Genomic DNA, 56,225 nt, shown 5'->3' with positions numbered 1-56,225 from the left:
CGACCTATGGCGCGATTTGGTTGAAACGCAGGGGGTCGATCTGGTCGCGCTTGATGCCCGGCTCAAGGTTCTCGGAGCCGTTACCGGGCTGTTCGGGCTGGTGCTGATCGGCTTCGGTACCGGCATTGTCCGCACCTTCGCGCGCGACTGGGGCTTTACCCTGACCCGCGGCCCGCGCGGGTTCCGGCGCTTGCGCGGGCTGTTCACCCGGACCGATGTGGTGATGCCCGCACACCGGGTTCAGGCGCTGGTGATCGGCACTGGCCTGTTGCGCTACCGTTTCGGCTGGCATTCGCTCAGCTTCGTCAGTCTCGCGCAGGATGCCGGAAGCGCCAGCCATGTCGTTGCACCCTTTGCCAGGATGGATGAGGTTGCAGCGATTGCGACATCCGCGGGCTTCCATTTGCCCGATGCACGGACGCACTGGCAGCGTGCGAGCCGGCGCTATCTCGCTGACCGGATCATCCGGGATTCGGCAATTCTGCTGCTTGCGGCGATTCCGGCCGCGATCTTCGCGCCGCCGGGAGTGGTGCTGATCCCGATCGGGCTGGCTGTGCTGGCTGCGGGGGTAAACCTCTATTCCTGGGAGTTCCGCCGTCACGCGGTCGATGACAGCCAGATCTTTTCCAGTCATGGCCTGTTGTCCCCCACCAGCCAGACCGCGACCCGCCTCAAGCTTCATTCTGTCGAGATCGCACAGGGACCGCTGGCCCGCTGGCGCGGCTATGCCACGGTGCATCTCGGCCTTGCGGGCGGCGAATTCGCGATCCGCGGTGTGCCGCTGGCCGAGGCGCGCGCCTTGCGCGCGAAGGTACTGGCCACCATTGCGGCGACCGATTTCTCGCGCCTCGATCAATCCGCCGGTCAGACCCTGAGTGATGCCCAGTCCGGGTTCTCGGCAAACTTCGCCGCGACGTAGGAACAATCGGGGCGAATCAGGAAACCGAGCCGCTCGGCATCCGCGACCAGCCGTTCGACCAGTTGCCGCGCGACCCCGCGTCCGCCGATGGCGCGGGGCACCACGGTATGGGCGGCGATGCGCACTTCCTTGCCGCCCTGCTCTCCGCCCGGTTCCCACTTGAGATAGGCCTCCTGCGAGGCGCCGCGCACCACCGCGAGATAGCATCCGCCCTGTCCCTGGACGTGATGGGTGATGCTGACCTCGGCGACATTATCGCTCATCGGTTTGTCCTCCCTCTTGCCCTATCCACTTGTCATGGCCGCGCCGGTGGCTAGAGGCGTTTGACGATGACCCTCGCCAGACCCTTTCTCTCCGACAATGCCGCCGCCGTCCACCCCAAGCTTTGGGAGGCCATGCGCGCTGCGGATCATCCGGACAATCCCTATGACGGGGATACCCTTTCGCAGCAGCTCGACGCGCGCTTTACCGCGCTGTTCGGGCGCGAGTGCGCGGCGCTGTGGGTGGCGACGGGTACGGCGGCGAACTGTCTCGCGCTCGCCACCATGTGCGCGCCGCACGGCGGGGTGGTGTGCCACCGCGAGGCGCATATCGAGGTGGATGAAGGCGGCGCGCCCGGCTTCTTCCTGCACGGTGCGAAGCTGATGCTGGCGGATGGCGCGGGTGCCAAGCTGACGCCTCAAGATATTGCCGCGCTGATCGATCCGATCCGCAACGACGTGCATCAGGTGCAGCCCCATGCCATCGCCATCACCCAGGCGAGCGAGTATGGCTGCACTTACCGCCCGGAGGAGCTCGCAGACCTCGGTGCTTTCGCGAAGGCGCGGCGGCTCGGCCTGCACATGGACGGTGCGCGCTTCGCGAATGCTGCGGGGTTTCTGGGCGGTAGCGCCGAAGATGCTGCACGTGCCGCCAGCGGCCCGGTCGACAGTCTCGCCTTCGGGTTCATCAAGAATGGCGGGATGGGGGCGGAAGCGGTCGTTCTGTTCGATCCGGATGCGGCGATGCAGGTGCGCTACCGTCGCAAACGCGCCGGACACCTGCAATGCAAGGGCCGGTATCTGGCCGCACAGATCCTCGCCATGCTGGAAGATGACCTGTGGCTCGCCAATGCGCGCCATGCGAACGCGGCGGCACAGGAGGTCGCAGCGGGCTGCGGCGAGAGGCTGCTGCATCCGGTCGAAGCGAACGAGCTGTTTGTCCGGCTGACCCCGGCAGAGCGCGAGGCGCTGCGCGCGCAGGATTTCGCATTCTATGACTGGGGTGCCGACTCGGCCCGGTTCGTGACCGCGTGGAATACCAAGCCCGAGGATGCGCAGGCGCTCGGCAAGGCCATCGCCGCCCTATGAGCGAGGCTTCCGCGCCGACCATGCTCAGCCCTCGGGTGCTGATCCCGTTTCTGCTGACGGGGACGATCTGGGGCTCGACCTGGTTCGTCATCACCGGCCAGATCGACGGCGTGCCGGCGGCATGGAGCGTATTCTACCGCTTCCTCATCGCCTGCCCCGCGCTGTTTCTGGTGGCGCTGCTGATGGGCAAGCGACTGCGGCTGACGCGGCCTGAACAACTGCTCGCGCTCGGTGTCGGGCTCGCGCAATTTTCGGGCAATTTCCTGTTCGTCTATCATGCCGAGATGCACATCACTTCGGGCATCGTCGCGGTGATGTTCGCCCTTCTGATGGTGCCGAACGCGATCTTTGCGCGGCTGGTCATCGGCGAAAGGGTGCAGGGCGGGTTTATCGGCGGGAGCCTTGTCGCCATCTGCGGGGTGGCATTGCTGCTGGTGCACGAATGGAATGCAGCCCCGCTCGGCGGTAATGTCGGTCTAGGCATCGCGCTGGCGGTGGGCGGGATGCTGGCCGCATCTATCGCCAACGTGGTGCAGGCCAATCCCACAGGCCGCGGCGTTCCGATGGTGAGCCTGCTGGCCTGGGCGATGCTCTACGGCACGATCTTCGATCTGTTCTTCGCAGCTGTAACCGCCGGGCCGCCGCCTCTGCCGGCAAAGTGGCAGTTCTGGGCGGGAACGGCCTATCTGGCGCTGATCGGATCGGTCGTCACCTTCCCGCTGCACTACAATCTGGTGCGCGAGATCGGGGCGGGGAAGACGGCCTATAACGGCATCGTTACCGTCTGCGTCGCGATGCTGCTGTCGACGCTGTTCGAAGGCTATCGCTGGACCGCGCTGACCGCGAGCGGTGCGGCGCTCGCGCTTTTCGGAATGGCGCTGGCGCTGCGTTCAAAGCAGCGCCGCTAGCCCCTCGACATAGGTCGGGTAGCGCGGCTGCCATGCCAGCACCCGCTTCGCCTTGCCGTTCGCGACGCGGCGGTTCTCCATGTAGAAGCCGCGCGCCATATCCGACAGGTTTGCTTCCTCCAGCGCTTCCAGCGCCGGAAGCGGCAGGCCGAGCAAGCGGCAGGCGTGTTCGGTCACTTCATTGCCGCTGGCAGGCAGGTCGTCGCCGAGATTGTAGGCCCCGGCGGGTGCGTCCTGTGTGAGCGCGGCGACCACCCCGCTGGCGATGTCATCGACATGGACGCGGCTGAACACCTGATCGGGCAAGTCGATCCGCCGCGCTTTGCCTTCGCGCACCCGGTCGAGCGCGCTGCGCCCCGGTCCGTAGATCCCCGGCAGGCGGAACACCCGCGCGCCCATGTTCAGCCATGCCAGATCGGCCTCTGCGCGGGCGTTTCTCCGCCCTTCTCCGCTCTGGGCGATGGTCGGCGTCGCTTCGTCCACCCACGCGCCCTGCCGGTCGCCGTAGACGCCGGTGGAGGAGAGGTAGAACAGCGCCCTACCTGCAAGTGCCTCGCCGTAGGTATCGAGCACCGGATCCCCGCCGCTGGCCCGGTCGGGCGGGACGGAAGAGAGGATGTGCGTCGCTTGCCCCAGCGCCGCCAGCACGGCCTCGCGATCGGCAAAGGCGATGTCGCCCGCGCTGCCTGTCGCGCTGACCTGCCACCCCAGCTCGCGCATGGCGGCCGCGATCCGCTTTGCGGTGTAGCCCAGTCCGAAAATCAGCAAATGGCCCATGCATCAAACCTAATCATTGGACGGCTGCGCGAATCAACCTAAATCGGGCGGCATGGATATCGCAACCACCCCGACGAACCCCGAAGGCAACCCCGAACTGGCCGATGCGGCGCGCACGCCGCACGAGCCGCCGGTCATCCTGCGCGAGGATTATCGCCCGTTTGGCTGGCTGGTGCCGGAAGTGAAGCTCGATTTCGATCTCGGCCTTACCCAGACCCGCGTGCGCACCGAACTGACCGTGCAGCGCAATGCCCGCGCGGATCACGCCGAAACGATCCGCCTCAACGGCGACGGCCTCAAGCCGGTTTCGGTGAGCGTCGATGGTGCGCCCGCCGACTGGCGCATGGACGCAGGCGACCTGATCGTGCCGCTGCGCGAGGATGCGCACCTCATCGTCATCGAGACCGAAATCGCTCCTTCGGCCAATACCCAGTTGATGGGCCTCTATGCCTCGGGCGGGATGCTCTGCACCCAGTGCGAGGCCGAGGGTTTCCGCCGGATCACCTTCTTCCCCGACCGGCCCGATGTGCTGTCGGTCTACACCGTGCGGATGGCGGGGCCCAAGGCAGTTTTTCCGGTCCTGCTGTGCAACGGCAACAAGGTCGCCGAGGGCGATAAGGGCGATGGCACCCATTGGGCCGAATGGCACGATCCCTGGCCCAAGCCGTCCTATCTCTTTGCGCTGGTGGCGGGCGATCTGGTGGCGAACAGCAAGCCCTTTACCACCTGCTCTGGCCGCGAGGTCGAATGCAACATCTGGGTGCGCAAGGAAGACCTCGCGCGGACCGATCACGCGCTTGCGTCGCTGCATTGTTCGATGAAGTGGGACGAAGACGTGTTCGGCCGCGAATACGACCTCGATCTCTACAACATCGTTGCGGTCAGCGATTTCAACATGGGGGCGATGGAGAACAAGGGGCTCAACGTCTTCAATACCAAATATGTCCTGGCCGACGCCGATACCGCAACCGACGCCGATTTCGACGCGGTCGAGGGCGTGATCGCCCACGAATATTTCCACAACTGGTCGGGTAACCGCGTGACCTGCCGCGACTGGTTCCAGCTTTCGCTGAAAGAGGGCTTCACCGTGCTGCGCGACCAGCTCTTCAGCCAGGACATGCGGGGCGAGGCGGTCAAGCGGATCGAGGACGTGCGCATTCTGCGCGCCGCGCAGTTCCCCGAGGACGCGGGGCCGCTCGCGCATCCGATCCGGCCCGACAGCTACCGGGAAATCTCGAACTTCTACACCGCGACCGTCTATAACAAGGGCGCCGAGGTGATCCGCATGATGCGCTCGATGACGGGCGTTGAGCGGTTCCGGCAGGGCACAGACCTCTATTTCGAGCGCCACGACGGCGAGGCCGCGACCTGCGAGGATTTCGTCAAGGCGATCGAGGACGGGGCGGGGATTGACCTCGCCCAGTTCCGCCTGTGGTATCGTCAGGCGGGTACCCCGCGCGTCGCCGTCGCGCAGGCGGTCGAGGGTGAGACGCTTCGCCTGACGTTGCGCCAGACCGTTCCTCCCACGGCCGGCCAGCCCGACAAGCAGCCCATGCCGATCCCGCTCCGCGTCGCGGTGCATTCGCGGTCCGGCGCGCTGGGTGCGGAGCAGCTGGTGGTTCTGGACGAGGAGAGGCAGAGTTTTTCTCTCCCGCTCGCAGGCCCCGATCCGGTGGTTTCTATCAACCGCGGCTTTACCGCGCCTGTGCTGATCGAACGCGATCTGGCGCGCGATGACCTCGTCTTTCTCGCCGCGCATGACGATGATCCCTTCGCGCGTTCGGAAGCCTTGCAGGAACTGGCCGTCGGCCACCTCGTCGGCGCGGCGAGCGGCACGCTATCGGATGAGGAGCAGGCGGCGGGCGAGACAGCGATCATCGGCGCTTTCGCTTCGAGCCTTGCCGACAACGCGCTTGACGACGCGATGCGCGGCGAATTGCTGGTGCTGCCGTCCGAAACCTATCTGTTCGAGGCGATGGCAGGTTCGGGGGGCACCGGCGAGCGCAAGGCCGATCCGGGTGCGATCCACACCGTGCGCGAGGGGCTGAAGGCGGCAATCGGAACGGCGCTCGCGGCGGAACTCGCAGCCCTTCACGCGCGCGCTTCGGCGGTGGCGCTCGACGATCCGGCGGGGCGCGGGGCGCGCAAGGTCAAGACCATCGCGCTGGGGCTCATCGCGGCGGCCGATCCGGCGCGCGCAGGCGATCTGGCGGCGCAGCAGTATGACGCCGCCGACAACATGACCGACCGGCAGGGCGCTCTGATGGTGCTGTGCGGGCTGGATCATCCGGCGAGGGCGGACAAGCTGGCGGCCTTCTATGATCGCTACAAGGACAATGCGCTGGTGGTGGACAAGTGGTTCACCCTGCAGGCGCTCTCGCTGCATCCAGATGTGATAGAGCATACCCGCGCGCTGGCCGATCACCCCGATTTCACGATGAAGAATCCCAACCGTGTGCGCTCCTTGTACATGGCCTTTGCGGGCAATCCCAAGGGGTTCCATTCTGCCGATGGCGAAGGCTACCGCATGATCGCCGACGTGATCCTCGCGCTTGATCCGATCAATCCGCAGACCGCGGCCCGCTTCGTGCCCTCGCTCGGGCGCTGGCGGCGGATCGAGCCCGAGCGGGCGGCGCTGATGAAGGGCGAGCTGGAACGCATCATGGCCGCAGGCAAGCTGTCGCGCGACACTTTCGAGCAGGTCAGCCGATCGCTGGAAGGCTGATCAGGTGGAGTTCCAGATCGAACGTCACGCATTGCTCGAAGGCGTTCCGCACGGATTTTTCGGCAGCGCTGGGGGCAAGCACCAGTTCGGCTTCGGCGGACCGGGCGATCCCGCTGCGGCGCGCGCGCTGAGAGAGGCAGCCGCCGACGCGATATTGCCCGGCGGTCGCCTTGCCGCGCCGCATCAGGTGCATTCGCCCGATGTCGCGGTGGTTGCGCAAGTCTGGGATGATGCCGCCGAAGGCCGCCCGGTGGCCGATGCGGTGGTAACGGCCACGCCCGGCATTGTGCTCGGGATCGTGACTGCCGATTGCGGTCCCATCCTGTTTGCCGACCGCGAGGCCGGTGTTGTCGGGGCCGCCCATGCCGGCTGGCGGGGTGCGGTCGAGGGCGTGCTCGAGAACACGGTGGCCGCGATGGAAGGGCTGGGCGCACGGCGGGAGAATATTGTCGCCGTGCTGGGGCCGACGATCGCCCAGCCGAGCTATGAGGTTGACGCACCCTTCCGTGCCCGTTTTACCGCTGAGGATGAATGCTTTTTCGCCGATGCCGGGATGCGCGAAGGAGCGCGCCGGTGGCATTTTGATCTGCCCGGCTACATCATCGCGCGGCTGGCCGGGGCAGGCCTCAGCAAAATTGCCGATCTTGGCCGGGATACTTTCTCACATGTCGCGCGTTACCATTCGCATCGCAGGTCCACGCAGGCGCGTGCGGCGGAATACGGGCGGCAGATCAGCATGATCGCGCTTCCCTGAGCCCGCTTTGCGCGCAGGCGAACAGGCCTTGCTTAAAACACGGTTGGATTCTCGCTGGATTGCCGTTAATTGCCCCCGCGAGTTTCGGGCAGAATGCGCCAAAGGTGCAATCTTGCCCGGAGCGGGGATCAATCGACGGACTGTCATGGGGCTTTTCGCCCCGCAACTGTAACACCACGCCGCGCGGGCCGTTTTTCCGGCGCGGCAACACGAGCAGGGTAAGACGAAATGGCTTCTGACACGGCCGTACTGAACGAAACGGGCACCGAAGAAGGCGTCCGCCGCCGCGACTGGATTCACATTGCCGCGCTCAGCACCGCCGGTGTCGGCGGCGCTGCGGTCCTGATCCCGCTGGTGAGCCAGATGGCGCCTTCGGCGGACGTGCTCGCCGCGAGCACCACCGAGGTCGATGTCAGCGCGATCCAGCCTGGCCAGGCGATCAAGGCGGTGTTCCGCAAGCAGCCGCTGTTCGTGAAGCGCCTGACCGCAGAAGAAATCGCGGCGGCCAAGAAGGATGATGGCGCCAGCATGCGCGATCCCCAGACCCTGGCCGATCGTACCAAGGAAGGCCACGAGGATGTTCTGGTCACCATGGGCGTCTGCACCCACCTCGGCTGCGTGCCGTTGGGCGCTGCAGAAGGCGAAAACAAGGGCGAGTTCGGCGGCTATTTCTGCCCCTGCCACGGTTCGCACTACGATGTCGCCGGCCGCATCCGCAAAGGCCCTGCACCGCTCAACCTGCAGGTGCCGGAATACAGCTTCACTTCCGATACGGTCATCCGCGTCGGCTGAGCCTTCGTAACTGTATCACAACGATAATCGCCCGATTTTGTAAAACGATCAAAGCCGAGAGAACGCCATGAGTTTCGCCTGGGCCAAGCAATACGAACCGAAGACCGCTCTGACCAAGTGGCTTGACGAGAAGCTGCCGCTGCCGCGGCTCGTCTACAACGCGGTCGGGGCCGGTTATCCGGTGCCGCGCAACCTCAATTACATGTGGAACTTCGGCGTCCTCGCCGGCTTCTGCCTGATGATCCAGATCGTCACCGGCGTCGTGCTCGCGATGCATTATGCCGCCAACCAGGCGGTCGCCTTCGGCACGGTCGAGCACATCATGCGCAACGTCAACTGGGGCTGGGCGCTGCGTTACGCCCACGCCAACGGCGCGAGCTTCTTCTTCATCGTCGTCTACCTGCACATCTTCCGCGGATTGTTCTATTCGTCCTACAAGGCCCCGCGCGAGATGATCTGGCTGCTGGGCGTCGTGATCTTCCTGCTGATGATGGCGACCGCCTTCATGGGCTACGTGCTGCCCTGGGGCCAGATGAGCTTCTGGGGTGCGCAGGTGATCACCGGCCTGTTCAGCGCGATCCCGCTGGTGGGCGAACCGCTTCAGGTCTGGCTGCTGGGCGGCTTTGCGCCGGACAATGCCGCTCTGAACCGCTTCTTCAGCCTGCACTTCCTGCTGCCCTTCGTGATCGCGGGCGTCGTGATCCTGCACATCTGGGCGCTGCACATCCCGGGCTCGTCGAATCCGACCGGCGTGGAAGTGAAGAGCGAGAGCGACACCGTGCCGTTCCACCCGTACTACACGGCGAAGGACGGCTTCGGCCTCGGCGTCTTCCTGATCGCCTTCGCCGCGATGGTGTTCTTCCTTCCCAATGCGCTGGGTCACCCGGACAACTATATCGAGGCGAACCCGCTCTCGACCCCGGCGCACATCGTTCCCGAATGGTATTTCTGGCCGTTCTACGCGATCCTGCGCGCCTTCACCGGGGATCTCACCATCCCCTTCACCGGCATCGTTCTGATCCCGGCGAAGCTCTTGGGCGTGATCGCGATGTTCGGTTCGATCCTGCTGTGGTTCATTCTGCCCTGGCTCGACAAGAGCCCGGTACGCTCGGGCCACTACCGTCCGCTGTTCAACAAGTTCTTCTGGTTCGGCTTCATGCCGACGATGGTAGTGCTGTTCATCGCGGGCGGCGCTCCCGCGGAGGAACCCTATGTTCTGCTCAGCCAGGTGGCGACGGCCTACTACTTCCTGCACTTCCTGGTGATCCTGCCGATCGTCAGCCAGATCGAAGTTCCCAAGCCGCTGCCCTTCTCGATCACCGAGGCGGTGCTCGGCAAGGACAAGGCCGCCGAAGCGTCCCGCACCGGGACCGTCGACGGCGGCGATGCAGGCACCCTGCCCGATGGTTCACTGCAACCGGCCGAGTGATCGGCCGGCCGCAGTTCGCAAGCAATCTGACCCGATAACGAGAAAGAGTTCGGTCATGACTATTCGTCTCGGAGGCATCATTGTCGGCCTCGCCATCACCGCGGTGCTGGTGCTGTGGTCGCTGGTTCCCGGCTTCATCAACTTCGCTTTCGGCCCGCCGCCCGAAAAGCAGGCCTCCTATGCCTTCTACGAGCATGGCGAGGGGCCGGAAGGCGGCTTTTCCTTCGATGGCCCGATGGGGAAGTGGGACGTAGCCCAGCTCCAGCGCGGATATCAGGTCTACAAGGAAGTCTGCGCGGCTTGCCACAGCCTGAAGTTCGTGGCCTTCCGCAATCTTCAGCAGCTTGGCTACACCGAAGCCGAAGTCGACGCAGAGGCGGCCAGCTGGACCGTTCCCGGCCTCGATCCGAACACCGGCGAGCCAACCACGCGTCCGGGCGAGCCGACCGATTATTTCCCCTCGCCCTATCCCAACGCGATTGCCGCCGCGGCTGCGAACAACAACGCGATCCCGCCCGATCTCTCGCTGATGACCAAGGCGCGGCATGACGGGTCGAACTACGTCTACGATCTGCTTGTCGGCTATGGCGAGGCCGATCCCGAAAAGGCAGCGAAGCTGGGTTTCGAAACCCCGCCGGGTCTCTATTTCAACAAGCACTTTCCCAACGTGAACATTGCCATGCCGCAGCCGCTCGTGCTCGACGGGCAGGTGTCCTATGCCGATGGCACCGAAGCGACCATCCCGCAGATGGCAAAGGATGTTGCCGCCTTCCTGACCTGGACCGCCGAACCTTCGCTCGTACAGCGCAAGCAGACCGGCTGGTTCGTTCTGGGTTTCCTTCTGTTCGCTACGGCGCTGGCCTTCCTGTCCTACAAGCAGATCTGGGCCGGCATGAAGCCCAAGAAGAAGTAGGCCTTCGCCGCTGGACGGCGTGATGCAGGCACCCCGTCATCCCTTGCGGATGGCGGGGCGCTTGTGCATTGGAAGCACGAAAGGGGCCACTTCCAACATGACCGCATCGCACCTCTCCCGCGAAGATCTGAAAGCACTGATTCGCACCGTGCCGGACTTCCCCAAGCCGGGAATCCAGTTCCGCGACATCACCACGCTGATCGGCCACCATCAGGGCATGGCCGCGAGCGTTCATCACCTTGCCGAGCTTGCCGGCGCTGCCGGAGCCGAAAAGATCGCCGGGATGGAGGCGCGCGGCTTCATCTTCGGCGCGGCGGTGGCGGTGCAGCTAGGGATCGGCTTCGTGCCGGTGCGCAAGCCCGGCAAGCTGCCGATCGATACCATCGGCATCGACTATGCTCTCGAATATGGGACCGACCGGCTTGAAATGGACCCGGGCGCGATCATGCCGGGACAGCGCGTGGTGATGGTCGACGATCTGATCGCGACCGGCGGGACGGCACTCGCCTCTGCGGAGCTTCTGCGCCAGGCCGGTGCAGTGCTCGAAAACGCATTGTTCGTGATTGACTTGCCCGATCTTGGCGGCGCGGCGCGTCTGCGCGAGGCCGGCATCGAGGTGAACACGCTGATGGAGTTCGAGGGCGACTGAACTGCCCGCATCTCGTCTCGTCACGGGAACGCCGCGACCTGCCCGTGCGTTTGGTGCAAGTGCTTGTCCTCAGGCGAAGCCCTCGTCTATGGCAGGCGCGCGCGCAAGGGGCGCAGTCGCAACGTCAATTCTGCCACAAAGGGTCGCCGGAACCGCCAATGGTTCATGCCTTGACGCTATATCTGCTGGTGGCGCTTCCGTTCGTTGCCGCGTTGCTGATCGCGCTGACGGCCGGCGGTTCGCGCGCGCTCCATTCGGGGCTCGCCGGTGCGGCAAGCGCGGGCGGGCTGGTGCTGCTGGCAGGACTGGCCGGCCCGGTAATCGGCGGCGACATACCCTCCACCAGCGTCAGCTGGGTGCCGCAGCTGGGCCTCGATCTCACGCTGATGGTCGATCCGCTGGGCCTGATGTTCGCCGGCCTGATCCTCGGGATTGGTCTGCTGGTGGTGATCTTCGCCCATTTCTACCTCTACAAGGGCGAGGCGACGGGCCGGTTCTTTGCCAGCCTCATGCTCTTCCAGGGCGCCATGCTGGGCATCGTGGTGGCCGGCAACGTGCTGCTGCTGCTGGTGTTCTGGGAACTGACGAGCCTTTCCTCCTTCCTGCTGATCGGCTTCTGGCAGCACAAGGCCGAAGGGCGGCAGGGCGCGCGCATGGCGCTGGCGGTGACGGGCGGCGGTGGCCTCGCGCTGATCGGCGGGATGGTGCTGCTGGGCGTTGTGGCGGGATCGTTTGACCTTGCGACCATCCTCGAACGCGGCGCGCAGGTGCAGGCATCGCCGCTCTATCCGGCGATCCTTGGCCTGATCCTTCTGGGCTGTTTCACCAAGTCCGCGCAGTTCCCGTTCCATTTCTGGCTTCCCCACGCCATGGCCGCACCGACGCCGGTGAGCGCCTATCTCCACTCCGCGACGATGGTGAAGGCCGGCGTGTTCCTGCTTGCCCGTCTGTGGCCGGTGCTGGCCGGGACCGAACTTTACACTACCATCGTGACCAGTGTCGGGCTTGTGACTATGGTCTTTGCCGCAGTGGTGGCGCTGTTCCGGCACGATCTGAAAAGCATCCTCGCCTATTCGACGATCAGCCAGCTTGGCCTCCTGGTGATGCTGCTGGGCTTCTCGCTCGAAACGGCTGTGCTTGCCGCGGTGCTGCACATTCTCAACCATGCAGCGTTCAAGGCGGCGTTGTTCATGGCTGCAGGCATTGTCGATCACGAGACCGGCACGCGCGATATCCGGCGGCTGGGCGGGCTCGCCAAGGCGATGCCGGTAACCGCCGCCGTCGCCACGCTCGCGGCAGCCTCGATGGCGGGGCTGCCGCCGCTGGGCGGGTTCATTTCCAAGGAGCTGATGCTCTACGAGACCCCCAAGCTAGCGCTGTTCGGGCTGCCATGGCTGCTGCCGGTGCTGGCGACCATCGGCGCGACGTTCTCGGTCGGCTATTCGCTGCGGCTGGCATGGCACTTGTTTTTCGGACGTCCGCGCGATCCCGAACCCTTCGCGCGCGCCCATGATCCAGCCCCCGGTATGTGGGCGCCCTCTGCTTTTTTGACCGCGCTTGCCGTGCTGCTCGGTCTGGTCCCGATGCTGCTCGCCGCGCCGCTGGTCGGTGCGGCGACGGGTGCGGTGACCGGCGGGGCTGTGCCGGAATTCGATCTTGCCCTGTGGCACGGGGTCAATCTTGCACTGATCCTGAGCATGATCGCCGTCGCGGGCGGTGCGCTGATGCTGTGGCGGCACGCGGCGCTGCTGCGGGCGTGGGAGAGCATCGCCCATCTCGATGCCAAGCGGATGTTCGAAGCGGTGCTGGCCTGGGCCGACACATGGCTGCGCAAGTTCATCGTCGCCACCCATACTCCCTCGCTCCAGAGGATGCTGTTGGCGACATTCGGCGTGATTGTTGCGCTGATCATTGACGGCGCGCTGGTGGGCGGCGGCACATTTACCGGTGCGCGGCCCGGGATCACTGCCTCGGCCCCGGCGATAATGGCCTGGGCGTTGCTTATCGCCGCAACGGCGGCGGTGGTGAATGATGCGCGTCAGCGGTTCCGCGTGCTGATCTATATCAGCGTGATCGGCCTCGTCGTCAGTCTGGCCTTCGTGCGCTTCTCCGCGCCGGATCTCGCGCTGACACAGATCTCGGTCGAGGTCGTGACGATCCTGCTGCTGCTGCTTGCGCTCAATCTCCTGCCCAAGGCTCCACCAATACTGTCTTCGACCCCGCGCAAGTGGCGTGACGGGGCATTGGCGGTGACCGGCGGCGCACTGGTGGGAGCGCTGGCCTGGGCGATGCTCACGCGCGATGCGGAGAGCAGCATTTCAGCCTTCCATCTGGCGAACTCCAAGCCGGGCGGGGGCGGCACCAATGTCGTCAATGTCATACTCGTCGATTTCCGCGCCTTCGATACGCTGGGCGAGATCATCGTGCTGGGAATAGCGGGCCTCGCGATTTTCGCTCTGCTCGATACCGCCGCGCGCGGTAGCGCCGGAGCGCGCTTGGCGAAATGGGAGGAGGACATGCCTCATTCGCCCGAGCGCCACCCGATGATGTTTGTCATGGCCAGCCGCATCGCGCTGCCCCTGACACTGACTGTCGGCATCTACCTGTTCCTGCGCGGCCACAACCAGCCCGGCGGCGGCTTCATCGCCGCGCTCGTGATCGCTATCGCCTTCCTGCTGCAATATCTCGCTGCGGGCTATGACTGGACTGACCGGCGCCGCCGCTTTGGCGAGCACCAGATGATCGCCTGGGGTGTGCTGGTAGCGATGGCGACAGGCCTTGGTTCGTGGCTCTTCGGCGCACCGTTCCTGACATCGACCTTCGAATATTTCTCCCTGCCACTGATCGGCAAGTTCGAGCTGGCGAGCGCGATGCTGTTCGATACAGGCGTGTTCCTGACCGTATTCGGAGCGGTGATGCTGGCGCTCGCGCAATTGAGCCACATCGCCCAGCGCGCCGCGCGCGCCTACGCGGCAAAGCGCGCCGCCGAAGCGGGAGAGGCGCCATGACCTACGAATTCCTCGTGGCGAGCAGCATCGGCGTGCTGGTGGCGGGCGGGATCTACCTGTCGATGCGGGCGCGCACCTTCCAGGTCGTGCTCGGGCTCACGCTGTTTTCCTATGCGGTCAACCTGTTCCTGTTCGCTAGCGGAAGGCTGGCGCTCAACCGTCCCCCGATCTGGGACAAGGCGGTTACCGAATATACCGACCCGTTGCCGCAAGCGCTGGTGCTGACTGCGATCGTCATCACCTTCGGCATGACCGCCTTCGTGGTGATCCTTGCCCTGCGCAGCTTTCTCGAGACCGGCAGCGACCATGTCGACGGCGACAATGTCCCGTGCGACGGGGACGACGGCGAAGCGGGACGGGGCGAATGACCTTGACCGACCATCTCCCGATACTGCCGATCGTGATCCCCGCGCTTGCTGCTCCGGTCACGCTGATGCTGATGCGACGCCATCCCGCGTGGGGCATAAGCGCGGCCTTTGCCTCTTGCCTGGCGATGCTGGTCGCGGCGCTGGCGCTGCTCGGTTTTGCGGGTGACGGGATCGTGCATGTCTACGAGGTGGGCGAATGGCCCGCCCCTTTCGGTATCGTGCTGGTGGCCGACCGGCTCTCCGCGATCATGCTGACGCTGGCAGCCACGCTTGCGCTGATCGCCCTGCTGCACGCCGTCGTTACCGGCGCGGACCGCAAGGGCTGGCATTTCCATCCGCTGTTCCAGTTCCAGCTCATGGGTTTGAACGGCGCCTTCCTGACCGGCGACCTGTTCAACCTTTTCGTGTTCTTCGAGGTGTTGCTGATCGCTTCCTACGGGCTGCTGCTGCACGGCCAGGGACCCGCGCGGTTGAAGGCGGGGGTCCAATATGTGGTGGTCAATCTTGTCGGGTCCTCGCTGTTCCTGATCGCGCTGGGGCTCCTCTATTCCCTCACCGGCACACTCAACATGGCCGACATGGGGGTTAGGGTGGCGGGTATCGCGGCGGAGGACCAGGGCCTGCTCAGGATCGCGGCGCTGCTGCTGGCGGGCGTCTTCGCGATCAAGGCGGCGATCGTCCCGCTCCACCTGTGGCTGCCGCGCACCTACGATGTGGCGACGCCCGCCGTGGCGGCGCTTTTCGCGATCATGACCAAGGTCGGCGTCTATTCGCTGATCCGCGTGGTGCCGCAGGTCTTTGGCGAAGGCGCGGGGGCCGCTGCCTGGGCTCCCGCACCCTTCCTCATGCCGGCCGCGATGGTCACGGCGGCGGTCGGTTTCGTGGGCGTGTTCGTGGCCCGCAGCTTTTCCGAACAGGCGGCCTATGCGGTGATCGGGTCGACCGGGACGCTGCTGATTGCCGTTGCGGGCTGGCAGGAGGCGACGCTGGGTGCGGCGCTGTATTATCTCGTCCATTCGACCCTCGCCGGGGCCGCGCTGTTTCTGGTGAGCGATGTGATCGCGCGGCGCCGTGGCGGCTCGACCGACAACACCAGTTCCGGCCCCGATTTTGCCGACCGCCAGCTGGTCGGCCTGCTGTTCATGGCCGCCGCCATCGCGGCGAGCGGCCTGCCTCCGCTGTCGGGCTTCATCGGCAAGCTGCTGATCCTGAAGTCGGTGTCGGCCCTTCCCGACTGGGGCTGGGCCTTCGGCGTGATCCTTGTCACCACTCTGATCGGAGTGATCGGCTTTGCCCGCGCGGGCAGCGCGGTGTTCTGGAGGGCTGCGCCGCAAACCGGCGAAAGCCCGGTGCCGCCCGCTCCGCGCGCTGATATGGCCGCGGCCGCCATCGCGCTGGCACTGCTTGCGACGCTTTCGGCTGGCGCGGGCGTGGCAAGCGCCTATGCCGGAGCCGCCGCGGGACAGGTGCTCGACCGTGCCGCCGCCGCACGCGCGGTGCTGGGGGAGGCTGCGCCATGAGCCGCCTGATCCCGCATCCGGGCCTTTCCGCGCTGCTGGTGTTCGTGTGGATGGTGATGGTCAATGACCTGACCTTCGGCACGCTGTTCCTCGGCCTTGTCGTCGGCCTGACCGTGCCGCTGTTCACCGATGCCTACTGGCCGCAGCGCCCGCGTCTCAATTTCCTTGCGGGCCTCGCCTATATCGGCATCGTGCTGTGGGACATTGTGGTGGCCAATTTCGAGGTCGCCGCGATCATTCTGTTCAAGCCCAACCATAAACTCCAGCCGGCTTGGCTGGTGATCCCGCTTGAACTCGACACGCCCGAGGCGATCACGGTGTTTGCCGGGACGATCAGCCTGACGCCCGGAACGGTTTCGGCCGATGTCTCGGCCTGCGGCACCTATCTGCTGGTCCACGCCTTGCACGCACCCGATCCGGCGGCGGAGATTGCCCGCACCAAGGCGCGCTACGAGACACGGCTCAAGGAGATCTTCGCATGATCGGGCCGGTTCTCGTTTACGCGCTCGGTTTCGGCTTCGCTGCGCTCGGCATCGCGTTGGCGATGAACCTGTGGCGGCTGTTCAAGGGGCCGGGGGTAGCCGACCGCATCCTCGCGCTCGATACCATGGTGATCAACGCGATCGGGATCATCGTGCTTGCGGGTATCGCCAATGGACAGGCGACCGCCTTCGAGGCGGCGATGCTGCTCGCGATGGTCGGATTCGTCGGCACGGTCGCCTATTGCAAATTCCTGCTCAGGGGGGACATCATCGAATGAGCGGCGGTGTTTCCCTGCCCGAGATCCTCGTCAGCGCGCTGATCGTGCTGGGCGGCAGCTTTGCCCTGATCGGTAGCTGGGGTCTGGTGCGCCTGCCCTCGCTCATGGAACGGCTGCATGGCCCGACCAAGGCGACAACGCTGGGCCTTGGCGGGATGCTGGTGGGTTCGGTGGCCTTCTTCCAGCTTGTGAAGGGCGAGTGGACCACGCATGAATTGCTGGTTTCGCTGTTCCTGTTCGTTACCGCGCCGATCGCTGCCAACATGATTGCCAAGGTGCATCTGCACCAGCTCAGGCTGGGCAAGCAGCCCGGCCCCGCCGGCCAGCCCGCCGCCCCGCGCGATGACAGCGAGTGGGCGACCTACGAATCCCCCAAGGCAGGTACACCGGGCTGCTTCGAGGACGAGTAGCGCGCTCCAGTTGATGGTTGACCGGCGACCCACCTCGCCGCAACATCGCTCTCCGTTCGATAGGCTTCATCAAGGAAATCCGTTCATGTCCAGGTTCTGGCTTGCGAGCGCGCTCGCTCCTGTCGCGGCAATCCTGCTTGCACCCGCGTCCTCCGCGCAGGCCGAGAGTGACGGCTCCGAGCGACACTTCAGCGCGCAGGATCTCTTTCACCTTTCCGTCGCCGCCGATCCGCAGATCAGCCCGGACGGCAGCCGCATCGCCTATGTCCGGCGCTCGAACGACATCATGGCAGACCGCGCCCGCTCGGCCATCTGGTTGATCGACACCCGGACGGGGGAGGAAGTGCCGCTTGCCGGCGGGCCCGATGCCAATGCCTTCGCGCCGCGCTGGTCGCCCGACGGCACGCGCCTTGCCTATGTCTCCACCGCCAGCGGCGGGGCGCAACTATGGGTGAAGTGGCTGAAGGGGGGCGAGGCCGTGCGGCTCACCGGCCTTCCCGAAAGCCCGGGCAGCATCACCTGGTCACCCGATGGCAGTATGATCGCCTATACCATGCTGGTACCGCGCGAGGGGCCGAAGCTCGGGTCCGCGCCATCCGGCAAGCCAGAAGGCGCGACCTGGGCCGAACCGCTCGAGATCTACGACCTCGTCACCTACCGCGCCGACGGAGCGGGATATCTCAAGCCCGGATTCGAGAAGATCTTCATTGTCCCGGCGACCGGCGGTGCGCCGCGCCAGCTGACTTTCGGCGATTATCACGACGGAGGGCCTCTGTCCTTTTCCAAGGATGGCCGCAGGCTCTATTTCAGCGCCAACCGCAAGCCCGACTGGCAGCTCGATCCGGTCGAAAGCGAAGTTCACGCGCTCGATATCGCCAGCGGCGCCATCACCGCACTGACTTCGCGCGATGGGCCCGATACCAGCCCGCAGGTTTCACCCGACGGCAAGCTGGTCGCCTTCCTCGGCTTCGACGATGCTGGCCGCGCCTACGAGAATGACGATCTCTATATCATGGCGCCGGACGGAAGCGGGGTGCGCAACCTTACGGAGAGCTGGGACTACAGCCCCGCCGGCGTCGTGTGGGATGCGGACGGCAAGGGCCTGTATGCACAATACGACATCAGTGGCGAGACACGGGTGGCACGTATCGGGCTCGACGGGACGATCCGCGATGTCTTAGAGGGCGTGACCGGCGGCGGGTTCGATCGGCCCTATACTGGCGGGAGCTTTTCTGTCGCGGCCAATGATGCGGTCGCCTTCACTGGGGGTGCGCCGACCTTTCCGGCCGACGTGCGGCTGGCGAGCGCAGGCAAGGTGAAGACCTTGACCGATCTCAACGCGTCACTGCGCGCGACCAAGACCATGGGCGAGGTGCGCAAGATCACCACGAAATCGAGCCATGATGGCCTCGCCATCGAAGGCTGGCTGACCCTGCCGCCGGGCTATCAGGCGGGGACAAGGGTGCCGCTGATCCTCGAGATCCACGGTGGCCCGTTCGCCGCCTATGGCCCGCATTTCGCAAGCGACAACCAGCTCTATGCGGCAGCGGGCTATGCCGTGCTGTCTGCCAATCCGCGCGGTTCGACCAGCTATGGCGAGGATTTCGCCAACCGTATCGACAAGGCCTATCCCGGCAACGATTATGACGACCTGATCAGCATCGTCGACGAGGCGATCGCACAAGGGATTGCCGATCCCGAAGCGTTGTTTGTCACCGGCGGATCGGGCGGCGGGGTGCTGACCAGCTGGATCGTCGGCAAGACCAACCGGTTCAAGGCGGCCGTCACCCAGAAGCCGGTGATCAACTGGACGACGCAGGTGCTGACCGCCGACAGCGCTGCGTACTTCGGGCGTTACTGGCTTGGAATGCAGCCCTGGGAGAACCCCGAATTCTACTGGCAGCAATCGCCGCTTTCGCTGGTCGGCCAGGTCGAGACCCCGACGCTGGTGGTGGTCGGCGCCGAGGATTACCGCACGCCGGTGAGTGAATCCGAGCAATATTACACCGCGCTCCGCTTGCGCGGTGTGCCGACTGCGTTGGTCAAGGTGCCCGGCGCGAGCCACGGCGGCATCGCCGCGCGCCCGTCGCAAAGCGCGGCCAAGGCGGCGGCGATCCTCGCCTGGTTCGAGAAGTACAAGGGCGGCTGGACACGCGGGCAATAGTTTCGTGGCCCGCAGGCTTGGCGGCGGGGGCTTTACCTTGTCCGCCAATGCTCCGAAGAAGGGACCGACACAAAAGACCCGCGCACGATGACGCGGGCTTCGGGAAAGGATCGAGATGGCGCAATCGCGCGTGGCCGGAGCGATGCCGGCTGGGGGCACCGCGGCCGAGGGCTTCGGCTCTGCGGGTTACCGCGCCTATGTGCTGGCTGCGCTCTTGGTGGTCTACATCTTCAATTTCATCGACCGCACCATCGTCAATATCCTGACCGAGCCGATCAAGCTGACCTTCGGGCTGGAGGACTGGCAAATGGGGCTGCTTGGCGGTCCGGCCTTCGCGGTGCTCTATACCTTCCTCGGCATTCCCATCGCGCGGCTGGCGGAGCGCCGTAACCGGGTAATCATTATCGCCGCCGCGGTCGCCATCTGGAGCCTGTTCACCGCGCTGTGCGGTTTCGCGGTGTCCTTTCTCACCCTGTTCCTGTTCCGCATCGGGGTCAGCATCGGCGAGGCGGGCTGCACGCCCCCGGCGCAGTCGCTGATCGCCGACTATTTTGTCCCCGCGCGACGTGCGACCGCTGTATCGATCTATGCGCTTGGCGTGCCTTTGGGCGGGATGCTGGCTTCGGTCTTCGGCGGGCAGCTGGCCGGACTGGACGGTGCGGCCTTCGGTGCATGGGTGAACGCAGCCGGGCTGGGCTGGATGTTCGGCCACCTCGACTGGGCGCAAGTCGAAGGCTGGCGCGTCGCCTTTGTCGTGGTCGGCCTTCCCGGGCTGCTGCTGTCGCTGCTGGTCTGGCGCACGGTCGCCGAGCCGCCGCGCGGCTATACCGATCCGGCCGCGCTGCAAGGGCTTGAACGCGCCAGCTTCGGCGAGGCGCTGGGCGTGCTGTTGAAGAAGCCGGCCTATCGCCAGGTGGTTATGGGGGCGACGGTGGCTTCTTTCGTCGGTTACGGCATCGGCCAGTTCACCACCTCCTTCTTGATGCGCACCCACAAGCTTTCGATCGGCGATGCATCGTTGCTGTTCGGGATCATTCTCGGAGTGATGGCGGCGCTCGGTGTGTTTTCGTCAGGCTGGCTCGCCGACCGTCTGTCGAAACGCTATCCCAAGGCCCTGTCATGGTTGCCCGCGCTGGGCATGGGAGCATCCGTGCCGCTCTACGCCTTCGGCTTTCTGGCGGACAGCCTGTGGCTGGCGATGCCGGCACTGATGATCGCGGCGATGATCCACTATTTCTACCTCGGGCCGATGTATGCGGTTTCGGGCGGCGTGGTCGACAGCCGGATGCGCGCAACGGCGGTGGCGATTACGCTGTTCGTGGTCAACCTGCTTGGCTACGGGCTCGGGCCGCTGGTGATCGGGATCCTCTCGACCGTGCTCAAGTCAGCGTTCCTCGGCGGCACCGACGCGGCGCTGACGCTGGAGGCGTGCAAGCCGCTGATCGCCCTTGCACCCGAGGGCAAGGCGGCACTGGCGGGCTTGGAGCTGGAGCGCCTCACGGCCTGTTCCAGCGCAGAGGCGCGAGGTCTGCAATGGTCGATCGTGATCTTTGCCTGCGGCTATGGCTGGGCGGCGCTGCATTATCTGCTGGCGGGCCGGACCCTGCAAACCGACATGATCGCGCTCGCACCGCGACCGGGTCAATAAGGCGGCGGGTCGTCCGGAACGTTTCGGGAAGGGAGGGCTGGAGCGGGTAGCGGGAAGCCAAAAGTTGGCTTAATGAATTGATATTGAAAGTCTATTTCTGAACATTAAATTTCTATGGCCCCCAACCGACACCCCAAATTTGCTGGATGCATGTGGAAAACTTGGGACAGTCCGGTTCGGATTCGAAGTTGGGAGTCGTCAATCAGATTCGGATAGCCAACCTCGATGGAGTTGTGACGTTTTTTCAGCGATATAGCGTCCAGTTTATCGGATCCGATTGGCAAATCGGATTTAATTGAGAAGCTTCCGCATCCATTTTTGCAGTTTTCAGTTTTTAAATCAGAGCGATATAACTGCGACCCGTCGCGTAGGGTGTGCCCCAATTTAAAGCGCTAAGGGCGGGATCCAGTACCAGTACTGATTGCGGCCCAGCCCAACGGTGCAGTCCGGCCCGTATCCGAAGCGGTTCCGCAGCGCATCGAACTCTCCTCGGGAACTAATCCCGCCCTTTTTGAACGTACACAAACTGATGAGGCACGGATGTCCCTGAGATTGCCGACAAAGTCGCGCACTCAGGTGCGCGGTTCAGCCTAGCGTGTCGAGCCGCCATGCGGTGAACCTTCACGCTTTTTCATCTTGCGCCACCGTGCCGGTGACACACCCGAATAGCGCCGGAAGGACCGCACAAAGGCAGAGGGGTCACTGTAGCCGAGCTGGTGGCCGAGATCCTTCACCTTTAGCCCGTCTTGCAGCAACATTTCCTGCGCCATCGCCATGCGCAACTTGTCGATGAGCGCGCGATAGGTCTGTCCGCAGGCCGCAAAATTGCGAGCAAGGGTGCGTTCCGAAAGGCCCAGTTCGGCGGCGATCTCGGCGAAGGGTGGGACTCTTGCCTCTTTCGCGAGGACATTGCGGACAAGATGCTCGATTTCATCGGGCCTTCTCGAGGATGGGCGGCGCTTCCCACCTCCAGCCTTCTCCAGAGAGGCCAAGATGCTCGCCCATAGCTCCGGATCGAATGTGAGCCCGGGGAAGTCCATAAGTTCCTCCGGCACACCGACGGAAGCCGCTTCGCTGTCATATACTACCTCGCAAGGCAGTAGCGCATCGATCGCATCGTTTGAATGCAGGCGCGATATGACGATGCGGGGGAGCTGGCCGATGCCTTGGGCGCTGACACCAAGAAACGAGCGGATGATGAGGAAGATCCAGATCAGCAGGAGCTGTTCGTGGATGCCGCAGAAAGGGCCGAACCGAGGATCCATGTCGAACCGGAAAACCGCCATGCCCTGCGATCGGATAATTCGAGCAGCCATGGCCGGGTTCTTGCGATTGCTGGCAGTTACCACGAATTGCAGGGCCGCCCCGAGATCCGGCGCGGCGAGAATCTGGCTTTGGGCAGGATAGTTAGACCACTCCAGCATCATTGCTGCCAGCCGCGCCTCCCCGTGCATTTGCAGCAAATTGGACATGATCTGCAGGTCGTTGATCTGGCTGATCTCGCGCGGGAGCGGACTGCCCGGATCAAGATCTGTCCCTGCAAACATCCAGCCGGGCCTGCCAAGGCTTTCACACCAGAAGGCGGTGACGCCTGTAGGGACTTTCGAAGAGGCAAACTCCGGATCGTTCCGCATCAATCGGTCTAGGAATTCATCAAAGCCGACTGGCGAAATCACGTACATGGCACGCTCCCTACGTCGCCCGATCCTGTGATGAGTAGGCCTACAGCGGCAGGAAATGTCAAGTTTTTGGCTGAAGGTGCCGATATATCTGCCAGTCTGCATAGGGTAGTCTTGCAACCGTTCCAGTTCGTTGGACCGGAACAGGGCGTGTGCGGAACGGCTTTTGAAACGTCGTGACGAACGCCGGGACACGTAGGCGGGATCGCGCCGCCAGATTGGGAGAAGTCAATGAAGAACCATTTCGTTCGCCGCGTCGCCTTGGGAACGGCCTGCGCTGCACTGGTCGCCACACCTGTTCTGGCGGAAAAGGCCAGCAGCTTGACCTGGATCAACGGCATGGATGCCGCTAGCGCCGAGCGGGAACTCGTCAAGCGCGGTTTCAAGAGCATTTCCAGCCATCGCAGTTCCGGCGGCTTCGTCAACAGCTACTGGTGGCACGGCGGCAACGACAACTGCGTGGTCGTCGAATCCACGAGCGGCAAGGTCATGACCATCAACGACGCCACCGATCAGGATTGCGGCCATCACAAGGGTGACGGCGCTGCCACCGCGGTCGGTGTGGTCGCTGGCGCGGCGATCCTCGGCGCGCTTCTCGGCGGCAAGTCGCACCACAAGGAAGGCCGCGACTACGACCGCGAGCAGACCGCCGAGTTCGATCGCGGCTACACCGACGGGCTCCATGGCGCGACCTACCACAATTACAGCCGCTCGGATGCCTATTCGCATGGTTACGAGAAAGGCGTGGATGAGCGCGAGGCCAACCTCAGCCATCACCACCGCCGCGGCGGCTATGTCCAGACCGCCCGGATCGACGACCTGCGGGGCGCACGCGCGGCCGGCGGCATGAGCGAATTGGAACGGCGCGGCTTTACCCAGGTCGACAATTTCACCAGCGGCAACAGCCGCTATTCGATCCAGTGGAAGCGCGATAGCCGCCAGTGTGTGCAGGTGATCATCGACGACGGCAAGTTCTACGACATCCGCGATATCGGTCAGCACCCGAACTGCCGCTGAGCGGGACGGGTAAACCGGTTACGAATGGCGGGGCCGGATCATGCCGGCACCGAGGCACACCGCCGGCATGAAACTGCCCCGCCACACTTTCCTGTCTTGTGATGACAGTGGAGCATGACATGATTTCTCGCCTTATGATTGCATCGAGTCTCGCACTGGTTCTCGCCGCCTGTGGCGGAACTCCGGCCGAAGACAGCGCGGCCGAGCCTGCCGCCGGATCGGCTGCGGCGGACATTCCCGAAAGCCTCGCCCCCTTCGGCGACGGCTATCCGGGTCCCGGCGCGCCCTGCCGCCGTCTGGGCGAAAGCCCGGCTACGTCGAGCTACCTCGACGACAGCGCGGTTCTGGTCGGCTGCCCCGACGAAGCCTCGGCAGAGGCGCTCGGCGGGACGATCGTGAGCAATGTCGATGGCGTGCGGTTGGTGAGCATACCGACGGGCGATGCCAATGCCGGTATGGGAGAGAACGGCCCGGCTGCCGCTGCCGATACCTCGCCCGCCAAAGCCGCAGCGGCAAAGATCCGTGGCCCCGGCGGGCTCGAGGAAAAATGCCTCGCGCAGGTCAATGAAGTGACAGGCGGCGGCGCGACCGGAGTCAACCGGATCTCGGAGTCCGAAGCTGCGATCGAAATCTACATCAATGTTGCGGGTGCCGAGGCCCCATGGCGTTGCCTCGCCTATCGCGACGGCACCATCGGCGAGGTGATGTACACCGGAAGCGAAGGCGCGCTGTAAGGCGCTGCACTTCGATCGAAGGGGAAAGACCATGACGATGATGAACACGCGTCTGCTTTGGGCCGCGCTGCTGGCGGCAAGCCTCGCGGCTTGCGGCGGCAGGGGGGACGACACCACCGACAGTGCAGCTGCGGGCGATACCGAAGCGATGGCGGCAGCCGAAACCAATGGCCCGCCACCGCCGCCCGATGCCGCAACTGACGGCGAGGACGAGCTGGTGCCCGGCACAGATTACAACGCCACGACCATCATCTCCTGCGGCTTCGACGGTGCCCCGCCCACGCAGAAATGCGATGCCGGGATCAAGCGTAACTGGGGCGATGCGCCGGGGGAACATCTGGTCGAAGTGACCAAACCCGACGGCATGAAACGCGCGATCTTCTTCCGCGGCACCGAGCCCTATGGCGCCGACAGCGTCCAGGCAGATGGTTCGGCAGAATGGGACCTGAAATGGACCCGCAACGGAGACCAGACCACCATCACCTTTGGCCCTGAGACCTATGTCGTCGTCGATGCGATGATCACCGGCGGCTGACAGGGAGGAAAGCATGGGCAAGTTGGCAATCGGTATCCTCACGCTACTCGTGGGCCTCGTAGGCGGGACGCTGATCGGAGCGCCGCTGATCGCCGGTGCCATGATGGGGGCGGGCGCCGGGGTCGGTTTATCGACCGGAACCTGCATGACCGTGCAGGCGGCCAAGGAACTCGGCTACCTGACCGACGAACAGGTCAATGAGGTCATGAAGCGCGCCGCCGAGGACATTTCCGGAAAGCCGATCGCCCAAGGCCAGCAGATCGCAGAAAGCGCGGCAGCGTGCCGTGAGGTGCTGGAAAACATCAAGCGAGCAGGGGAGGATTCATGATCAATCGCAAAAAGGCCATTTTGCGGGGGAAAGCTGTCATCCTCGCGGGCGGCGCGGCGCTCGCGCTTGCGGCCTGTGCGACATCCTCGCCGCCACACCCGCTCGAAGGCACACGCTGGCGGCTGGTCGATGTCGAGACATCGGGCACATCGACGCGGCTGACCGAGGAATTGTCGTCACGTCACACGCTGACATTCGAAAGCGAGCGGGCGGTGATGCAGCTTGATTGCAACCGCGGCAACGCCAGGTGGTCGGCCTCCACGCCCCGCAGCGGCAATGGCACGATCAGCTTCGGCCCGGTTGCCTCGACCCGCGCGCTTTGTCCGCGTCCGACTTTCGGCGAGGAGCTTGCCTCCGAACTGCCCAAGGCCAGCGGCTATACGCTGACATCAGACGGGACCGGCCTGATCATCCGCACCCAAGCGGAGGTCTATGTCTTCACCCGCGACTGAAGTCGTCCAACATTCCGCTTTGGGCGCGTGCGACCCAGCCCAGGGGATCAACGCCGCCACAGCCAGTAGAGGATGGCAGCGTTGATCCCCGGGGCAAGGATTGGCAGCCAAGGCCCGGCCAGCCCGATGCGGTCTCCAACGAGATTCCACGGCAGCCCGAGCGGGAGCAGGAAGACGGCCGAAAGCGGGTCGCGTTCCTGCCCGAACAAACCGAAAGTCCCGATGGCAAGCAGCGCCAGCGCAATCACGTAAAGGAGGGTGAAGGCAATTAAGATCCACTTCCACATGCGCTTGGCAACCTTCCTTGTTATAGCCTTTCAGGCGGTCTGCGGATCGCTTGCGCCCTTGGCTGCGCGGGACGGGGCGCTGCCAGCATCAGAATGGGACTTCATTGCCTTCGAGGTCAAGAGCTGGGGACAACCCGTCAGCAGTTGGCGGATCACCTCAAGCGGTGAGGGCTCGTGGACCGAGGTCCGCAAGGCAGCCGTCGATGCACCTGCCGGGGATATCGCGGTCTGGCATGAAATTCCCGCCGAAGCGCAACTCGCCCTTGCGCTTCGGCGAGTGTTTGACCGGCTGCCGCCGATTGCGCCCGATTACGGTAATTGCGCCAACTTCATGTCCGATCTTCCCTATGGCACGCTCCGGCTGACCAAGGGCGCGACAACCACCGAAATCGCCTGGAATTCGGGTTGCCTAGATGACGGCTATGTCGCTTTCATCGGGCTTCTCAAGGAGGCCGACTCTCTTGTCGCCGCGGCCGGCCGGCAGGGCCAGATGCTGCGCGAGGAACCCCTGCCCGGCCCGTGACGCGGCGGTGCCAATCAAGGCACCGCATTGTTCCCGGGCGCTTCGAACCGGGCGCCGCGATACTCCGGCTGGGCGGCCCGCTCCACCGCAAGCTTGAAGATTGCCGCATAAAAGCCTGCCGCCGCGAGGCAGGCGCTCATCACCCAGAACATCACCTCCGGAACGCCCATCCCGCTCGCGGCGCCCGCCAGCAGCGCCCCGAACGGACGACCGACCCCGCTCAGTCCCATGTAGACCACGAACTGGCTGGCAGCCGCACCCGGGACGCACAGCCGCATGGCCACTGGCACCAACGCGATTGTGAATGTCATGATCAGAAATTCCGCGACGACTGCATAGCCGATAAGGATGGAAGTCTGGTTCCACAACGATGGCAGGGCTGCAAAGAGGCTGGCCCAAACGGCAAGGATTGCCGCACATCCCGCAAGTACCCGGCGTTCTCCGAAAAGAGAGACAATCCGGCCGCCAGCAAGGATACAATAGGCACCGCTAGCCGTCGTCAGCATGGCCATCAGGCTGGTATAGTCCGACAAAGTCCAGCCCGCCGCGCGGGCGAACAGCGCGGGCAGATAGGTCTCGTGCACCCCGGAAGGAAGGCTGCGCACCAGAAGCAAAGGCACGAAAGCGAGGGAAAACGGCCCTCTGAGGGCACGAAAAGTCTCACGCAAAAGGGGACGCCACGCCGCCACTTGAATCGCGCGGTTGCCGGGATGGGCCGTGCCTTTGCTCCACGGCAGACGGCGTTCCCCGCGCCGCTCGACCAGCACACAGCCATAGATCATCGTGACCAGCGGCACGGCTGCGGCGGCCAGCATCGCGGCCGGAGTGCCGGCGTGCTCCAGCGCCCAGCCGAACGTCGCCACGCTGATTGAAAGACCGATCACCTGTGCCCCCACCATCATCGCGGCAGCGCCGGTTCGCTCTTCCTCGGCCATGAGGTCGATCGCCAGCGCGTCGATCCCGACATCCTGGAAGTTCACGGCGATATTGGCGAGAAAGGCGAGGCCGGCGAGGAGCACGATTTCGGCAGGTTGCGGGTTAGCGAGTGCTCCAGCGATCATCACGGCGACCAGCGTCCCCTGCGCCGCGATGATCCACGCCCTGCGGCGGCCCATCGGCAGGTAGGGGTAGCGATCGATCAGGAACCCGAGCAGGAACTTGAGTGTCCACGGCAGACCCGCCGCCGACACGACCACTGCAATTCCCGCCGTCGGGACATCATGGCTTGCAAGCCAAGCGGGAATCGCGAACAGGAAGATGCCCGGAGCGATCCCCTGATTGAAGTAGAACAGGACGAGGGTGAACAGCCGCAGGCCCGATGATTCGGCGAGCACCATGCCCAAGCTTGGCTGGTCGTGGTCCGCTTCCATGATCTCTGCCTCGCTGCCTGCGACAGAATGCAACCTAGGCGACCGTCGCGGGCGTGCCAACCGGCGATCCGGAGCGCGACGGGCCGCAGCGGCCGCGGGTCATTCCATCACTATGCGGCTGCTTCGCCCCATGAAGAGCACGTCGAAGGTGACAACCTCTTCGGCGCCCTTGGTCACGGTGATCGCGTTTCCGGCATAGAGCCGGGAGGAAGGCACCTTGGTGCAGCTCTCTTCCGGCTGACCGGGCTTGCAGGAACGGCCGTTGATCAGCTGGGCGTTGCTGTTGCCGTTGTTGCGGACAATCACCTGCTCGGCGCTGTTTTCCCAGTCTATGGTCAGCGTCGGATTAGCCGGGCGCTGGATCACCAGCAGATCATAGCCGACCAGAATCTTCAGCCCGCTCTCTTCGCCGGTTACATCCCCCGCTACTGGCTTGACGGCAACGCGGAACACCCTGTCAGCATCACCCGGCGGGGTCAGGGCAGCAAGCCGCACGAAGCGGCGCTCGCCGGGTTCGAGGATCATCCGTGGCGGCGATGCGAGCAGGCCGAGCTGCTGCGGATCACTGAGCGCCACCCGTGTTTCGCCTTCGCTGCCCGGCGCGTCGATCCGGGCGGGTTCGACGGCCACAAAAACACGCTCACTCGTCGGGTTTTCGACGGTGAAATCGGCGCGCTGCAGATCCTCGGGCGGAAGGTCGATGATAACCGGGTGCACCGCGATTTGAGCCAGAGCGGGCACAGTGCCAGCCATCGCAACGATTGCGGTTGCCATGATGCGGCAAAAGAAACTCATGAATCGTCCCCGGATTTTGTCGCTACTGTGGTGCATACCACGTCCCCAAGGTCAAGCAGGGGCCGGCTGCTGTCCGATGGCGCAAGGGTGATGCGGCACACTTCCGCGCCGGCCTTTCGCATGACGTAGGTTTCCTCGCCAGCGATCTCGCCCTGGAAATAGCCTGAACCGTCGGTCTGCATGAAGTCGCGTTCGCCGAACAGTGCCGCGCCCGGCAGCGGCTTGCCCTCCATGTCGACCACGCGCCCGAATACCGCCTGGACCGCGCGCACCTCCCATTCGAGATATTGCATGTTGCCGCGGTAGAGTGAGACTTCGCGCGCATTTGCGTCGAATCTGCCGCCCCGCCCACGCACCGGCGCAAGCCGCACCGCATAGGCGCGGTAGGGCGGGAGGAACACCGGGATGCTCTGGCCCGGACGGATCCGGGCCCGCGGCACATCGTCGACCAGCACGTCCATCTCGACATCGTCCCCGCTTCCCTTGAGGGCGACGACGATCCCGCTTTCGCCGATGTCGCGTCCGCCGAGCGTGGCATCGTTCCCGCCGATCGCAAGGCTGGTGATCGCGTTGGCGGCATAGCGCGTGCCGCCCCCGCCGGGCGTGTCGAAGACATGTTCGACCTGTCCGAGGAATCGGCCATACTGGCTGTCAAGGTTGGCCTCAGCGCGCACCCTTTCGCTGTCGAGATCGCGCGCATAGCCCGCCGCCACCGACAAGTCGCCGCGCAGCACGCCGGGGCTCGAATAGGTTGCCAGCAGGTTGCCGATGGGGCCGCTGTCCTCGACCCCGCCTCGCCGCCGCCATGCGCCGGCGCTTTCGCCCAGCACCACGAAATTGTCGCGCAGGAAGTTAATACGGATGCCCACCCGAACATCCCAGCCGTCGCTGCTGCGGCGTCCGTCGCCGAATAATGTCAACTGGAGATTGCGCGCCGGGCGGGTGGCATAATCGAAGCTGGGCCCAAATGCGTAGAAGGCCTCTGAACGGGGTGATTTGAAATAGAGACCATCGAACCGCAGGTTGGCGCGCCCCAGCCGCATCCCGATATTGCCGCCTGCCTGCGTGCTGTCGCCGACCAGCAGGTTGATGTCGTTAATTGGCGTGAGACCGAAGCGGTCGCGGTTGCCAAGGCCGCCGAAGCCCGGCCCCCAGGTGCGCCGGAAGAAAGCATTGGCCGAGACATTGGCAAGATCGAACCACGAGACATTGGCAATCAACCCGTAATTGCCATTATTGCCCGCCAGCCCCACCAACCGCCCGTTGAAACCATCGGCCAGATAGCTCGCACCGGCTTCGGCGACAAAGTCCTGCCCCACCAGCAGCGCGCCGCCCTCGAGCGAGACATTGGGCGACAGACGGTGACCGACTGTGCCCTGCATAAACAGGTCATCGCCGAATTCCGGCAGCCCGCTGCCCATGTCCATCGCCAGGGTGCCAGCCGTGGCGGAGAAGGCGGTGCGGCCGACCGGCGGCAGGCTGCGGTCCTTGGTGAAGAAGCGTGTCTCGGTGCGGGTGGCCCCGGTGTCGTCGATGATCTCGAGCGTGATGTTGTAGGCGCCTGCCGGAAACACCGAGGTATCGACCAGCTGGTTGCCGGCATCGAGCTGCATCGAGGCCAGCAGCTGCCCGTCGCGATAGGCGTTGATCTGCGAGCGGCGCGGCAGGAACAGGGCAATCGGCTGGGTGAAGGCACCTTCCGCATCGGCGCGGGTGTCATACTGCGTGCCGACGCTAGCCCCGTAGATCCGCGCCTGCCCGGTAAAGGCGAGCGGTTCGGAGAACATCAGCCCGCCGCGATAGCGCAGCGCGCCGGTATCGAGCTCGGCGGCGAGGATCTGGCTCTGGAAGCCGAAATTGTCCGACTGGCCCACATCCGCAACGAGCCTTGCGTTGCGCCATGCGAGGATCGAGCGGTTCTGGAGCGCATAGTTTGCCGCGCGGCCCTCAACGCCCGAAACCGAACCGGCGAATGTGCTGATCAGAGAAAGGCCGGCATCGGGAATCGGCAGGTATTCTCTGGTCTGCACTTCGACCGCAGCGAGAAACGCGGGGGCGATGAAGATTTCGAGCCGGAAGCTTCCGGGATCGTGGATGATCGCCGCAACCGGCGGCGACAGCACGCCGCAGCCGGGGCGCGGATCGTCGCGGCAGGCAAGGCCTGCGTTGCTGTCGAGCCTGCCCGTGAGCGCCGCTGCAACAGCCTGCGGGTCCGTGACCCCGTCGATTAGCGCGATCACCTTATCGGGCTCGTCGAAGGTGAAGTATCCGGGCTCCTGGATGCCCGAGGTGGTGCCGATCAGACGCCCGCCAAAATAAATGTCGACCACCACCGGTGCTGGATCGACCAGATCCTCGAAGCCGGGCGGGGTGGAGATGGTGAAGGCCGCCGCCGACCGGACCTGTGCGCCGGGGGCGTTCGGCGCGGTCTCGCGCTCGACCTCGGAAGCGAGCAGCGCCGGATCTTGCGATTGCGCCAGCACCGGAGCTGCGATGACAAGCGAACAGCAACCGCAAAGCCAGGGGCGCAGGTGTTTCATGCCTCTCCCTATTGCGGCGCGATGACGAGGGTCAGCGTGCCGCTGTAATTGGTCGCCGAACGGGCGGCGGCGAGATCGGCACGCGCGATCACCACGACAAGGCTGGCTGTGCGGGTCGGCCCGGAACCGCAGGTGGCATCGGTTGCCGTGCTGGTCTGCCCGCCGAGCGGCTGGCCGGGATTGAGCGGCATTCCCTGATCGACGCTCGGCTGGTCGGCCCATTCGATCGCGAAGGGCAGGTCGGCCCCGCCGCCGCCGTCGAGCACGAAGGCGCCGCCCGCCCCCGAGCCGGTGGCGGTGACCAGATAGCCGCGCCCCGGCAGATCGCTGAACACGCATAGCGACTGCGCACGGCGCGCGTCATTGACGGGCCGCAACGCGCCGAAGGACACGTCCGACAGGCCCGAGATGTTCACGCTCTGCGCGGCGAGCGGCGGGGCAGCCAACGTCAGGGCAAACCCTGTCGCGAACAGCACCGCACCGGTCAGAGCGGGCGCTCTCCTGCTCATTATCTGGCGACCGCTGATGCCCTGATCAGGTCGGCGAGACCAGCAGGGTGAGCACGCCGGTATAGGTGGTGGTAGCCTCCATCGCTGCGATCGCGGTGGAGGTGATCTGGACCGTAAGGGTCGTGTTGGTGGAGCCGCCGCAATCGGGTGCGACCGCGTTGCTGCGATATTGCGCGGACTTTGTCCCTGCGGTCAGCGTCTGCGATGTCCCGGCGAAATCCCGGATCACGATCGAATAGGGCGTTGTGCGGGTCCCATCGGTTATCGTGAAGGCATTGGCGGCGCCATCGCCGGTAGCCGTGACGAAAAAGCTGCCGTCGGGATTGTTCGACCAGATGCAGATGTCGTCGGACTGGTTGGCATTGGCCCCGGTGTTGAGCGCGGTCCGCAGGCTTGTAGCAGCGAAGGTGATGTCATCGAGATTGGTTATGTTCACTTCCGGCGTGATGCTGGCGTTGATCGTGACCGTCCCGGTCGAGGTCGGTCCGGGCGTGCCTTGCGTTGCGGCGAAGGCGGGGGCCGAAAGGCAGACCAGCGCGGCGGCAGTCGCAAGAATCTTCGTCTTCATGTCGTGTCTCCTTGAGTCGGAAAGCTCAGGTCGGCGAGACCAGCAGGGTCAGCACGCCGGTGTAGGTGGTGGTTGCTTCCATCGCGGCGATGTCTGCGTTCCGCAGGATTACCAGCAGGCTAGCCGTTGTTGACCCGCCGCAATCGGGCGCAGTCGCAGTGGTAGTCAAACGCGGGGACTTGGTCCCGGATGTCAGCGACTGGACCGCTCCACCTCCGAACCGCCAGCCCAGGGAGTAGGCCAGTGTTCGCGTGCCATCAGTCAGCGTAAATGCGTTCCCGGCACCATCGCCGGTCGCTGTGAGATAGTAGCTTCCATCGACATTGTTGCTCCACACGCAGACATCGTCAGCCTGCTGGGCATTTGCGCCGGTGTTAAGCGCCGTTTGCAGCTGGGTGGCGGTGAATGTGAGATCGTCGAGATCCGAAATCGCCACTTCGGGCGTGATCGTGGCATTGATCGTCACCGTGCCCGTCGAAGTCGGCCCGGGCGTGCCCTGCGTGGCAGCGAAGGCGGGAGCGGAAAGCCCTGCGACTGCAGTGGCGGCGGCGAGAAGCTTCATCTTCATGGTGTGTCCTCTGGGGCTGGAATTGTCAGGTCGGCGAAACCAGCAGGGTCAGCACGCCGGTGTAGGTGGTGGTTGCTTCCATCGCGGCGATGTCGTCGCGCTGGAGGATGATGGCGAGGCTGGCGTTGGTTCCATTGCGGAAGGCGGAACAGTCAACGCCCGCATTGGAAATGACGATAGGACGGGTCTTGGTTCCCGGGGTCAATTGAAATTGACTGGCAATCACGCGCAGCGTCACGGAATAGGGCAGCGTGCGGCTTCCATCGGTAAGGGTAAAGGCGCCCCCGGCGCCGTCGCCCGTGGCAGTGACGAACAGGGTGTTGTCGACATTGTTCGTCCACAGGCAGATGTCGTCGGTAAGCCCGGCGGGACGGCCGGTATTGACTGCAGTCGCGAGCTGGGTCGCGGTGAAGGTGAAGTCGTCCAGATTGGAGATGTTCACTTCGGGCGTGATCGAGGCGTTGATCGTGACCGTCCCGGTCGAAGTCGGCCCGGGCGTGCCCTGGGTTGACGCGATGGCCGGGGCGGCAACCGCACAGGCCGCAAGTGCCATGAGCAGCTTGAAGTTTCGCATCGTCAATCTGCGATCTGGGTGCACAATGGTTCCGCCATGTTCGCGAAGGGGTCAGACACCGGCATTACCCTCCCTGCACGAAGGCATCCGGGATCTCGTAAACCTCGACGGTGCCGATTTTTACAACCGAAGTGTCGCCCCGCCTTTCCACATAGATACCGGCGTCCGAATCGCTCGAAACCGCCTTGTTCCCGCGGAACAGGATGGTGCGCTCTCCGCCATCGGGCGTATCCACATGGACTGTCGCGCTAGACCCGCGCCGTGTTACGCCCGCGCGGCAACTGCTCATAGGCTTGCTGGGTTCGGCGACGCAGCGGATCATCGCGGTCGCGTGATAGGGCGTGCCCGAAACCAGCACGTCGGAACTGTGCGAGGCGCCGCTGCCGGTGGCAGAGATGTTCAGCCGGTAGCTCGCCCTTTCGCCGCGTCGCCCGCTCGCGCGCATCTGATAGACTCGGATGGTGTATGTTCCGGCCATGCGGGTGCGCGCCTCGAACGTCTGACCGCTCGTCGAGCTGTTGTAGATCGCCACATTCCCCGCGCCGGGCTCGATCACGTTGAAATAGGCCGACCCGCCGCGATCCTGCAGCGAAACCGAAAGCATCTGCCCGGCCGCCAGCGTCAGATGATAATCGATATACTCTTCCCCGACGATCGAAGCATCGATCGTGGTTCCGCTCGCGCCGCGGGCGAAGTGAACCTGTTCGACCCGCTGGGCCGCAACTGGCGCGGCTGCCAAGGCTATCACACACGCTATAATCGCAGCGAACTTGTTCATCTCGTGTCTCCCGGTCGGCGAAGGTCCGGTGGACGATGCCGGACCTATCTTCGCAAATGCTAAGGAAAACTACTCGGTCGCCAGATGGGATACCATCTGCAATTCCTGCCAAAAAACTGGCATTAGCTGCCAATGCCAGCGCACAGATCGCATCGAAGGCCTAAGCGATCATGGTTGGCTGTTGGCATTTCAGGCCGGCTCCGAGATCCCCGGGTCGCGATGACGGGATGGAACGCTTTAGGTTGTGTGTTCACAACCCCCAGGACGAGATCACAGCGAAGCTTCTTTCTGCCGGTGGCTCCGCTCTGTAGCATTTTGATGGAGCCCGGAGCTGAAAGCGTCAGAGGCATTGAACCGGCACCACGCAGTTGGGGAACAGTGAGCACACCCTACCCCGCGAATTCGGGTCGCATCTAATTGATGTATTGAAGGAAACACGGTTTGTGCACAAATGACCCGCCCACGAGTTGTGCGGGTTTGCGGCGAGTTGCGAGCAAACTACTCAGCGTTAAATTTCTGAAATACCATCGCAATTCTTCGGGCGATTGCGGATCATACACGAGTGGCGGTTTCTCAAGACTAATCACCGCTTCTCCGCCTTGATCGGCACTACGTCTGCGCCCTTGCGCAGCTGATCGAGGTGGTCGCTCCACCATTGCGCCATGGCCACGCGCTCCTTCCAGTGTGCGCCCCGGTGGTACGCGGCACGGATCCTGTCGCTGTCGCCGTGAGCCAATGCCCGCTCTATCACGTCTGGGTGCCACTTGCCGCTTTCGTTCAGCAGGGTCGAGGCCACGGCCCGAAAGCCGTGGGCGGTCATCTCGTCGGTGGAGTAGCCGAGGCGGCGAAGCCCTGCGTTGATCGTATTGTCGCTCATTGGGCGCTTGCGGGAGCGGATCGAAGGGAAGACGTAGCCCTCAGGTCCGGTCAGCGTGCGGAGGTCTTCGAGGATCGCAATCGACTGGCGTGAGAGTGGAACGAGGTGATCCTTGCGCATCTTGGTTTTGGCCGCCGGGATGGTCCACAAGGCACCTTCGAAATCGAACTCGCTCCATTCGGCGTGGCGTAGCTCTCCGGGGCGGACGAACACATGCGGGGCCAGTTGCATCGCCAGCATGGTGATTGGTTGGCCCTCATAGCCGTCGATGGCGCGCAGCAGTTCGCCCACGCGCGCGGGGTCGATGATCGCGCCGTAGTGGGTGACGGTGGGCGCGGTCAGCGCGCCGCGCAGGTCGCGCGTGGGGTCCGACGAGAGACGGGCGGTTGCCACCGCGTAGCGGAACACCGCGCCAGCCAGTTGCAGGGTGCGGCGGGCGCTTTCCAGCTGGCCCTTGCGCTCGATCTTGCGGACGGCAATAAGCACATCGGCAGGTTCGATATCGGTGATAGGCAGTTTGCCGATCGATCCCTTGAGCAGCGACAGCAGATACTCGCTGCGAGTGGCCGTGCTCACCGCCTAGGCCTTTTGACCATCGCGCCGCCGCTTCTGGCAGAACTCGGCGGCAATAGCGTCGAAGGTTGTCTCGGCCTGGATGCGCGACCGCACCTTCTCGCGCTGCTTCTCGCGGCCCGGATCCTTGCCTGCTGCCACTAACTCGCGGGCGGCATCACGCCTACGCCGCGCCTCCGCGAGACCAACCTGAGGATAGATCCCGATCGCCAGCTTCTTCTCCTTGCCGTCGATGCGATATTTGACCCGCCACAGCTTGCCGCCCGAAGGCTGCACCAGCAGGAACAGGCCGAGCGTGTCGCCCACCTTATAGGGTTTCTCTCGCGGCTTGGCGTTCCGGATCGCAACATCTGTCAGCGGCATGGCCCTCGGTCCTTTCCCAGCTCGTGGCCCCCACGTGGGGGCCAGTCCAATTGCCCGAAATGCCTTGGCCCCGCGATGTGGCCCCCAAGGGCCCCGGATGCAGCGGGAAGAATAGGGACATTCTCGGACGACCGAAGGCACAAATCCCTAGGATTTCCAAGGGTTTTATAGACTTTCCGGGGCTGTTTGGGAAGGGAGGGCTGGAGCGGGTAGCGGGAATCGAACCCGCATAGCCAGCTTGGAAGGCTGGAGCTTTACCACTAAGCTATACCCGCTCAGGCCAACGACGCGCCAATGCCACCGATTGCCTCGGCAGGTCAACGGTTCTCTGCGCGCTATCGCTTCACTACTTGAGCGCCGGCATCACCGCCATATTGTCGATCAGGCGGGTGCCGCCGATCCGCGCGGCGACCAGCAGGCGGGCGGGGGCCCCGTCCAGCGCCGTCAGAGGGGCGAGGCTCGCCGCATCGGCCAATACCGCATAATCGACGCTGGTGAAGCCGGCGGAGGTCATTTCGGCCTCCAGCTCGGCGAGCGCCGCGGTCGCATTCGCGCCGCCTACGATGGCAGCGATCGCTTTCCTCATGGCGCGCGGCAGAGCGGCCGCCGCCGCGCGCTGTTCTGGCGAGAGGTATCGGTTGCGGCTCGACATCGCGAGCCCGTCTGCCTCGCGCACGGTCGGCACGCCGATAATTGCATCCGCGTGCGGCAAGGTCAGGTCGAGATCCCGCGCCATCGCCCTGATCACGGCGAGCTGCTGAAAGTCCTTCTCGCCAAAGAAGGCCATGTCGGGCTGCACCTGATTGAACAGCTTGCAGACGACTGTTGCCACCCCGTCGAAATGGCCGGGCCGGGCGGCGCCGCACAGGCCCTCGCTGACGCCTGCCACGCTGACGTTGGTGACAAAGCCTGCCGGATACATTTCCTCCACCGTTGGCGCCCAGAGCAGCGCGACGCCCTCGGCCTCGAGCATCGCCGCATCCTCGGCAAGCTGGCGCGGATAGGCGGCGAGATCCTCCTTCGGGCCAAACTGCCTCGGGTTGACGAAGATCGAGGCGACCACGTGATCGGCTTCCGCCCGCGCGCGGCGTACCAGCGTGAGGTGGCCCTCGTGGAGCGCGCCCATGGTCGGCACCAGCGCGATCCGCCCTGCCCCCTGCCGGCGTAGCCCTGCAACCGCATTTCTCAACACATCGCGGGTCGTTGCAATTTGCACGGGCCTTCCCCAGCCGATAGAACCGGAGGCCTCCCTAGCCGCGCGGGCGCGCTTTTCAAAGCGGCCCCGCCAAGCGGCGGCACGAACAAGAGGTTTCGCAAGATCATGGCCAGCACTGCCCCTTCGCGGCGGATCCCCGGCAAGGCCCATCGCATCGTCTTCGCCAACGAAAAGGGCGGTACCGGCAAATCGACCACTGCGGTCCATGTCGCGGTGGCGCTTGCCTATCTCGGCGCGCGCGTGGCCTCGCTCGATCTCGATCCGCGCCAGCGCACCATGCACCGCTATATCGAGAACCGGCTCGCCACCCTTGAAAAGCGCCAGCTGACTTTGCCGACCCCCGATTGCGAGGTTTTTCGCGGGGAGACGCCGGAAGAGTTGCTGGCAGCTATCAGCCGACTGGAGGCGACCTGCGATTTCCTGATCATCGACAATCCGGGGCGCGACGACCCCTTCGCCCGGACTGCGGTGGAGAACGCCGATACGCTGGTCACCCCGATGAACGACAGCTTCGTGGATTTCGACCTGATCGGGCAGGTCGATGCCGAGACTTTCAAGGTGAAGAAGCTCTCCTTCTTCGCCGAGCTGATCTGGGAAGCGCGGCTGAAGCGCAGCCGCATGACGATTGAACAGCAGCGCCCCGAGATGGACTGGGTCGTGGTCAGGAACCGCACCGGCCATGTCGAGGCACGCAACCAGGCGCGCCTCCAGCGGGCGCTGACCGAAATGGCCAAGCGGGTCGGCTTCAGGGTGACGCAGGGCCTGTCCGAGCGTGTTATCTACCGCGAGCTGTTTCCGTCCGGCCTGACCCTGCTCGACAAGGGGCATCTGGGCGAACTCGGCACGAGCCATCTGGTTGCGCGGCAGGAATTGCGCAGCCTCGTGATGGCACTGAGTCTGCCCGATTTCGTGCGCGCGCAAAGCGAGCTGGAACTGGCCTGAAGGCGTGTTGCGCTACCTCGTTCTCATCGCGGCGGCGAGCCTGTTATGTCGCTGGATCTTGGGCAAGTGGCCATGGGACTATCTGAGGGCAACCAGTCCGCGGGTTGCAGCGCTGCGCCGGGCCCGCAGCCTGCTCGGCGTCGCACCCGAGGCATCCCGCGAGGAGGTGATCGCTGCCCATCGCCGGCTGGTGGGGCTTGTCCATCCCGATCGCGGCGGCAGCAAGGAGGCCATGCAGGAAGCCAATGCCGCGCGCGACCTGCTACTGGCCGAACTGCCCGCGCCGGTCGGCGGGGAGAGCGATTGAGCCGCGCCTAGGCGGCATCGCGGGATTGACACATTTGCCGTCCAGTCGCAGGCCGCGAGTGCATATCAAACAAGGGACAAGTCTTTCATGTCACACCATTTCCACCCCACGGTGCTGCGCGAGTACGATATTCGCGGGATCATCGGCGAAACGCTCGGTCCGGATGATGCGCGAGCGATCGGTCGCGCGTTCGGGACGCTGCTGTGCGAGGCGGGTGGCAAGACCGTGGCGGTGGGGTATGACGGGCGGGTGAGTTCGCCCATGCTGGAACACGCGCTGGTCGAAGGGCTTACCGCCAGCGGGTGCGACGTCGTGCGGATCGGCTTGGGGGCGACCCCGATGCTCTATTACGCCGAAGCCTCAAGCAAAGAGGTGGATGGCGGCATTCAGATAACTGGCAGCCACAATCCCCCCAATTACAATGGCTTCAAGATGGTATTTCTTGGCCGGCCGTTCTTCGGCGCCGATATCCAGAAGCTCGGGAAACTGGCAGCAGACGGGGCCTTTGCCAGCGGGCAGGGCGAAGTCACCACGCGCGACATCCTGGGCGAGTATGTCGAGCGCCTGCTCGAGGGACTGGCCGGGATCGATACGGCCAGGCTCGAAACCCTGCGCGTCGGCTGGGATGCCGGGAACGGCGCCGCCGGCCCCGCGCTCGAGGCGCTTGCTGCCCGCCTGCCCGGGGAACACCATCTGCTGTTTACCGAAGTTGACGGACATTTTCCCAACCACCATCCTGATCCGACTGTCGAGGCCAATCTGGCCGACTTGCGGGCGCTCGTCGCTGACAAGAACCTCGATTTCGGAGTGGCTTTCGACGGGGATGGCGACCGGATCGGGGCGATCGATGGCACCGGTAGGGTGATCTGGGGCGATCAGCTTCTGATGATCTATGCCGAGGACCTGCTGAAAACCCGCCCCGGATCAACGATTATTGCCGATGTGAAGGCCAGCCGCGCGCTCTTCGACCGCGTGGCCGAACTGGGTGGCGAGCCGCTGATGTGGAAGACCGGCCATTCGCTGATCAAGTCCAAAATGAAGGAAACCGGTGCGCCGCTGGCGGGCGAGATGAGCGGGCACGTCTTCTTCGCCGACGAATATTACGGCTTCGACGATGCGCTGTATGCCGGAGTGCGGCTGCTGGCGGCGGCGGCGCGACTGGGCAAGTCCGTCACCGAGCTCCGCGGTGCGATCCCGCCGATGCTCAACACGCCGGAACTGCGCTTTCAGGTCGACGAGGCGCGCAAGTTTGCCGCGATGGAGGAAATCGCCGGACGGCTTACCGGCAATCCCGGGCCCGAGGTCGAGAGCCTCAACACCACCGACGGCGTAAGGGTCAACACCGCCGACGGCTGGTGGCTCCTGCGCGCCTCGAACACGCAGGACGTGCTGGTCGCCCGCGCCGAAAGCGACAGCGAGGAAGGGCTCGCCCGCCTGCTCGCGCAGATTGATGCGCAACTCGCCGCATCGGGTCTGGAGCGCGGGGAGAGCGTCGGGCATTAGGTCCGCCCGAACTCAGGGGAGAGCATCATCATGATTCGTCGCCGGATTTTCGCTGCCACTGCCGGGATCGCCGCGCTCGCGCTGGTCCCGCCGCCGCTCGCCGCGCAGGACGCTGCGCCCGAAGCCGAGCGTGACGAGGCCGATGAAATGCAACAGGCCATGGCGATGCTCAGCGGGATGTTCCCGGCCGAGACGCTTACCGCCGAGCAGGAAGCCCGGTTGCCCCAGGCCCGCCGGATCATTGCCGCACTCATCCCCGAAGGCACGCTGGCCGAGATGATGGGCGGAATGTTCGACAGGATGATGGGACCGATCATGGACGCGGCAGGCCCGAGCTCGATCGGCACCGTGACTGCGGCCACCGGCCTTTCGACCTACGAACTCGATCTCAGCCCCGAGCAATCGGACGAACTTGCGCGGCTGTTCGATCCGGCCTGGGCCGAACGCCAGAAGCGCGAGATGGCGTTGATGCCGACCCTGATGGCAGAGATGATGAACCTGATGGAGCCCGGTATGCGCAAGGCCATGTCCGAGCTTTATGCGATCAACTTCAATCAGACCGAACTCGACGGCATCGAAGCCTTCTTCCAGACCGAGGTCGGCGCCACCTATGCCCGCAAGAGCTTCACCATGGCGAGCGACCCGCGCATCCTCAGCGCCTCGATGGAAGCCATGCCGCAGATCATGGGCTCGCTTGCGACCATGGAGCAGAAGATGGCCGAGGCTAGCGCCGATCTTCCCGCCAAGCGCGCTTTCGCCGAACTCGCGGACAGCGAAAAGGCCCGCGTTGCCGAACTGACCGGCCTCGGCATCGCTGATATCGAAGCGCGGCTCGCGGGCGAATCCCCAGAATAGCACGCGAGCGCTTGCGGGCGGGGGCTCAAGGCGCCACCTGTGCGGTTGTGAACGACCCCGCTCTCCCGCCCGAAATCGCTGACTGGTTCGCCCGGCGCGGGTGGCGGGTAAGGCGTCATCAGCACAGGATGCTGGCCAAAGCGCGCGAAGGTCGCCATGCGCTGCTCGTCGCCGATACCGGCGCTGGCAAGACGCTCGCGGGCTTCCTGCCGACCTTGTGCGACTTTGCGACCGAGACGCCGCCGCCGGACGGCCTGCATACGCTCTACGTCTCGCCGCTCAAGGCGCTGGCGCAGGATGTGAAACGCAACCTGCTGACGCCGATCGAGGAAATCGGCCTGCCCATCAAGGTTGAAACCCGTAGCGGCGATACCCCGTCCGACCGCAAGAAACGCCAGCGCGAACGCCCGCCGCACGTGCTGCTGACCACGCCGGAAAGCCTCTCGCTGTTGCTGTCCTACCCCGAAAGCGCGGAACTGTTCGCGGGGCTGAAGCGCATTGTGATCGACGAGGTCCACGCCTTCGCCACCGACAAGCGCGGCGATCTGCTGGCCCTGAGCCTCGCGCGGCTGCACGCCCTCGCCCCGCAGGCGCAGCGGGTGGCACTCTCGGCGACGCTGGCGAACCCGCGCGACTTTCAGGAATGGCTCGCGCCGCAGACGGGCGAAGCGGGCGAAATCGCGGCGGCCGAGCTGGTGCTGGGCGAGGAGGGCGCCGAGCCCGAAGTCGAGATCCTCCTGCCGCAGGAAGAGCGCGTGCCGTGGGGCGGCCACGCGGGGCGCTGGGCGATCCCGCAGCTGATGCAGGCAATCAGGGCCAACCGAACCACGCTCGTCTTCACCAACACGCGCTTTCTGGCCGAGTTCATCTTCCAGTGCCTGTGGGGAGAGAACGAGGATCACCTCCCCATCGGCATCCACCACGGCAGCCTCTCGACAGAGGCACGGCGCAAGGTGGAGGAGGCGATGGCGCGGGGCGAATTGAGGGCGCTGGTCTGCACGGCCAGCCTCGATCTCGGTATTGACTGGGGGGACATTGACCTCGTCGTGCAGATGGGCGCCCCCAAGGGCTCATCGCGCCTGTTGCAGCGGATCGGGCGCGCAGGGCACCGGCTCGATACGCCGAGCCGCGCTGTGCTGGTGCCGGGCAACCGTTTCGAATTTCTGGAAGCTATTGCCGCCAAGCAGGCAGTGGACGAGGGCCAGCGCGACGGCGAGGCGTTCCGCCCCGGAAGCCTAGACGTGCTTGCCCAGCACATCATGGCCTGCGCCTGTGCGGGGCCGTTTCACGAGGATGCACTGCTCGCCGAGGTGCGCAGCGCGCTGGCCTATAGCTGGGTGGACTACGCGACCTTCCAGCGTGTGTTGGGGTTCGTCTCCAACGGGGGCTACGCGCTGAAGGCCTATGACCGCTTTCAGCGGATTATTCGCGACAAATCAGGCGTCTGGCGGCTCGCGCATCCCAATCAGGCACAGCGTCACCGCATGAATGCCGGGATCATCGTCGATAGCGAGATGCTGACTGTCAGGTTCAAGAACGGCCGCAGCCTGGGCAAGGTAGAGGAACGTTTCGCTGCGCAGCTCTCCCCCGGCGATACCTTCTTCTTCGCGGGCATGAGCCTTGAGGTGGAGGGCGTGAAGGACATGGACGTGGTGGTGCGCGCGGCGAAGACGAGTGCCACCATCCCGTCCTATGGGGGCCTCAGGATGCCTCTCACCACACATCTGTCGCGGCGGGTGCAAGGCCTGCTTGCCGACCGTGCGGGTTGGGCGCGGTTTCCTGATGATGTGCGCGAATGGCTGGAGATGCAGGATTACCGCTCACGCCTGCCCGCGCCGGGCGAACTTCTGGTCGAAAGCTTCCCGCATGGGGGCAAGCACTACACCGCCTATTACACCTTCGAGGGCTGGAATGCGAACCAGAGCCTCGGGATGCTGATTACCCGGCGGATGGAGGATCGCGGATTGCTGCCGGGCGGGTTCGTGGCCAATGATTATTGCCTCGCGGTGTGGGGATTGAAGCCCGTTACCGACCCTGCCCCCTTGTTATCGCCCGATATTCTCACCCACGAATTCACCGAGTGGGTAACCGAGAGCCACCTGCTGCGCCGCGCCTTTCGCGAGGTGGCGGTGATTTCCGGCCTCGTGGAGCGCCAGCATCCCGGCCAGCGCAAGAGCGGCAAGCAGGTGACCTTCTCGACCGACCTCATCTACGACGTGCTCAGGAAATACGAGCCTGATCATGTGCTTATCGAGGCGGCGTGGGCCGACGCGCGGGCGCGGATGACCGATGTGGGGCGGCTTGCCGATCTGCTTGAACGATCCCAGCGCGAATTGGTGCATGTCGAACTGGAACGGGTCTCTCCGCTGGCCGTGCCGGTGATGACCATGATCGGGCGCGAGGCCGTGCCGCAGGGGGCGGTGGACGATGAACTGCTGATCGAGGCCGAAGGCCTGATCGCCGCCGCAATGCGTCCCGATGAACCGCGCGAAGGGGATTAGAGCGCCGCACCGCTGAACGGATGTTCCACGTGAAACAGCGCCGCTAAGAGGAGGCAAAGGGGGGTCAAAGGGGGGTCAAGGGCAAGCAAAAGGGGCGCTATGAACACTCATAGCGCCCCTGAGGCTACTCTTAAGGCACCCGGGGGCGCCTGGCACCTTACTTGCCGAAGGTGCGGTACTTTTCGTTGCCGACGAAGCCGAACTTCGTCACGCCCGATGCCTTGATGTCCTGCAGCACGCGGGCCGAGATCTCGTAGCTGGCGAGTGCCTCGGGCTCGAACTGCAGTTCGGGCTCGACCGCCATCCGGGTCGTTTCAGCCAGCAGCGTGATCAGCTGGCCTTCGGTCACCGGCGTGCCGTTCCACAGGATCTGGTCCTGTGCGGTCAGGATCAGCTTGTTCTTGACCGGATCGACCATGTCTTCCTGCGGCGGGTTGTCGCCCTGCGGCAGGTCGATATCGACCGAGTGCGTGGCCACCGGGATGGTAATGATGAACATGATCAGCAGCACCAGCAGCACGTCGATCAGCGGCGTCATGTTCATGTCGATCATCGGTTCGCCGTCGAGCTTTCCTCCGGACATACCCATGTCAGTTACTCCTTAAATCGCGTGATGCCGGATCAGCCGTTCGGATCGACCGGGTTCGAGATGAACCCGACGGTCGGATAGCCCGCGGCCTGCACGTTGTAGATTGCCCCTGCGACGCAGCGCCACGGCGCGTTCACGTCCCCGCGGATGTGCACCTGCGGGATCTGGTCGGGGTTCTGCATGATCGCTTCCGGACCACCGGCGCGGGTCACGATGTTGTCGAGCCGGGTGAAGGCCTTATCATACAGCTCTTCCGAGGTAACCGGCGTGATGTTGTTGAAGTACACGCGGCACTCCCCCTGGCGCGAGGCGCCTTCGAAGCCCGGTTCCCCCGCACTGCGTCCGGCGGCGTCGGTGGTGCTGACGGTCAGCAGCAGGTTTTCCACCTTGTCCTTGGATTCGACCGACTCGAACACCGGGATTTCCAGTTTTTCGATCGTCTGGATCGCCACCGGAACCGCGATGAGGAAGATGATCAGGAGCACCAGCATCACGTCCACCAGCGGCGTGGTGTTGATGTCGGACATCGGGGTCTCGCCCCCGCCTCCCATCGAAATCGCCATTGTGAATTCCTACCTTGTCAAAACATTGACTTGAGTTGTGCCCGAAGGCGTCCCGGAACCCTTGTCTGCCGTGGTCGTCTGTCCTGGCAACGCCGGTTCCGGGGAGCGCCGGAAGCAAGCCAATCTGGCCCGCCCCCGGCGCGTCCGGCAATGGCGATCAGGCCTTGGTGGCCGTGGCCGGCTTGGCGGCGGGCTTGGCAGCCGGGGCCGCCTGGACCGACGGCTTCACCGTGCCGTTCGAGTTGATGTAGGCGAGGATGTCGGTGGCGAAGCTGTCGAGCTTCTCGGCGATGCGACGGTTGCGCGACTGCAGCCAGTTGAACGCAAGCACCGCGGGCACCGCCACAAGCAGACCGATCGCGGTCATGATCAGCGCTTCACCGACCGGGCCGGCGACCTTATCGATCGAGGCCGAACCGGCGATGCCGATGTTGATCAGCGCGCGGTAGATCCCGATCACGGTGCCGAGCAGACCGATGAACGGCGCGGTCGCACCAACCGAGGCGAGGAACGGCAGACCGCCGGCCAGCACCGCGTTGATCGAATCTTCCGAGCGACGCAGCGAACCGTGCATGTAGTCATGCGATTCGAGGCTGTCGGTCATCTTGCCATGCTCTTCCTGAGCCTTGATCGCGTCGTCCGCGAGCTGGCGCCAGGCGCTGTCCTTGTCGAGCTTGGCTGCGCCTTCCTTGAGGCTGCCGGCGCGCCAGAACTGGGTCTGCACGGTCTTGTACTGGTTCATGATCTTGTTCTGCTCGAACAACTTGGTGAACAGGATGTAGAACGAACCGACCGACATGATGATCATCACGGCAAGGATCGACCAGGCGACCGGGCCGCCTTCCTTCATGGCTTCGACGAAACCGAACTTGTTTTCCGGGGCTTCGGCGGCCGCGGCGAGAATCATAAGGTTCATTGCGAGTAGTCCTCTTGAAAGAAATTTCCCTGTGGCCGCGGCCTTGTGGTGAGGCCGGGACCGGATTGAGCCGTCAATTCAAACGATAGGTAATCCGCGTCGCATAGCTGCCCGTGGTCGGGTTGCCGGCGTCATCAAGAGCCGGTTCGAAGCGGGCATAACGCTCCATGCCGGCGCACGCGGCCGCATCGAGGATGTCGGAACCGCTCGAGGCGGTGACCGAACAGCCGGTTGCACGTCCATCGGGGGTAACGGTGACGCGCACGCCGACAGTCCCCTCGATTTCCTCGCGCAGGGCGCGGGCCGGATAGTTTTCCTGGATCCGCGAGGCCCAGCTGCGCTCGTTCTTGGTGCGCGCGCCGCGGGCCTTGGACGGCGCCGGCGGCGGTGCAGGCGGCGCGACCGGCGCAGGCGGCGGAATCCGAAGGGCCGGCGGCGACGGCGGCGGAATGGTCGGCTGCGTCTGGATCGGGGGCGGGGCCGGCGCGATGTTGATCGGCGGCGGCGGCGCGACCGGCGGCGGCGGGGCCACTTCCTGCGGCTGCTCCGGCGGCGGCTCGTCCGGTTCTTCCGGCGGCGGCGGCTCTTCGATATCGACGGTGGTCACCCGTTCGACGACCTGCTTAACGGCATTGATAGCAAGGCCGATGACCATGACCGCCCCGATGCCACCGACGATCGCGAGAGCGATAATCAGTGCGGCGAGCTTGGTGCCGGTCAATCCTTGTTGTTGGTCAGCGTAGGACATCCAGCGCTTTCTCTCCAATTTCGGGCCGGACAAGGTGCCCGGCATACTTCCCACCTGCCGACCATCGGATCGACAGGCAGAACCCACTCATTTCAATCCTCCCACGCCAGAGAGCAGGACGGCCGGCGCATCGCTGCGCCTTTCGCAAAAGTCCGATCCCCGACTGGCACACTCTGCACGGCACGGGACTACACCCGATTCGACACAGAACGCAAAAAAGCCCAACGCGCGAAGAGTGTCCCCAAGCCCGCACGGTCGGCCTTCGCGGCTTTAACGGGCAAGCCCAACCCAATCAAACGCTTTATCGGTTCAGCGCCGATTCACTGCGCGCAATGTCCTTTCGGGGCTGCTAGAAGGTGGGCAATATCTGGTCAGGTGAAGGGCATGATGAAGCAACAGGTTAATTCCGAATTAAGACTTTTTTTCAAATACCTGACGGCGTTTGCACTGGCCGTGTCGGGGGCTGTTGCGGTGCCTTTTCCGCTTTTGGCACAAGCCCCCGCAAACCCTGCCGCGGCGGCTGCGGTAGAGCCGACCTATGCCGACCTGGCGACGCTTTCAGAGGCGGCGGACCTGGTGATCCGCGTGCAGATTCGCCGCCAGACAGCGCTCAAACCCGAACGCGCGCCCGGCCTTTCCGCCGGATTCGCGCGGCTCTACATCGAGGCGGGCACGCTTGCCCTGATCGCCGGGCGCAGCGGGGTGGGCGAGAGCATCGCCTATCTCGTCGATGTGCCGCTTGATGCGAGAGGCAAGGTGCCCAAGCTCAAGAATCGTGAGATGGTGCTGTTTGCCGATGCGGTGCCCGGTCGGCCGGGCGAGGTGCAGCTGGTCGCCCCCGGTGCGCAGCTGGATTTCACGCCCGCGCTCGAATCCCGCCTGCGCCCCATCCTGACCGAGCTTTACGCCGCCGAGGTTGCTCCGCGCATAACCGGAATCAGTGACGCGCTGGCGGTTCCCGGTACGCTGGCGGGCGAATCGGAGACGCAGATCTTTCTTGCCAGTGCGGATGGCTCGCCGGTTTCGCTCACGATCCTGCGCCGTCCCGGCCAGACGGTGCAATGGGGTGTGTCGTGGGGCGAGATCATCGATTCGTCGGCCCGCCCGCCCGCGCCCGAGACCCTGCGCTGGTATCGTCTCGCCTGTGCGCTCCCTGCCCAGTTACCGAGCAGTGCCAACCTCGCGCGCGATCCTGTAGCGCGGCGGCTGGCCGCGGGCGACTATGCCTTCGTGCGCGAGGCGCTTGGCCCCTGCGAACGGCGCATTACCAGGGGCGAGTGAACGCGCTGCCGACCCACGGGCGGGCTTGACCCCGCGCGGACCGGGGCTAAGCGCCATGCTCCCTAGAACTTTCCGGAGGCGCGCTTGACCACTCCTTCTGCTCCCTTGCGTATCGCGATCGCCGGCCTCGGCACCGTCGGTGTGGGCGTCATCCGGCTGCTCGCGACCAATGCCGGCATCATCGCCGCGCGGGCCGGGCGGCGGATCGAGGTGGTGGCGGTCAGCGCGCGCGACCGCGGCAAGGATCGCGGTGTCGATATCGCTCCCTTCGCTTGGGAAGACGACATGACCGCGCTCGCCCGGCGCGATGACGTGGACGTTGTGGTGGAGCTGGTCGGCGGCTCCGACGGCCCGGCGCTGGCGTGCTCGCGTGCGGCGCTGGCGGCGGGCAAGGGACTGGTCACCGCCAACAAGGCGATGATCGCCCATCACGGGCTGGAACTGGCCGGGCTGGCCGAGGCAAGCAATGCGCCCCTGAAATTCGAGGCTGCGGTGGCCGGCGGCATCCCTGTCATCAAGGGCCTGCGCGAGGGCACCAGCGCCAATGCGCTCACCAAGGTCTACGGCATTCTGAACGGCACCTGCAATTACATCCTCTCCACCATGGAGCGGACCGGTGCCGATTTCGCCGCGGTGCTGGCCGAGGCGCAAGCGCGCGGCTTTGCCGAGGCGGATCCCGCCTTCGACATCGAGGGCGTGGACGCAGCGCACAAGCTCGCCATCCTCGCCGCCATCGGCTTTGGCACGCGGGTCGATTTTGCGGGTGTGCGCATCGCGGGCATCACCCGGGTGCGCGCTGCCGACATCGCCCAGGCCGATGCGCTGGGCTTCGTGATCCGCCTGGTCGGCGAGGCCGATGTCGAGGAGACGCCGCAGGGCGCGCGCCTGCTCCAGCGGGTGCGCCCTTGCCTTGTCGCCAGGGGCCATCCCTTGAGTGCGGTGGACGGGCCGACCAATGCGGTTGTGGCCGAGGGCAACTTTTCGGGCCGCCTGCTGTTCCAGGGTGCGGGTGCCGGCGACGGGCCGACCGCCAGCGCGGTCGCTGCCGACCTCATCGATATCGCCCGCGACGAGGTGGGTGCACCTTTCTCGATTCCGGTCGCGAACCTTGCCGCAATCCCGCCCGCCGAGCCGGGCGAGCGGACCGAGCGCAGCTACATCCGCTTCATGGTCAAGGACCGCCCGGGCGTGCTGGCCGAAATCACCGCGGCGATGCGCGACGGGGGCGTTTCGATCGAGAGCCTGATCCAGCAGGGCCGCAGCGCCGAGGGCGGCGAGGTGATGGTGGCAATGGTCACCCACGAGGGGCCAGAGGCTAACGTCGCGCGCGCGCTCGCACTGCTCGAAGGATCCGACAGCCTCGCGGGCGATCCGCTAGTGCTGCCCATCCTGCCGCTTTAATTCTTCTTCTTTTTCGTCGCGGGCCGTGGCGGCAGGGTCGTCTTGATGCCCAAGGCCTCGCGGCGGGCCTTTTCCTCTTCCTCGGAAAGCTCGGCGTTCTGGTTCAGCGGCGGCAGGCCGCGCGCGATGCGGTCGGCATCGGAACCGGCGGGCGCCTGGGGCAATGCCTCGACGTCGATGAAGACCGCCGGGGGCGGCACCCCGCCGATACCGATTCCCTTGCCATTGTCGGGAATGCCGAACATGTCGGGCGGCGGCGGCGCGCCCTTAAAGGCGGTCTCCTGCGCGTAACGTTTCTGCGACGTCGCGCGGTCGCCGGTCAGGGCCGAATTGTCCACGCCGATTTCGCGGCACACCACGATTTCCCCGCTGATCGTACCCGCGTCCGCGCGATCGACACATTCCTGCGCCTGCGCCTGGTTGACCTCGCCCCGCGGCACCGTGACCAGCACATTGATCCGCGGGCGCGGCGCCTCCTCCTGGGCAGGTTCGGCGGGCGGCTCTGTCGCGACCTTGTCATCCTGAGCGGCCACAGCCGATCCGGCAAACAGCGCAAAGGCCGACAGGGCCGGAAACGTCACAAGGCGGCGAAAACCCGGCACGACGGGTGTGGCATTGCTCGACAAACCCGTCTCCATCAGCTTAAGCGCCGGGGCGAATGAACGTCTGGTCACCACCAGAGCGATAAGGGGCTGAATTGCGCATGAACTCTGCAACCGATACCGACCTCCTTGCAGGCAAGCAAGCCGGCAGCGAAAACGCCATCCAGCGCGTGCTGGTGCTGGAGATGGTGCGCGTGACCGAGGCGGCAGCGATTGCGGCGGCCAAGCTGATCGGGCGCGGAGATGAAAAGGCGGCAGACGCGGCGGCAGTGGAAGCCATGCGCCGCGCCTTCGACAATCTCTACATCGACGGCACCGTGGTGATCGGCGAGGGCGAGCGCGACGAGGCGCCGATGCTCTATATCGGCGAGAAGGTCGGCATGGGGAAGGGCCCGAAGATCGACATCGCCCTCGACCCCCTCGAAGGCACCACCATCACCGCGAAGGCGGGCCCCAATGCACTTGCCGTGCTGGCGGCGGCGGAGGAAGGCTGCCTGCTCAACGCGCCCGATACCTATATGGACAAGATCGCGGTCGGGCCGGGCTATCCCGAAGGCATCATCGACCTTGCCAAGTCGCCGACCGATAATGTGAAGGCCGTGGCTGCGGCCAAGGGCGTCGATCCATCGCAGATCAATGTCTGCGTGCTCGACCGTCCGCGTCACGCCGAATTGATCGCCGAGCTGCGTTCGCTGGGCTGCGGGGTGGTGCTGATCGGCGACGGCGACGTTGCCGGAGTGATCGCGGTGACTGACGAGGATACCACGGTCGACCTGTATATGGGGCAGGGCGGCGCGCCCGAGGGCGTGCTGGCGGCGGCGGCGCTGCGCTGCGTCGGCGGACAATTCAACGGGCGGCTGGTGTTCCGCAACGATGACGAGAAAGCCCGCGCGCGCAAGTGGGGCATCACCGATCTGGATCGCATCTACAAGCTCGAGGATCTCGCCAAGGGCGATTGCATCTTCGCTGCAACCGGCGTGACCAGCGGCTCGCTGCTCGACGGGGTCAAGCGGCGTCGCAAGCCGACCGGCGAAGTCTACATGACCACCGAGAGCGTGGTGATGCGCGCGTCCAGCGGCACGGTCAGGTGGATCAGGGGCGAACACCGCATCGGGTGACTTCGAGCCGGTGTAACAAAACTTGCACTTTGTAACAAAAGTGTCATGTTCAGCGCATGGCGCACCCTGTAATCGACCGGCCACACACGGTTTCCTCGTACAACCAGCAGCTCTCGCAGGTCAGTGCGATCATCAATCGCATGACCGACATGGCGCGCGCGCTGCTGGCTGGCGGCCTCGATGCGTTGCAGAATGCCGATGTGGTCGCCGCGATGCAGATCGTTGCCGACGACAAGGCGATCGACGAGCTAGAGAGGCAACTCGAACAGCTGGCGCTTATGACCATCATGTCGCGCGCGCCGATGGCCGAGGACCTGCGCTATCTCATCGCCGCGATCCGGGTCGGCAAGATGCTCGAACGTACGGGCGACCAGGCCAAGCGCATCGCGCGGCGGCTCGACACCGTTGACCGGGCTGCGCTCGGCCCGCGCTTTGCGCAGGTCCGCGCGATGGAGCGTTATGCCAGCGCGATGCTGGCCAAGGCGATCGAGAGCTTCAATGCCGCCTCCCACGCGCTCGCGCTGGAGGTGATTGCCGACGATGCCGGACTGAACGCCATGAACGCGCGGCTGATCGAGTCCTGCAGCGCGGGGATCGACGACGGCAGCCTTGCCAGCGGCGATGCGATCCAGCTGATCCTGATGGGCAAGCAGCTCGAACGGGTCGGCGACTATGCCAGCAATATCGCCGGTGACGTATCCTACATGTTGACCGGGCAATAGGCCCGCAGGCGCACGATGGTCTGGCGGTTCAGTAGTTCCACTGGGCCTGTAACCTGAGCAATTCGCCCTCGGCCCGGCCGAAGCGGCGCTCGTCCGCTTCCTTGCGCGAGGCCCAGCCATAGGTGGCAGTCAGTTCGAGTGCCGAGTTCAGCAGCACTTCGAGCCCGATTTCCAGTTCCTCGGTCTCCAGCCGCGGCGCGTTGACCGCGCCCTTGAAACCGCCGCGGTAATATTGCCAGCGCGCGAAGGGATAGATCCGGCCGACCGGAGATTCGTCGATCTTCATCATCGCCTGGACATAACCGCCGCGCAGCGGTCGCTCCTCGATCCGGCCCGTGACAGGATCGAATTCGGGGCCGGTGCCCCAGTTCCATTCGCCCTGAAGGCCGAAGGGCTGCGGGTAGAGGATGGCGTGCAGCCCCACGCGGTTGTCCTTGAAGGCGACCGGGCTCACTCCGCCGGTGCGCACTTCCGGGCTGACGCGGTTGCGCAGGATCGCGCCGCCGAGTTCGAACACCTGCCCGTCAAGCCCGATACCGTCGAGCGCGAAAGGCCAGGTCGCCATCGCCACCTGCATCGTGCTGTTGTTGGTCTCGGTCCGGTTGATGCCCTGGCCGTTGAACACCCCGACACCGAAGGCGCCGTAATTGCCGAAAAGCTTCTGTCCGTCGGCCGCAAGGCGATCCCAGATCTCCTGCACCTGGTCGGGCGTGTAATAGGCGACGATGCCGATGTCGCGCTCGCCCGGCAACGCGCTGTTGATCCCGTCGGTCCGGTCAAGCGCGAGACGGTTGGAGGAAGACTGCAGGTTTTCCCATCCGAACGGCACCTTCGACTGGCCGAGGCGGATGCGGAAGGACTTGTCGCCCGTCGGGAAAACATCGGCATACATGTCGCGCAAGGAGACCGTGCCCTCGCGCCGCTCGCCGACCGACTGGTTCGAAACCGCTGCGGCGAAATCGGGCTGGAAATAGAGCGAGACGTAGTCGTTGACGTCGCCCTGCAGGATCAGGCGGATCCGGCGGAAGCTGAAATTGTTGTCGGCCCGAACGCCGCTGTCACCGATGGTGCGCAGGCGCGATACGCCTGCTGGCGCGGTGGCATCGCCCGATACGATCTCGTTGAGCCGCATCTGGGTGTAGCCGCGCAGGCGCAGCTTTTCGTACCATTGCTTGCCCTTGGGCGGTGCGGCGACGGCAACCTGCGGCACGGACGGCTCCCCGGAATTCGGGCGGGCTTCCGCCACAGGTTGGGGTGGCGCGGCCTGTGCCATGGCGGGCGCGGTGGCAGCGACCGGCGCCGGAACTGCAGCCGGAGGAGCGGAAGCCTGCGCGGTCTGCGCGGCCTGCAGGGCGGCGACCATTGCCTTGAGTTCGTCGATCTGCCGCTGGAGGTCGGCGATGGTGCGGGCCTGATCGGCCTCGGACGTCGCGGCAGGATCCTGCGCGCTCTGGGCCAGCGCTGGAGCACTGGTGCCGGCCAGAAGGATGGCGGCCAAGGGGGCGATGGACAACCCATCGGCAATGCGGAACATGAAAACTCGCCTGTCTGGTCAGGTGGCCCGGGCTGAGCCGCCGGCGCGCGTCTATGTTCATTTCATGTCAGGTATGTGACATATGCGACAAACTCTTCCGACATTCGTCGCGCCCTTCCGCCTTGCTCAGGTCGGCTGATCATGTCCCGCCTGACGACAACCGCGCCGCTTCGCGTTGCAATTTGGTGACGTGTCGCTAGGCGGGCCATACCACCTGCCTTCCGGGGATTCGCGCGCCATGAAGATCATGTCCGGCAATTCGAACCTGCCGCTCGCCCGGGCCATTGCGGCCTATCTCGAAATGCCGCTGACCGATGCCAGCGTGCGGCGCTTCGCGGACGAGGAAGTGTTCGTCGAAATACACGAGAACGTGCGCGGCGAAGACGTGTTCGTCGTCCAGCCGACCAGCTTTCCGGCCAACGACAACCTTATGGAACTGCTGATTTGCATCGACGCGCTGCGCCGCGCCTCGGCCAAGCGAATCACCGCGGTGGTGCCCTATTTCGGCTATGCCCGACAGGACCGCAAGCCGGGGCCACGCACGCCGATCTCGGCCAAGCTGGTCGCCAACCTCATCACCGAGGCGGGGGCCGACCGGATGCTGGCGGTGGACCTCCACGCCGGGCAGATCCAGGGTTTCTTCGACATCCCGACCGATAATCTTTACGCCGCGCCGGTCATGGCCGCCGACATCCAGGCCCGCTATGGCGACCAGGATCTGATGGTTGTCTCCCCCGACGTGGGCGGCGTGGTGCGCGCCCGTGCGCTGGCCAAGCGGCTCGACAACGCCCCCCTCGCGATTGTCGACAAGCGGCGTGACCGTCCGGGCGAATCGGAAGTGATGAACATCATCGGCGACGTTTCGGGCCGGCACTGCATCCTGATCGACGACATCGTGGATTCGGGCGGCACGCTGTGCAACGCCGCCGAGGCGCTGCTGGCCAACGGGGCCAAGTCGGTCGCCGCCTATATCACCCACGGGGTGCTGTCGGGCGGCGCGGTGGCGCGTATCGACGGGTCGAGTCTCAAGGAACTGGTGATCACGGATTCGATCCGTCCCACCGAAGCCGCCGAACAGTCGAGCCGTATCCGCGTGCTCACCATCGCCCCGCTAGTGGGCGAGGCGATCCGCCGGATCGCGGACGAAAGCTCGGTCAGCTCGCTGTTCGATTGATGTTCGACCCCGGCGAGGTTCGGGACATTCTTGCAAGCGCCGCCCGGCAGCGCACGACCTTCACCTATGGCGGACTGCTCGGCCTGCTGGGCCACACCTTCACGCGGCCCCTGATGCGGCAGTTGTGCAAGGTGCTCGACCGGATCGACGAGGACGGACGGGCCTGCGGCGAACCCGGGCTTGCGGTGCTGGTCGTGCGCCAGTCGGACGGATTGCCGGGACAGGGCTGGTTTGTCAGCCGCACCGCAATCTACGACGACTTGCCGCTCGAATGGGAAGGGCCGGAGGCGCGGCGCTACACTCAGGCTCGACAGGCCGAAGCCTTCGACTATTGGAACGCTCGATGACCGACAAAGACCTCGCCCTCGCCCTCGCCCTTGCCGATGCTGCCGGGGCCGCGATCCGTCCGCTGTTCCGGGGCGAATGGAGCCATGAACGCAAGTCCGACCGGAGCTTCGTCACCGAGGCTGACCGCGCCGCCGAGGCCGCGATGCGCAAGCTGATCGAGAATGCCTTCCCCGCCGACGGGATCATCGGCGAGGAATATGGCACCCGCAACGAGGGCGCGGGGCGCCAATGGGTGCTCGACCCGATCGACGGCACCACCAGCTTCATCGCCGGGCGACCGATCTTCGGCACGCTGATCGCGCTGCTGCAGGACGGCTGGCCGGTGCTCGGCATCATCGACCAGCCGGTGGCGGGCGAACGCTGGGTCGGCGCGATCGGCCAGCCGACGGTGTTCAACGGCAAGCCCGCGACGGCCCGCCCCCTGAAGGAGCTGTCCGACGCGGTGCTTGCCACCACCAGCCCGCACCTGTTCACCAATGAAGAGGCCGACGCCTTCATGTCGGTCGCCAAGACGGTCGCGGAAAAGAAGATCGTGTTCGGCGGGGATTGCTACAATTACGGCCTTGTCGCTTCGGGCCATATCGACGTGGTGATCGAGGCGGGATTGAAGCTCTACGACTACGCCGCGCTGGTGCCGGTGGTGGAGGGCGCAGGGGGCATGATGAGCGACTGGCAGGGCAACCCGCTCGATGCCGGGTCCGACGGGACAGTAATCGCGCTGGGCGATCCGGCGCGGCTGGAAGATGTGCTCGAGGCAATGGGTTAGGGCGAGCATTCCGCGCAGGCGCGGTTCGCCTTCAGGGGCAGGAGGCCGATTGGCAGAAAATGTCAATTGTGCGGCTGCATTTGTCTATATGAAGTCTTGTCATAATTTCCTATACCTTCAAATTGTTGCGGGTGAATGCCGGCTAACGTCAAACATGGTTTTCGGACGGGGTTGAAGGGGAAGATTGTGATGAGACTTTACACGCGATTGTTGTGCGCCACTGTACTTGCCGGCGCATGTACTGCACCTGCTCTGGCGCGCGACGATCAGGCCTATATCGAAATCGATGGCGGCGTGGTCTTCGCGGAAGATTTCGATATCATCCAGACGGCACCTGCCACCGGTCCCTTTGGTGTGCTTGACACCGACATGGGCTGGGAAGCGGCCGGGGTCGTGGGTTACGATTTCGGTGGTTTCCGCCTGGAAGGCGAAGCGGCCTATCGCACGCTTGGCAACGACCGGATCGACACGCCCGGCGGCTCTCTGACCGATCTGGAAGGCGACGCTTCGGCCCTCAGCCTCATGGTCAACGGTCTACTCGACTTCGGTTCGGATGACGGCGTGCAGTTCTTCGTCGGTGGCGGCGCGGGTTACGCCTGGGTCGATCACGAAGTCGCATCTGTCGTCCCGCAGGCCGGCGTGACGCTGTTCGATGGGGATGGCGGCAGTTTTGCCTGGCAGGCCCTGGCCGGACTGCGGTTCCCGATCAGCAACGGTGTCGATCTGGGCCTGAAGTACCGGTACTTCAACGTCACCGATTACGACATGGACAATGCGGTCGACAACTTCGTCTACGAGACTGACTGGACGTCCCATTCGGTTCTTGCGACGCTGACCTTCAATCTCGGGGGAAGCGAGCCCGCGCCGCCGCCGCCTCCGCCGCCGCCGCCTCCGCCGCCGCCCCCTCCGCCCCCTCCGCCGCCGCCTCCGCCGCCTCCGCCGCCGAAGGTTGCGTGCAATACCGGGCCACATATCG

The 56,225-nt window shown here is 64.9% G+C and carries 55 protein-coding genes, 1 tRNA gene and 1 pseudogene (1 of these 57 running past the window's edge); 36 read left to right on the top strand and 21 right to left on the bottom strand.

The genetic code is table 11. The features are described 5' to 3' along the window. Positions 1–919 carry the 3' portion of a PH domain-containing protein gene (locus I603_RS09010; protein WP_068864278.1) on the top strand. The gene continues 641 nt to the left of window position 1, outside the view, so only the last 919 of its 1,560 coding nucleotides appear in the window; the start codon falls outside the window, past its left edge; it ends in the stop codon at positions 917–919. Here I603_RS09010 and I603_RS09005 read toward each other — a convergent pair. Beyond that, entirely contained in the window at positions 865–1,182 is a 318-nt protein-coding gene (locus tag I603_RS09005; RefSeq protein ID WP_068864277.1) for a GNAT family N-acetyltransferase, read from the bottom strand. The two genes, I603_RS09010 and I603_RS09005, sit on opposite strands and share 55 nt — an antisense overlap. A gap of 66 nt (positions 1,183–1,248) precedes the next feature. On the opposite strand from I603_RS09005, the gene I603_RS09000 reads away from it, so the two are divergent. Both I603_RS09000 and I603_RS08995 read left to right on the top strand, forming a co-directional pair. Further along, on the top strand, positions 1,249–2,268 hold the full coding sequence (locus tag I603_RS09000; RefSeq protein WP_068864275.1) for a threonine aldolase family protein: 1,020 nt from the start codon (positions 1,249–1,251) through the stop codon (positions 2,266–2,268). Further along, positions 2,265–3,176 (top strand): DMT family transporter, encoded by a 912-nt coding sequence (locus I603_RS08995; RefSeq protein WP_068864273.1) that lies wholly within the window; start codon positions 2,265–2,267, stop codon positions 3,174–3,176. Before I603_RS09000 ends, I603_RS08995 begins: the two co-directional genes overlap by 4 nt. Here I603_RS08995 and I603_RS08990 read toward each other — a convergent pair. Continuing rightward, positions 3,159–3,953 carry a Rossmann-fold NAD(P)-binding domain-containing protein gene (locus tag I603_RS08990; RefSeq protein WP_068864272.1) on the bottom strand — a complete coding sequence of 265 codons (795 nt, stop codon included), beginning with the start codon at positions 3,951–3,953 and terminating at the stop codon, positions 3,159–3,161. The two genes, I603_RS08995 and I603_RS08990, sit on opposite strands and share 18 nt — an antisense overlap. Positions 3,954–4,005: 52 nt before the next feature. Between I603_RS08990 and pepN the strand changes: the two genes are divergently transcribed. The 14 genes from pepN (at position 4,006) to I603_RS08920 (ending at position 21,093) form a co-directional block, all read left to right on the top strand. Continuing rightward, positions 4,006–6,678: an aminopeptidase N gene (gene pepN / locus I603_RS08985; RefSeq protein WP_068864271.1), complete on the top strand. Its 2,673-nt coding sequence runs from the start codon at positions 4,006–4,008 to the stop codon at positions 6,676–6,678. Between the two features lie 4 nt (positions 6,679–6,682). Then, complete coding sequence (pgeF, locus tag I603_RS08980; RefSeq protein WP_068864269.1) at positions 6,683–7,432, top strand: peptidoglycan editing factor PgeF; 750 nt, start codon at positions 6,683–6,685, stop codon at positions 7,430–7,432. Between the two features lie 228 nt (positions 7,433–7,660). After that, positions 7,661–8,224: a ubiquinol-cytochrome c reductase iron-sulfur subunit gene (gene petA, locus I603_RS08975; RefSeq protein WP_068864267.1), complete on the top strand. Its 564-nt coding sequence runs from the start codon at positions 7,661–7,663 to the stop codon at positions 8,222–8,224. Positions 8,225–8,291: 67 nt separating this feature from the next. Next, positions 8,292–9,653: a cytochrome b gene (locus I603_RS08970; protein WP_068864265.1), complete on the top strand. Its 1,362-nt coding sequence runs from the start codon at positions 8,292–8,294 to the stop codon at positions 9,651–9,653. Positions 9,654–9,708: 55 nt separating this feature from the next. Further along, positions 9,709–10,566: a cytochrome c1 gene (locus tag I603_RS08965; RefSeq protein WP_068864262.1), complete on the top strand. Its 858-nt coding sequence runs from the start codon at positions 9,709–9,711 to the stop codon at positions 10,564–10,566. 97 nt (positions 10,567–10,663) lie between these two features. Further along, positions 10,664–11,215, top strand: a complete 552-nt coding sequence (locus I603_RS08960) for an adenine phosphoribosyltransferase (RefSeq protein WP_068864260.1) — start codon at positions 10,664–10,666, stop codon at positions 11,213–11,215. Between the two features lie 158 nt (positions 11,216–11,373). Next, on the top strand, positions 11,374–14,223 hold the full coding sequence (locus I603_RS08955; protein WP_068864258.1) for a monovalent cation/H+ antiporter subunit A: 2,850 nt from the start codon (positions 11,374–11,376) through the stop codon (positions 14,221–14,223). Continuing rightward, positions 14,220–14,591 carry a Na+/H+ antiporter subunit C gene (locus tag I603_RS08950; RefSeq protein WP_068864256.1) on the top strand — a complete coding sequence of 124 codons (372 nt, stop codon included), beginning with the start codon at positions 14,220–14,222 and terminating at the stop codon, positions 14,589–14,591. The genes I603_RS08955 and I603_RS08950 overlap by 4 nt, the downstream gene beginning before the upstream one ends. Further along, positions 14,588–16,111: a monovalent cation/H+ antiporter subunit D gene (locus tag I603_RS08945; protein WP_068864255.1), complete on the top strand. Its 1,524-nt coding sequence runs from the start codon at positions 14,588–14,590 to the stop codon at positions 16,109–16,111. The genes I603_RS08950 and I603_RS08945 overlap by 4 nt, the downstream gene beginning before the upstream one ends. Beyond that, positions 16,108–16,593: a Na+/H+ antiporter subunit E gene (locus I603_RS08940; protein WP_068864253.1), complete on the top strand. Its 486-nt coding sequence runs from the start codon at positions 16,108–16,110 to the stop codon at positions 16,591–16,593. Before I603_RS08945 ends, I603_RS08940 begins: the two co-directional genes overlap by 4 nt. Then, complete coding sequence (locus tag I603_RS08935) at positions 16,590–16,871, top strand: K+/H+ antiporter subunit F (protein ID WP_068864252.1); 282 nt, start codon at positions 16,590–16,592, stop codon at positions 16,869–16,871. Before I603_RS08940 ends, I603_RS08935 begins: the two co-directional genes overlap by 4 nt. Next, positions 16,868–17,281: a Na+/H+ antiporter subunit G gene (locus tag I603_RS08930; RefSeq protein ID WP_068864249.1), complete on the top strand. Its 414-nt coding sequence runs from the start codon at positions 16,868–16,870 to the stop codon at positions 17,279–17,281. Before I603_RS08935 ends, I603_RS08930 begins: the two co-directional genes overlap by 4 nt. An 85-nt stretch (positions 17,282–17,366) precedes the next feature. Further along, positions 17,367–19,445 carry an alpha/beta hydrolase family protein gene (locus tag I603_RS08925; protein ID WP_068864248.1) on the top strand — a complete coding sequence of 693 codons (2,079 nt, stop codon included), beginning with the start codon at positions 17,367–17,369 and terminating at the stop codon, positions 19,443–19,445. 115 nt (positions 19,446–19,560) lie between these two features. Further along, entirely contained in the window at positions 19,561–21,093 is a 1,533-nt protein-coding gene (locus I603_RS08920; RefSeq protein WP_068864246.1) for a spinster family MFS transporter, read from the top strand. Between the two features lie 590 nt (positions 21,094–21,683). On the opposite strand, the gene I603_RS08915 is transcribed toward I603_RS08920, so the two are convergent. Further along, the gene (locus I603_RS08915) at positions 21,684–22,877 is read right to left on the bottom strand and encodes a helix-turn-helix domain-containing protein (RefSeq protein WP_084440006.1); all 1,194 of its coding nucleotides are present in this window, start codon (positions 22,875–22,877) and stop codon (positions 21,684–21,686) included. Positions 22,878–23,003: 126 nt separating this feature from the next. On the opposite strand from I603_RS08915, the gene I603_RS08910 reads away from it, so the two are divergent. The 5 genes from I603_RS08910 to I603_RS08890 all read left to right on the top strand — a co-directional run bounded on the left by I603_RS08910 (position 23,004) and on the right by I603_RS08890 (position 25,838). Beyond that, positions 23,004–23,789: a hypothetical protein gene (locus I603_RS08910; RefSeq protein ID WP_068864242.1), complete on the top strand. Its 786-nt coding sequence runs from the start codon at positions 23,004–23,006 to the stop codon at positions 23,787–23,789. A gap of 134 nt (positions 23,790–23,923) precedes the next feature. Then, positions 23,924–24,523, top strand: a complete 600-nt coding sequence (locus I603_RS14705; protein ID WP_198157239.1) for a hypothetical protein — start codon at positions 23,924–23,926, stop codon at positions 24,521–24,523. A 31-nt stretch (positions 24,524–24,554) separates the two neighbouring features. Then, the gene (locus I603_RS14700) at positions 24,555–25,058 is read left to right on the top strand and encodes a hypothetical protein (RefSeq protein WP_198157238.1); all 504 of its coding nucleotides are present in this window, start codon (positions 24,555–24,557) and stop codon (positions 25,056–25,058) included. Between the two features lie 13 nt (positions 25,059–25,071). Further along, positions 25,072–25,386, top strand: a complete 315-nt coding sequence (locus tag I603_RS08895) for a hypothetical protein (protein WP_068864240.1) — start codon at positions 25,072–25,074, stop codon at positions 25,384–25,386. Continuing rightward, entirely contained in the window at positions 25,383–25,838 is a 456-nt protein-coding gene (locus tag I603_RS08890; protein WP_068864238.1) for an META domain-containing protein, read from the top strand. Before I603_RS08895 ends, I603_RS08890 begins: the two co-directional genes overlap by 4 nt. Before the next feature lie 47 nt (positions 25,839–25,885). Here the strand turns inward: I603_RS08890 and I603_RS08885 are convergent, their stop codons facing one another. Next, positions 25,886–26,125, bottom strand: coding sequence for a hypothetical protein (locus I603_RS08885; RefSeq protein ID WP_068864236.1), 240 nt, complete (start codon positions 26,123–26,125; stop codon positions 25,886–25,888). Here I603_RS08885 and I603_RS08880 point away from each other — a divergent pair. Beyond that, positions 26,124–26,648, top strand: a complete 525-nt coding sequence (locus I603_RS08880) for a hypothetical protein (RefSeq protein ID WP_068864234.1) — start codon at positions 26,124–26,126, stop codon at positions 26,646–26,648. The two genes, I603_RS08885 and I603_RS08880, sit on opposite strands and share 2 nt — an antisense overlap. Before the next feature lie 14 nt (positions 26,649–26,662). Here the strand turns inward: I603_RS08880 and I603_RS08875 are convergent, their stop codons facing one another. The 11 genes and pseudogenes from I603_RS08875 to panC form a co-directional block, all read right to left on the bottom strand. Next, positions 26,663–28,018 carry an MFS transporter gene (locus I603_RS08875; RefSeq protein WP_068864232.1) on the bottom strand — a complete coding sequence of 452 codons (1,356 nt, stop codon included), beginning with the start codon at positions 28,016–28,018 and terminating at the stop codon, positions 26,663–26,665. A 99-nt stretch (positions 28,019–28,117) separates the two neighbouring features. Then, positions 28,118–28,813, bottom strand: a complete 696-nt coding sequence (locus I603_RS08870) for a fimbrial biogenesis chaperone (RefSeq protein ID WP_068864230.1) — start codon at positions 28,811–28,813, stop codon at positions 28,118–28,120. Continuing rightward, complete coding sequence (locus tag I603_RS08865) at positions 28,810–31,353, bottom strand: TcfC E-set like domain-containing protein (protein WP_158093642.1); 2,544 nt, start codon at positions 31,351–31,353, stop codon at positions 28,810–28,812. Before I603_RS08865 ends, I603_RS08870 begins: the two co-directional genes overlap by 4 nt. A gap of 8 nt (positions 31,354–31,361) precedes the next feature. After that, on the bottom strand, positions 31,362–31,862 hold the full coding sequence (locus tag I603_RS14695; RefSeq protein ID WP_158093643.1) for a hypothetical protein: 501 nt from the start codon (positions 31,860–31,862) through the stop codon (positions 31,362–31,364). A gap of 25 nt (positions 31,863–31,887) precedes the next feature. Then, positions 31,888–32,430, bottom strand: coding sequence for a hypothetical protein (locus tag I603_RS08855; RefSeq protein WP_068864226.1), 543 nt, complete (start codon positions 32,428–32,430; stop codon positions 31,888–31,890). A gap of 25 nt (positions 32,431–32,455) precedes the next feature. Beyond that, complete coding sequence (locus I603_RS08850; protein ID WP_068864224.1) at positions 32,456–32,998, bottom strand: hypothetical protein; 543 nt, start codon at positions 32,996–32,998, stop codon at positions 32,456–32,458. A 25-nt stretch (positions 32,999–33,023) separates the two neighbouring features. Then, on the bottom strand, positions 33,024–33,572 hold the full coding sequence (locus I603_RS08845; RefSeq protein WP_068864222.1) for a hypothetical protein: 549 nt from the start codon (positions 33,570–33,572) through the stop codon (positions 33,024–33,026). Positions 33,573–33,636: 64 nt separating this feature from the next. Beyond that, a complete protein-coding gene (locus I603_RS08840; RefSeq protein WP_143736697.1) occupies positions 33,637–34,350 on the bottom strand; it encodes a hypothetical protein in 714 nt (237 codons plus the stop codon). A 583-nt stretch (positions 34,351–34,933) separates the two neighbouring features. Beyond that, positions 34,934–36,163 (bottom strand): annotated as a pseudogene (locus I603_RS08835) (tyrosine-type recombinase/integrase). A gap of 201 nt (positions 36,164–36,364) precedes the next feature. Further along, positions 36,365–36,438, bottom strand: a tRNA-Gly gene (locus I603_RS08830). A 71-nt stretch (positions 36,439–36,509) separates the two neighbouring features. Further along, complete coding sequence (gene panC / locus I603_RS08825) at positions 36,510–37,379, bottom strand: pantoate--beta-alanine ligase (protein ID WP_068864218.1); 870 nt, start codon at positions 37,377–37,379, stop codon at positions 36,510–36,512. A gap of 105 nt (positions 37,380–37,484) precedes the next feature. Between panC and I603_RS08820 the strand changes: the two genes are divergently transcribed. The 5 genes from I603_RS08820 to I603_RS08800 all read left to right on the top strand — a co-directional run bounded on the left by I603_RS08820 (position 37,485) and on the right by I603_RS08800 (position 43,487). Beyond that, positions 37,485–38,321, top strand: coding sequence for a division plane positioning ATPase MipZ (locus I603_RS08820; RefSeq protein ID WP_068864217.1), 837 nt, complete (start codon positions 37,485–37,487; stop codon positions 38,319–38,321). 4 nt (positions 38,322–38,325) lie between these two features. Then, entirely contained in the window at positions 38,326–38,628 is a 303-nt protein-coding gene (locus I603_RS08815; RefSeq protein WP_068864215.1) for a J domain-containing protein, read from the top strand. 87 nt (positions 38,629–38,715) lie between these two features. Continuing rightward, a complete protein-coding gene (gene pgmG, locus I603_RS08810; RefSeq protein WP_068864214.1) occupies positions 38,716–40,131 on the top strand; it encodes a phosphoglucomutase/phosphomannomutase PgmG in 1,416 nt (471 codons plus the stop codon). A 30-nt stretch (positions 40,132–40,161) separates the two neighbouring features. After that, the gene (locus I603_RS08805) at positions 40,162–40,986 is read left to right on the top strand and encodes a DUF2059 domain-containing protein (protein ID WP_068864212.1); all 825 of its coding nucleotides are present in this window, start codon (positions 40,162–40,164) and stop codon (positions 40,984–40,986) included. 47 nt (positions 40,987–41,033) lie between these two features. Further along, positions 41,034–43,487, top strand: a complete 2,454-nt coding sequence (locus I603_RS08800) for a ligase-associated DNA damage response DEXH box helicase (RefSeq protein WP_068864209.1) — start codon at positions 41,034–41,036, stop codon at positions 43,485–43,487. Positions 43,488–43,644: 157 nt separating this feature from the next. On the opposite strand, the gene I603_RS08795 is transcribed toward I603_RS08800, so the two are convergent. The 4 genes from I603_RS08795 to I603_RS08780 all read right to left on the bottom strand — a co-directional run bounded on the left by I603_RS08795 (position 43,645) and on the right by I603_RS08780 (position 46,303). Then, a complete protein-coding gene (locus I603_RS08795) occupies positions 43,645–44,076 on the bottom strand; it encodes an ExbD/TolR family protein (protein ID WP_068864207.1) in 432 nt (143 codons plus the stop codon). A 32-nt stretch (positions 44,077–44,108) separates the two neighbouring features. Then, entirely contained in the window at positions 44,109–44,639 is a 531-nt protein-coding gene (locus I603_RS08790; RefSeq protein WP_198157237.1) for an ExbD/TolR family protein, read from the bottom strand. Positions 44,640–44,796: 157 nt separating this feature from the next. Beyond that, complete coding sequence (locus tag I603_RS08785; RefSeq protein ID WP_068864205.1) at positions 44,797–45,555, bottom strand: MotA/TolQ/ExbB proton channel family protein; 759 nt, start codon at positions 45,553–45,555, stop codon at positions 44,797–44,799. A gap of 73 nt (positions 45,556–45,628) precedes the next feature. Further along, the gene (locus I603_RS08780) at positions 45,629–46,303 is read right to left on the bottom strand and encodes an energy transducer TonB (protein WP_068864202.1); all 675 of its coding nucleotides are present in this window, start codon (positions 46,301–46,303) and stop codon (positions 45,629–45,631) included. 486 nt (positions 46,304–46,789) lie between these two features. On the opposite strand from I603_RS08780, the gene I603_RS08775 reads away from it, so the two are divergent. Together I603_RS08775 and I603_RS08770 are read left to right on the top strand one after the other, a co-directional pair. After that, a complete protein-coding gene (locus I603_RS08775; protein ID WP_232305319.1) occupies positions 46,790–47,584 on the top strand; it encodes a hypothetical protein in 795 nt (264 codons plus the stop codon). A gap of 105 nt (positions 47,585–47,689) precedes the next feature. Further along, the gene (locus I603_RS08770; protein WP_232305318.1) at positions 47,690–48,985 is read left to right on the top strand and encodes a homoserine dehydrogenase; all 1,296 of its coding nucleotides are present in this window, start codon (positions 47,690–47,692) and stop codon (positions 48,983–48,985) included. Here I603_RS08770 and I603_RS08765 read toward each other — a convergent pair. Next, positions 48,982–49,659, bottom strand: coding sequence for a hypothetical protein (locus I603_RS08765; protein ID WP_143736698.1), 678 nt, complete (start codon positions 49,657–49,659; stop codon positions 48,982–48,984). The genes I603_RS08770 and I603_RS08765 overlap by 4 nt on opposite strands. A gap of 29 nt (positions 49,660–49,688) precedes the next feature. On the opposite strand from I603_RS08765, the gene glpX reads away from it, so the two are divergent. Both glpX and phoU read left to right on the top strand, forming a co-directional pair. Next, the gene (glpX, locus tag I603_RS08760) at positions 49,689–50,705 is read left to right on the top strand and encodes a class II fructose-bisphosphatase (protein WP_068864196.1); all 1,017 of its coding nucleotides are present in this window, start codon (positions 49,689–49,691) and stop codon (positions 50,703–50,705) included. A gap of 56 nt (positions 50,706–50,761) precedes the next feature. Then, positions 50,762–51,427 carry a phosphate signaling complex protein PhoU gene (phoU, locus tag I603_RS08755; protein ID WP_068864194.1) on the top strand — a complete coding sequence of 222 codons (666 nt, stop codon included), beginning with the start codon at positions 50,762–50,764 and terminating at the stop codon, positions 51,425–51,427. Positions 51,428–51,455: 28 nt separating this feature from the next. Here the strand turns inward: phoU and I603_RS08750 are convergent, their stop codons facing one another. After that, on the bottom strand, positions 51,456–52,961 hold the full coding sequence (locus I603_RS08750) for a porin (protein ID WP_068864192.1): 1,506 nt from the start codon (positions 52,959–52,961) through the stop codon (positions 51,456–51,458). A 238-nt stretch (positions 52,962–53,199) separates the two neighbouring features. Between I603_RS08750 and I603_RS08745 the strand changes: the two genes are divergently transcribed. From I603_RS08745 to I603_RS08730, 4 genes are all read left to right on the top strand, one after another. Next, the gene (locus I603_RS08745; RefSeq protein WP_068864190.1) at positions 53,200–54,135 is read left to right on the top strand and encodes a ribose-phosphate pyrophosphokinase; all 936 of its coding nucleotides are present in this window, start codon (positions 53,200–53,202) and stop codon (positions 54,133–54,135) included. Beyond that, entirely contained in the window at positions 54,135–54,482 is a 348-nt protein-coding gene (locus I603_RS08740) for a ribose-phosphate pyrophosphokinase (protein ID WP_068864189.1), read from the top strand. Before I603_RS08745 ends, I603_RS08740 begins: the two co-directional genes overlap by 1 nt. After that, positions 54,479–55,249: a histidinol-phosphatase gene (hisN, locus tag I603_RS08735; protein ID WP_068864185.1), complete on the top strand. Its 771-nt coding sequence runs from the start codon at positions 54,479–54,481 to the stop codon at positions 55,247–55,249. The genes I603_RS08740 and hisN overlap by 4 nt, the downstream gene beginning before the upstream one ends. A gap of 189 nt (positions 55,250–55,438) precedes the next feature. Further along, a partial coding sequence (locus tag I603_RS08730; protein ID WP_198157236.1) for an outer membrane protein occupies positions 55,439–56,225 on the top strand: 787 nt, incomplete at its 3' end.

This window comes from Erythrobacter dokdonensis DSW-74 (assembly GCF_001677335.1).
Lineage (GTDB): Bacteria > Pseudomonadota > Alphaproteobacteria > Sphingomonadales > Sphingomonadaceae > Erythrobacter > Erythrobacter dokdonensis.
The sequence above is the reverse complement of the archived record's forward strand: the minus strand, read 5'-3'. Positions and strand labels throughout refer to the sequence as shown.

Excerpts from the sequence above, each read along its gene's own strand:
- I603_RS09005 (WP_068864277.1), bottom strand. The coding sequence starts at position 1,182 with ATGAGCGATAATGTCGCCGAGGTCAGCATCACCCATCACGTCCAGGGA.
- I603_RS09000 (WP_068864275.1), top strand. The coding sequence starts at position 1,249 with ATGACCCTCGCCAGACCCTTTCTCTCCGACAATGCCGCCGCCGTCCAC.
- I603_RS08995 (WP_068864273.1), top strand. The coding sequence starts at position 2,265 with ATGAGCGAGGCTTCCGCGCCGACCATGCTCAGCCCTCGGGTGCTGATC.
- I603_RS08990 (WP_068864272.1), bottom strand. The coding sequence starts at position 3,953 with ATGGGCCATTTGCTGATTTTCGGACTGGGCTACACCGCAAAGCGGATC.
- pepN (WP_068864271.1), top strand. The coding sequence starts at position 4,006 with ATGGATATCGCAACCACCCCGACGAACCCCGAAGGCAACCCCGAACTG.
- petA (WP_068864267.1), top strand. The coding sequence starts at position 7,661 with ATGGCTTCTGACACGGCCGTACTGAACGAAACGGGCACCGAAGAAGGC.
- I603_RS08970 (WP_068864265.1), top strand. The coding sequence starts at position 8,292 with ATGAGTTTCGCCTGGGCCAAGCAATACGAACCGAAGACCGCTCTGACC.
- I603_RS08965 (WP_068864262.1), top strand. The coding sequence starts at position 9,709 with ATGACTATTCGTCTCGGAGGCATCATTGTCGGCCTCGCCATCACCGCG.
- I603_RS08960 (WP_068864260.1), top strand. The coding sequence starts at position 10,664 with ATGACCGCATCGCACCTCTCCCGCGAAGATCTGAAAGCACTGATTCGC.
- I603_RS08955 (WP_068864258.1), top strand. The coding sequence starts at position 11,374 with ATGGTTCATGCCTTGACGCTATATCTGCTGGTGGCGCTTCCGTTCGTT.
- I603_RS08950 (WP_068864256.1), top strand. The coding sequence starts at position 14,220 with ATGACCTACGAATTCCTCGTGGCGAGCAGCATCGGCGTGCTGGTGGCG.
- I603_RS08945 (WP_068864255.1), top strand. The coding sequence starts at position 14,588 with ATGACCTTGACCGACCATCTCCCGATACTGCCGATCGTGATCCCCGCG.
- I603_RS08940 (WP_068864253.1), top strand. The coding sequence starts at position 16,108 with ATGAGCCGCCTGATCCCGCATCCGGGCCTTTCCGCGCTGCTGGTGTTC.
- I603_RS08935 (WP_068864252.1), top strand. The coding sequence starts at position 16,590 with ATGATCGGGCCGGTTCTCGTTTACGCGCTCGGTTTCGGCTTCGCTGCG.
- I603_RS08930 (WP_068864249.1), top strand. The coding sequence starts at position 16,868 with ATGAGCGGCGGTGTTTCCCTGCCCGAGATCCTCGTCAGCGCGCTGATC.
- I603_RS08925 (WP_068864248.1), top strand. The coding sequence starts at position 17,367 with ATGTCCAGGTTCTGGCTTGCGAGCGCGCTCGCTCCTGTCGCGGCAATC.
- I603_RS08920 (WP_068864246.1), top strand. The coding sequence starts at position 19,561 with ATGGCGCAATCGCGCGTGGCCGGAGCGATGCCGGCTGGGGGCACCGCG.
- I603_RS08915 (WP_084440006.1), bottom strand. The coding sequence starts at position 22,877 with ATGCAGACTGGCAGATATATCGGCACCTTCAGCCAAAAACTTGACATT.
- I603_RS08910 (WP_068864242.1), top strand. The coding sequence starts at position 23,004 with ATGAAGAACCATTTCGTTCGCCGCGTCGCCTTGGGAACGGCCTGCGCT.
- I603_RS14705 (WP_198157239.1), top strand. The coding sequence starts at position 23,924 with ATGATTGCATCGAGTCTCGCACTGGTTCTCGCCGCCTGTGGCGGAACT.
- I603_RS14700 (WP_198157238.1), top strand. The coding sequence starts at position 24,555 with ATGACGATGATGAACACGCGTCTGCTTTGGGCCGCGCTGCTGGCGGCA.
- I603_RS08895 (WP_068864240.1), top strand. The coding sequence starts at position 25,072 with ATGGGCAAGTTGGCAATCGGTATCCTCACGCTACTCGTGGGCCTCGTA.
- I603_RS08890 (WP_068864238.1), top strand. The coding sequence starts at position 25,383 with ATGATCAATCGCAAAAAGGCCATTTTGCGGGGGAAAGCTGTCATCCTC.
- I603_RS08880 (WP_068864234.1), top strand. The coding sequence starts at position 26,124 with ATGCGCTTGGCAACCTTCCTTGTTATAGCCTTTCAGGCGGTCTGCGGA.
- I603_RS08885 (WP_068864236.1), bottom strand. The coding sequence starts at position 26,125 with ATGTGGAAGTGGATCTTAATTGCCTTCACCCTCCTTTACGTGATTGCG.
- I603_RS08875 (WP_068864232.1), bottom strand. The coding sequence starts at position 28,018 with ATGGAAGCGGACCACGACCAGCCAAGCTTGGGCATGGTGCTCGCCGAA.
- I603_RS08870 (WP_068864230.1), bottom strand. The coding sequence starts at position 28,813 with ATGAGTTTCTTTTGCCGCATCATGGCAACCGCAATCGTTGCGATGGCT.
- I603_RS08865 (WP_158093642.1), bottom strand. The coding sequence starts at position 31,353 with ATGAAACACCTGCGCCCCTGGCTTTGCGGTTGCTGTTCGCTTGTCATC.
- I603_RS14695 (WP_158093643.1), bottom strand. The coding sequence starts at position 31,862 with ATGAGCAGGAGAGCGCCCGCTCTGACCGGTGCGGTGCTGTTCGCGACA.
- I603_RS08855 (WP_068864226.1), bottom strand. The coding sequence starts at position 32,430 with ATGAAGACGAAGATTCTTGCGACTGCCGCCGCGCTGGTCTGCCTTTCG.
- I603_RS08850 (WP_068864224.1), bottom strand. The coding sequence starts at position 32,998 with ATGAAGATGAAGCTTCTCGCCGCCGCCACTGCAGTCGCAGGGCTTTCC.
- I603_RS08845 (WP_068864222.1), bottom strand. The coding sequence starts at position 33,572 with ATGCGAAACTTCAAGCTGCTCATGGCACTTGCGGCCTGTGCGGTTGCC.
- I603_RS08840 (WP_143736697.1), bottom strand. The coding sequence starts at position 34,350 with ATGAACAAGTTCGCTGCGATTATAGCGTGTGTGATAGCCTTGGCAGCC.
- I603_RS08820 (WP_068864217.1), top strand. The coding sequence starts at position 37,485 with ATGGCCAGCACTGCCCCTTCGCGGCGGATCCCCGGCAAGGCCCATCGC.
- pgmG (WP_068864214.1), top strand. The coding sequence starts at position 38,716 with ATGTCACACCATTTCCACCCCACGGTGCTGCGCGAGTACGATATTCGC.
- I603_RS08805 (WP_068864212.1), top strand. The coding sequence starts at position 40,162 with ATGATTCGTCGCCGGATTTTCGCTGCCACTGCCGGGATCGCCGCGCTC.
- I603_RS08795 (WP_068864207.1), bottom strand. The coding sequence starts at position 44,076 with ATGGGTATGTCCGGAGGAAAGCTCGACGGCGAACCGATGATCGACATG.
- I603_RS08790 (WP_198157237.1), bottom strand. The coding sequence starts at position 44,639 with ATGGCGATTTCGATGGGAGGCGGGGGCGAGACCCCGATGTCCGACATC.
- I603_RS08785 (WP_068864205.1), bottom strand. The coding sequence starts at position 45,555 with ATGAACCTTATGATTCTCGCCGCGGCCGCCGAAGCCCCGGAAAACAAG.
- I603_RS08780 (WP_068864202.1), bottom strand. The coding sequence starts at position 46,303 with ATGTCCTACGCTGACCAACAACAAGGATTGACCGGCACCAAGCTCGCC.
- glpX (WP_068864196.1), top strand. The coding sequence starts at position 49,689 with ATGAACTCTGCAACCGATACCGACCTCCTTGCAGGCAAGCAAGCCGGC.
- phoU (WP_068864194.1), top strand. The coding sequence starts at position 50,762 with ATGGCGCACCCTGTAATCGACCGGCCACACACGGTTTCCTCGTACAAC.
- I603_RS08750 (WP_068864192.1), bottom strand. The coding sequence starts at position 52,961 with ATGTTCCGCATTGCCGATGGGTTGTCCATCGCCCCCTTGGCCGCCATC.
- I603_RS08745 (WP_068864190.1), top strand. The coding sequence starts at position 53,200 with ATGAAGATCATGTCCGGCAATTCGAACCTGCCGCTCGCCCGGGCCATT.
- I603_RS08740 (WP_068864189.1), top strand. The coding sequence starts at position 54,135 with ATGTTCGACCCCGGCGAGGTTCGGGACATTCTTGCAAGCGCCGCCCGG.
- hisN (WP_068864185.1), top strand. The coding sequence starts at position 54,479 with ATGACCGACAAAGACCTCGCCCTCGCCCTCGCCCTTGCCGATGCTGCC.